We start from the raw sequence: 54,956 nt of genomic DNA on the forward strand, positions 1-54,956 counted from the left end.
ACTGGTGGAAGGAGATCCAGACGGCGTAGCCCAGCGGGAAGGCCAGGACGCCGAGGACGTACACCACGTAGGGTGCGCTAAACAGGAGGCCCAGCGGCTGGCGGCCCAGGATGTTCTTGCGTTTCCCGGCACCGCCCGCCGGGTGGTCTGCCGCAGGGTCCTTCAGTGCAGCCGGGCTGCCTTTGATGGAGCGGAAGGACATGGGACAGTCCGTTACTTGGTGGCAGCCAGTTGGTTGATCTTGTCCGAGGCGGACTTGAACGCGTCATCGATGCTCTGGTTGCCGAAGATGACCGACTTGTTCCACGCGTCGCGGAAGGTCTGCCAGATCTGAACGGAGTTGGTGACGTTGGGGACCTCCACCGTGCGGCCGGCCTGGTCGGCGAAGTTCTTGTAGAGCGGGTTCTTGGTGAAGAAGTCAGCGTAGGTTGAGGTCAGGTCCTTGCGCATCGGCATTTGGCCGGTTTCCGAGAGGAGCTTGCCGTCTTCGTCCTTGCTGGTGGCGAACTTCAGTACCTCCCAGGCGGTGCCCTGGTTCTTGCAGGCCGAATAGATCGAGACGTTCTTCGCGTCGGAGAAGGTGTACGACTTGTCCTGCTGCTGGGCGCCCGGAATCGGCACCGCTCCCCAGTTCACCTTGTCCTTGTAGGAGGCGATGGCCCACGGACCGGCCAGCGCCATGGCGGACTTGCCCTCGGCGAAGGAGTCGCCCTGGTAGGTCTCCTTGGAGGCCAGGTCTTCCTTGTAGAGGCTCTCGAACATGCCGGCCACTTGCTTGCCCTGCTCGCTGTCGAAGGTGGATTTACCGTCCTTGATCAGCTGCGAGCCCTGCGTGTTGGCGGCGTAGAACGGGTAGAAATCGAACCAGGACTGGAAGTAGTCGCTGGCCGGGGACGGCCAGATCGCCTTCTGGGCGGCGCCGGACTTCACGAGCGTGCGGGACGCGTCCAGCAACTCCTGTTGCGTGCCCAGCTTCGGGTTCTCCGGGTCCAGGCCGGCCTTCTTGAACAGGTCCTTGTTGTAGAAGAGGACCACGGGGTTGGACTTCCACGGCAACTGGTAGGTCTTGCCGTCAGAAGACTTGTACTGGTCGGCCAGGTCGCCCGTGCGGTCCTTGATGTACTGGGCGCCGTCCGGGAAGGAGTCCAGCGGCACGAGTCCGCCCTGCTTCTGGAACTGCGGTACCGCTACAGGGGCCGTGTTGAACACCAGGCAGGGAGCGTTTCCGGCCGTGATGGCCGCCCCGATGGTTTCCTCTGAGCTCTTGCCGGCCGGGATTTCCTGGGCATCCACCTGCTGGTCCGGGTGCGCCGCGTTCCACGCAGCCACCATTTCCTTGCCCCACTTCACCTCGAACTCGTTGTTGGAGTACCAGATCTTGATGGGGCCTTTGGCCGTCGTGGCCGACGACGCGTCCGAGCCCCCGCCGGCCTGGCTGCCGCAGCCGGCCAGGCCGGCGCCCATGATGGTGAGGGCGGCCACGGACAGTAGGCGCGTGGCAGTGGTAATGCGCTTCATTGCGACTCCTTGGGGAGGGATTTAAGGGGGTTCAGGGTAGTGGGACGTTGTGGTGTCAGGAACTGCGGAGCGGTCCCGTGGGGTCGGCAGGGGCCGGCCCGGTGGAGGCCCTGACGATCAGCCGGGGCGAAGGAAGCGTGATGTCCTCCACGCCGCGGGAGCCGGCAAGCTGATTCAGCATGAGCTGGGCGGAAGCCCGGCCCCACAGCATTGGATCTGTTGCAAGCGTGGTCAGCGGCGGATTCAAGTACTTCGTGAATTCCGCATTGTCATAGCCGGTGATGGACAGGTCGCCCGGGACGCTGAGGCCCATGGACTGCGCGTAGGATTGCCCGGCCGTGGCCATCAGGTCATTGGCGTACACGATGGCCGTGGGCCGGTCGGGCCTCCGCAGCAGGTCCGCGGTGGCCGCGACGCCGCCGGCAGCGGTGAAGTCGGCAGCGGCAAAGAGGTCCGGTTGGAGGCCGGCGCCCTCAAGGGCATCCTCCCAGGCTTGGCGCCGGCTGCGGCCGTGGATGTATTCCTGGGCGCCGCCCACATGGGCTATGCGGCTGTGGCCAAGTCCAATCAGGTGTTCGACGGCGGCCACGATGCCTTCCGACTCGTCGACAGACACCGCCGGGAACGGTGACGCCGCGTCCGGCCGGTTCAGCGTGACGGCGGGAAGCTTGAGTTCGAGCATCAGCGCGATCCGGGAGTCGTCGTGGCGGACGTCCGTGAGGATGAAGCCGTCAACCCTGCCGTTGTCGGCCAGCTTCCGGTAGCAGCGTTCCTCGGCACCTGGCGCGGTGGCGACACTGAGGACGAGCGCATACTCGTGCTCGGCCAAGGCTGTTTCGATGCCCGCTATGAAGGCCGGAAAGAAGGGGTCGGTTCCCAGCAGCAACGGATCCCTTGCAACAACGAGGCCCAGCGCGTACGCCTTCGACGAAGACAAGCCCTTGGCCCGGAGGTTTGGCGTCCACCCGAGTTCTTTTGCCACCCTGAGGATCCGGTCACGGGTCTCCTGGCTGACTCCCGGCTGGCCGTTCAAGGCATACGAGACCGCTCCCTTGCTCACTCCGGCCGCTTGCGCAACGTCGTTGATGGTCACTGTCATGTCTGCCTCAAATGCCTGGTGATCTGGATCACTGAACCGGTTTTGTTGTATTCACTAAACCGGTTCAGCTGATATCTGTCAAGGGGCGGGGCGCGGAAAGATTATGGCCGGTGCCGCAATGGAGGCTTTATTCGGGGCGCAGGAAAGGTGGCCCCCGGCCGGCCCAGGCGGGGAGCGGTGCAGGGGTTTGGGCTACAGCACGCTGCGGATGGCCTGCTCGAAACTGGTGACGTGCTCCAGGGCGAGCTTGCCCGCCCGGTCGGAATCGCCGTCGGCCACTGCCTCAAGCAGTTCCACATGCTCGGCGATGTGTTCCGCCACGGACGGGACTTTTTCCAGCACCATGCACCAAATGCGGGTGGCCAGGTTGTCGTAGCGGATCAGGACGTCTTCGAGGTGGGTGTTGGCCGCTGCGCGGTAGATCAAGCGGTGCACCTTGATGTCATAGCGCATGAGGTCATAGGGGTCCTCGGCGCCGCCCATGGTGGCGATCGCGGCGGCGGTGTCGCGGATTTCCTTGCGCAGCGCCGGGGAGGCCAGCTTGGCGGCGCGGCGCGCGGCCAGTGGTTCCAGGGACTCGCGGAGCTCGGAGACGTCAGCGAGTTCGGTGATGTCGACGACGGTGGCGAACGTTCCGCGGCGGGGGTACGAGACCACCAGGTGGTCGCCTTCCAGGCGCTTGAGCGCTTCGCGCACCGGCGTGCGGCCGATCCCGAGCTCCGCGGCCAGCTTGCCGTCGTTGATGGCCTCCCCGGGCCTGATGTCGAGCATGATGAGCCGGTCCCGAAGGTGCCGGTAGGCCTGCTCTGCGAGCGAGAGGTCGCCTTCGCCGGCCAGCTGGTTCTCTGTCATTACGCTCATTGCGAGCTCTCCCAAGGTAGCTATTGACTGCCGCGTGATCTACAACATACTATTACGTCAGTTCTAATATATCAGTTACAGATCAGTTATGGATCAGTAGCTCCGAAGGGCTTAGAAGGAGAACAATGCAGGACGTACTGAACGCCTCGCTCGCCACGGTGGACGCCGACGTCGCCGCCGCCGTCGCGCAGGAACTGCACCGCCAGCAGTCCACCCTGGAAATGATCGCGTCGGAGAACTTTGCTCCGGCCTCCGTAATGGAAGCCCAGGGCTCGGTGCTGACCAACAAGTACGCCGAGGGCTACCCGGGCAAGCGCTACTACGGCGGCTGCGAGCACGTGGACGTCATCGAGCAGCTCGCCATCGACCGCGTCAAGGCCCTGTTCGGCGCCGAATTCGCCAACGTCCAGCCGCACTCCGGCGCGCAGGCCAACGCCGCCGCCATGTTCGCCCTGCTCAACCCCGGCGACACCATCCTGGGCCTGTCCCTGGCCCACGGCGGCCACCTCACCCACGGCATGAAGATCAACTTCTCCGGCAAGCTGTACAACGTGGTGCCTTACCACGTCCGCGAATCGGATCTCCGCATCGATATGGCAGAGGTGGAAGCGCTGGCGCTGGAACACAAGCCCAAGCTGATCGTGGCCGGCTGGTCGGCCTACTCACGCCAGCTGGACTTCGCCGAATTCCGCCGCATCGCAGACCTCGTGGGCGCGTACCTGATGGTGGACATGGCCCACTTCGCCGGCCTGGTGGCCGCGGGGCTGCACCCCAACCCCGTCCCCTACGCGGACGTGGTCACCACCACCACGCACAAGACCCTCGGCGGTCCACGCGGCGGCGTCATCCTGGCCAAGGAGGAATACGCCAAGAAGATCAACAGCGCCGTGTTCCCCGGCCAGCAGGGCGGCCCCCTGGAGCACGTCGTCGCCGCCAAGGCCGTGGCCTTCAAGCTCGCCGCCGCCCCTGAATTCAAGGAACGCCAGGAACGCGTCCTGCAGGGCGCCAAGCTGCTTGCCGAACGCCTGCTCCAGCCCGACGTCCAGGCCGCCGGGATCTCGGTGGTCAACGGTGGCACCGACGTCCACCTGGTCCTGGTGGATCTCCGCCACTCCGAACTGGACGGCCAGCAGGGTGAAGACGCCCTTCACAAGATCGGCATCACCGTCAACCGCAACGCCGTCCCGTTCGATCCCCGCCCGCCGATGGTGTCCTCCGGCCTCCGGATCGGCACCCCGGCACTGGCCGCCCGCGGCTTCGGCGCCGCCGAGTTCACCGAAGTGGCCGACATCATCGCCTTGGCGCTGATCGCCTCCGCCGGCACGGGCACCCTGCCCGGGGACACCGCCGTCGAACTCCGCGAACGGGTGACGGCCCTTGCCAACGCCTTCCCCCTCTACCCCCACCTCACCGCCGATGCCGGCCTGGCCGGCGCTGAAGCAGACCTGATTGGAGCCGCCCAGTGAGCACCCAGCACCTTCCGGAACACCCGGACTTCCTCTGGCGGAACCCGGAACCCAAGTCCTCCTACGACGCCGTGATCGTTGGCGGCGGCGGGCACGGGCTCGCCACCGCCTACTTCCTGGCCAAGAACCACGGGATGACCAACATCGCCGTCCTGGAAAAGGGCTGGCTGGCCGGCGGCAACATGGCACGGAACACCACCATCATCCGCTCCAACTACCTCTGGGACGAGAGCGCCGCCATCTACGAGCACGCCCTCAAGCTGTGGGAAATCCTGCCCGAGGAGCTCGAATACGACTTCCTCTTCAGCCAGCGCGGCGTGATGAACCTGGCCCACACCCTGGGCGACGTGCGCGAAAGCATCCGCCGCGTGGGCGCCAACAAGCTCAACGGCGTGGACGCCGAATGGCTGGACCCCCAGCAGGTCAAGGAACTCTGCCCCATCCTGAACATCCGCGACAACATCCGCTACCCCGTCATGGGCGCCACCTACCAGCCGCGCGCCGGCATCGCCAAGCACGACCACGTGGCATGGGCCTTCGCCCGCAAGTGCGACGAAATGGGCGTGGACATCATCCAGAACTGCGAAGTCACCGGCTTCCTCAAGGACGGCGACCGGGTGGTGGGCGTCAAGACCAACCGCGGCACCATCAACACTGAAAAGGTGGGCCTCTGCGCCGCCGGCCACAGCTCGGTGCTGGCAGAGATGGCCGGCTTCCAGCTGCCCATCCAGTCCCACCCGCTGCAGGCACTGGTGTCGGAACTGCACGAACCGGTCCACCCCACGGTGGTCATGTCCAACCACGTGCACGTCTACGTCTCCCAGGCGCACAAGGGCGAACTGGTGATGGGCGCCGGCGTCGACTCCTACAACGGCTACGGCCAGCGTGGCTCCTTCCACGTGATCGAGCAGCAGATGGCGGCCGCCGTGGAGCTCTTCCCCATCTTTGCCCGGGCCCATGTGCTCCGGACCTGGGGCGGCATCGTGGACACCACCCTGGACGCTTCCCCGATCGTTGGCCTGACCCCGGTGGAGAACATGTTCGTGAACTGCGGCTGGGGGACCGGCGGGTTCAAGGGAACCCCAGCGGCCGGCATGACCTTCGCGCACACCATCGCCACCGGCACCCCGCACCGGCTGAACAAGCCGTTCTCGCTGGAACGCTTCGAAACCGGCGCGCTCATCGACGAACACGGCGCCGCCGCCGTGGCCCACTAGCCGCCGCCACCAGAAAAGGACTTACGCACATGCTGCTGATCCCATGCCCCAACTGCGGCCCGCGGGACGAAACCGAATTCCACTACGGGGGACAGGCCCACGTGCCCTACCCGGAGAACCCGAACGAACTGACCGACACTGAGTGGTCCCGCTACCTCTTCTACCGGGAGAACCCGAAAGGCATCTTCGCCGAACGCTGGGTCCACAGCACGGGCTGCCGCCAGTGGTTCAACATGCTCCGCGACACCGTGAGCTACGACATCCAGGCGATCTACCCGATGGGTACGCGCCGGCCGGACCTTGCCGCTGACCCGGCCGCCGAGGCAGGCACTGCCAGCCTCGCCGCGGACAGCACCACCACCGGAACCGCAGCACCCAGCCTCGGTGCAACCAGCCTTGCCGCAAGCACCACGCCCGGCACCACCACTGCCCCGGAAGGAGCCACCAAGTGACCTCGCAGAACGCCCGCCTGGCAACCGGCGGCCGCATCGACCGCACCATCTCCTGGCGCTTCACCGTGGACGGCGAAGAATTCACCGGCCACCCCGGCGACACCCTGGCCTCGGCATTGCTCGCCAACGGCCGCATCGCCGCAGGTAACTCGCTCTACGAGGACCGCGCCCGAGGCATCATGTCCGCCGGTGTGGAAGAGGCCAACGCGCTGGTCCGCATCGAGGCCCGCTTCCCAGGCCACGTCGCCGAATCCATGCTTCCCGCCACCACCGTGTCCCTGGTGGACGGGCTCAAGGCCACCCTGCTCAACGGCCTGGGCAAGCTGGACCCTGAGGATGACCGCGCCGAGTACGACAAGAAGTACGTCCACACCGACGTGCTGGTGGTCGGTGGCGGCCCCGCCGGACTCGCCGCGGCCCGCGAAGCAGTCCGCACCGGCGCCCGCGTGATGCTGCTGGATGACCAGCCCGAACTGGGCGGCTCGCTGCTCTCCGGCTCCACCGCTCCCGGCCTGGCCGAGACCATCGAGGGCAAACCCGCCCTGGAGTGGGTGGCCGACGTCGAGGCTGAACTGGTCTCAGGTGCGGAATCCACCGTCCTGAACCGAACCACCGCCTTCGGCGCCTACGACGCCAACTACGTCATCGCGGTCCAGAACCGCACCGACCACCTCTCCAACCCCGCAGCCCCCGGCGTGTCCCGGCAGCGGATTTGGCACATCCGTGCCAACCAGGTGGTGCTGGCCCCCGGCGCCCACGAGCGTCCCCTGGTGTTCGAGAACAACGACCGCCCAGGGATCATGCTCGCCTCCGCCGTGCGCAGCTACCTCAACCGGTACGGCGTTGCCGCCGGCAAGCGCGTGGCCATCAGCACCACCAACGACAGTGCCTACGCCGTGGCAGCCGACCTCGCCGCCGCAGGCGTCAAGGTTGCTGCAGTCGTGGACGCCCGTCCTGCGCTGACCGCCGCGGCAACCGCCGCCGTCGAATCCGGAATCCGGGTCCTGATCGGCAGCGCGGTGGCCAACACCTCCGCCGACACGTCAGGCCGCCTGGACGGCGTCACCGTCCGGAGCATCAACGACGACGGCGAGCTCACCTCCGGCGTCGAGCAGATCGCCGCAGACCTGCTGGCAGTCTCCGGCGGCTGGAGCCCGCTGGTCCACCTGCACTCCCAGCGGCAGGGCAAGCTGCGCTGGGACGACGACCTCGCCGCCTTCGTCCCCAGCACCGAAGTGCCCAACCAGCAGACCATCGGCTCCGGCCGTGGCTCCTTCGCCACGACGGACTGCCTCGCCGAGGGCGTCTCCGCCGGTGCACGGGCGGCCATCGCTGCGGGCTTCGAATCCGGCGTCGAACCGTCCCCGTTCGGTGAGCCCAAGGCCGCCGCGCCCACCCGCCAGCTCTGGCTGGTGCCGGGCGAGAACGGCACCCCTGACGACTGGCACCACCACTTCGTGGACTTCCAGCGCGACCAGTCCGTGGCCGATGTGCTGCGCTCCACCGGGGCCGGCATGCGCTCCGTGGAGCACATCAAGCGGTACACCTCCATCAGCACCGCCAACGACCAGGGCAAGACCTCCGGCGTCAACGCGATCGGCGTCATCGCCGCCGCACTCCGCACCGCAGGGGAAGCCTCCCGAGGCATCGGCGACATCGGCACCACCACCTACCGCGCACCGTTTACCCCGGTGGCCTTCGCAGCACTGGCCGGACGCCAGCGCGGCGAACTGTTCGACCCCGCCCGCATCACCTCCATCCACCCCTGGCATGTGGCCAAGGGCGCGCTCTTCGAGGACGTCGGGCAGTGGAAGCGGCCCTGGTACTACCCGCAGGACGGGGAGGACATGGACGCCGCCGTGCTGCGCGAATGTGCCGCCGTCCGCGAGTCCGTGGGCTTCATGGATGCCACCACGCTGGGCAAGATCGAGATCCGCGGCAAGGACGCGGGGGAGTTCCTGAACCGGATGTACACCAACGCGTTCAAGAAGCTCGCCCCGGGCTCGGCCCGCTACGGCGTGATGTGCACCCCGGACGGCATGATTTTCGACGACGGCGTGACCCTCCGCGTGGACGACGACACCTACTTCATGACCACCACCACCGGCGGTGCCGCCAAGGTGCTCGACTGGCTGGAAGAATGGCTGCAGACCGAGTGGCCGGAACTGGACGTCAAGTGCACCTCGGTGACCGAACAGTGGAGCACCATTGCCGTCGTCGGTCCCAAGTCCCGTGAAGTCATCGCCAAGGTTGCACCGGAACTGGCAGCCAACGGCGGCCTGGACGCCGAGGCATTCCCGTTCATGACCTTCCGCGAAACCACCCTCGCCTCCGGCGTCCGTGCCCGGATCTGCCGGATCTCGTTCTCCGGCGAACTGGCCTACGAGATCAACATCCCGGCCTGGTACGGGCTGAACACCTGGGAAGCCGTGGCCGCCGCCGGAGCCGAGTTCAACATCACCCCGTACGGCACCGAAACCATGCACGTGCTGCGCGCCGAAAAGGGCTACCCGATCGTCGGGCAGGACACGGACGGCACCGTCACCCCGCAGGACGCCGGCATGGAGTGGATCGTTTCCAAGGCCAAGGACTTCATTGGCAAGCGCTCGTACTCACGCGCCGATTCCAGCCGCGAGGACCGCAAGCACCTGGTCAGCGTCCTTCCCGTCGACGGAACGCTCCGGCTGCCCGAAGGCACCCAGCTGGTGGAAAAGGGACGCTCCACCAACCCGGCCTACGGGCCGGTGCCGATGGAAGGCTTCGTCACCTCCAGCTACCACAGCGCAGCGCTGGGCAGGTCCTTCGGCCTGGCCCTGATCAAGAACGGCCGCAACCGCATCGGCGAAACCCTGGTGGCCGCCGCCGGCGACCAGCTGGTGGACGTGGTTGTTGCGGAAACAGTGCTTTTTGACCCAGAAGGGACCCGTAAAGATGGCTGAAACAGCAGCATCCCCCACCCAGAGCTCCGCAGAGCAGAACCTCTCGGCACGCGTCAGCCCGGCACGCCAGCTGGCGGAAGCCTTCACCGCCGGCTCCCTGGCCGGCACCGTCGAGCTGTCCGAGCTCCCCTTCCTGACCATGGTGGGGCTCCGGGCAGACGCCGGCTCGGAAACGGCACAGCGGCTGGCCGCCGCCACCGGCGGACTGCCCGCAGGCTCCGGAGCTGTGGCAACCTCAGGGGACATCTCAGTCCTCTGGCTGGGGCCCTCCGAGTTTCTGGTAGTGGCACCCACCGAGGCGCATGAATCCCTTGGCGGGGACCTGATCCCGGCCCTCCGGGAGGCGCTGGGCAACGACGCAGGCCAGGTGGTGGACCTTTCCGCCAACCGCACCACGTTCGAACTGGTTGGCCCCCGGGCCCGCGCCGTCCTGGAAAAAGGCTGCTCGCTGGACCTGCACCCCCGGGTGTTCAAGGCCGGCACCGCCTTCTCCACCGAAATTGCGAACATTCCCGCCATGCTCTGGAAGACCGGTGAGGACTCCTTCCGGATCTTCCCCCGGGCATCGTTCGCCGAGTTCCTGGGCCGGTGGCTCCTGGACGCCATGCGGGAGTACGCCTCACCCGAGGTCCCCTGATGGCGCTCAGCGTCCTTGACCTGTTCTCTGTTGGCATCGGGCCCTCGTCGTCACACACGGTGGGCCCGATGCGGGCGGCCAAGCTCTTCGCCGATGGCCTGAAGGGCGACGGCCATCTGGCCTCCACCGTGCGCGTCCAGTCGGAACTTTTTGGTTCCCTGGGCGCCACGGGGCGCGGCCACGGCTCCGACAAAGCGGTGGTCCTGGGCCTGCAGGGCCTGGAGCCCGAAACGGTCAACACGTTCACCGCCGACGACCAAGTGGCCGCAGCGGCCCTGAACGCCGAGCTGCAGATCGCCGGCAGCCACCGCGTGGACTTCAACTGGGAAGAGGACGTGGTGCTGCACCGCCGCAAGTCCCTTCCCGCGCACCCCAACGGCATGACCTTCCGCGCCCTCGACCACACCGGCGCCGTGCTCAGCGAACGGAGCTACTACTCCATTGGCGGCGGCTTCGTGGTGGACGGCGACGCCGAAGGCGCGGACAAGGTGGTGGCGGACGACACCGTGCTGCCCTACCCGTTCGCCACGGCGGACGAGCTCCTGCAGATCTGCAGCCGCGAGGGCATGTCCATCTCCGATGTCATGCTCGCCAACGAACTCACCTGGCACAGCGAAGCAGAACTGCGGGAGCAGCTGCTGGGGCTCTGGGCCGTCATGCGCGAATGCGTGGAGAACGGCTGCAACGCCGAGGGCATCCTGCCTGGCGGCCTCAAGGTTCCCCGGCGCGCACCCGCGCTGTTCCGTACCCTGACGGCGTCCGCTGCGGCAACGGCGGAGGCCTCCGCCCAGGCGGCGGCAGCAACGCCGTCGCCAGTCCAGGCCCCGGCGGACCCGTTGCTGGCGATGGAATGGGTCAACCTCTTCGCGCTCGCCGTGAACGAGGAGAACGCCGCCGGCGGGCGGATCGTCACCGCTCCCACCAACGGCGCGGCCGGGATCGTCCCGGCCGTCCTGCACTACTACGTGAAGTTTGTTCCAGGAGCCGACGACGACGGCGTGGTCCGCTTCCTGCTCGCGGCGGCCGCCGTGGGAATCCTGTTCAAGACAAACGCCTCCATCTCCGGCGCCGAAGTGGGGTGCCAGGGTGAGGTGGGCTCCGCCTGTTCGATGGCCGCCGCCGGGCTCTGCGAAGTGCTCGGCGGAACGCCCGCCCAGGTGGAGAACGCCGCGGAGGTGGGGATCGAGCACAACCTGGGCCTGACCTGCGATCCCGTGGGCGGCCTGGTGCAGATCCCCTGCATCGAGCGGAACGCGATCGCCAGCGTAAAGGCGATCAACGCAGCCCGGCTGGCCCTGCACGGGGACGGCAGCCACAAGGTCTCGCTGGACAAGGCCATCAAGACCATGCGCGACACCGGAGCCGACATGAAAACGAAGTACAAGGAAACCTCCCGAGGAGGACTCGCCGTGAATGTGATCGAGTGCTGAAGCCATGACTGTTACTGAAACCCAGATCCCTGCCCCGAAGGCGCCCACCACCGTGGAGCACGTCCTGACCCTCGACTGCGCCGAGGGCCCCGGCATCGTGCACGCCGTCTCCGGCTTCCTGCTGGAACACGGCTGCGACATCATCGACAACAAGCAGTTCGGTGAGCGCTCCGAAGGCCACTTCTTCATGCGGGTGCACTTCGTTTCCGAGGGCGACGATTCCACCTTGCAAGTCCTGCGGGACTCGTTTGCCCCGGTCGCGGACAAGTTCGGCATGCGGTGGCAGCTGGAACGCCAGGGCTCCAAGCGCAAGGTGCTGATCATGGTGTCCAAGTTCGGGCACTGCCTCAACGACCTGCTGTTCCGTGCCCGGATCGGCGAACTGCCGGTGGACGTGGTGGCCGTGGTGTCCAACCACCGGGACCACCAGGCCCTGGTGGAGTGGCACGGCATCCCGTTCCACCACATCCCGGTCACGGCCGCCACGAAACCCGAGGCCGAGGCGCAGCTGATGGAGCTGGTGGACGGGCTGGAGGTGGAACTGGTGGTCCTGGCCCGCTACATGCAGGTGCTCAGCGACGACCTCACCCGGAAGCTCGACGGCCGGGCCATCAACATCCACCACTCGTTCCTGCCCAGCTTCAAGGGCGCCAAGCCGTACCACCAGGCCTACGCGCGGGGCGTCAAGACCGTGGGCGCCACAGCGCACTACGTCAATGCTGAACTGGACGAAGGGCCCATCATTGCGCAGCAGGTGGTGGAGGTGGACCACACCTACGGGCCCGAGGACCTGGTGGCCGCCGGGCGTGACACCGAATGCAAGGCACTCTCCAACGCGGTGAAATGGCACTGCGAGGGCAGGGTCCTGCTGCAGGGCAACCGCACGGTGGTGCTGCGGTAGGCGGATCCAACTGAATAACGACGGCGCGGCCGGCTTCCCCTCCCGGGGAGGCCGGCCGCGTTTTGTTGTGCCCGGCTGACTCTCCCCATGTTTAAGCGCGCCCGACGGCGTGTCCCCGCCACACGCCGTCGGCTGTGGGTGGTGCGGGCGGCAAGGTGGGGAATTTCGGCGCGGACGCGGCGGGCGGGAGGATGCCCGGACCGGCGCTGCGCTGATGGACAACAACTGATCGCTGGTGGACAAAGCGGAAATCCCCGCCGCTGCCAAGCTGGATTCCACAGCAACCCTCCCGAGCTCATGACCGTTAAGAAGGATCCAATGAGTATTTCGAATTCCGAGACCCGGACCGCTGACGCTCCGGCCAAGGAGCATTCCACCGCCCTCCGCGCCGGCAGCATCGGCGTGCTCGGCATCCTGTTCTTCGTCCTGTCCGCCCAGGCGCCCCTGACGGGGATCGTGGGTGCCTCGCCGCTGGCGGCGGCGCTGGGCAACGGTGCCGGCGCCCCGGGCGCGTACCTGATCGTGGGCATAGTCATCGTGATCTTCGCCGTCGGCTTTGTGGCCATGAGCCGGAAGATCCAGGCGAACGGCGCCTTCTACGCCTACGTGACGGCAGCTTTTGGCAGGCGGACCGGAGCCGGCGCGGCCTGGCTGGCCCTGCTGGCCTACAGCACCGTCCAGGCCGCCATGTACGGGCTGTATGGTGCGGCCTTCTCCGGGCTCCTGGCTTCGATCGGCCTGGAGGTGCCGTGGTGGCTGCTGGCCCTGGCCACCATGGCGGGCGTCCAGGTGCTGGGCTCCCTCAACATCGAACTCGGCGCCCGCGTCCTGGCCGTGCTGGTGGGCCTGGAGGTGGCCATCCTGCTGATGTTCGGCTTCACCGTGCTGTTCCACGGCGGCGGGCCGGAGGGCATCAGCGTTGCGGCGTCCTTTTCCCCGGAAGCGATCGGTGCCGGCGCCCCCGGCGTTGCCATCATGTTTGCCGTGGCGTCCATGTTCGGCTTCGAGTCCACTGCCATCTACTCCGCCGAGGCCAAGGATCCGCACCGCACCGTTGCCAGGGCCACATACCTCTCGGTGGGGGTGATCTCGGTGTTCTTCGCCTTCATCTCCTGGATGCTGGTCAGCTACTACGGGCCCTCCCAGGTGATGGACGCCGCCGGCGCCGCCCTCGAGTCCGGGGATGCCACGTCCTTCGTGCTGGGTCCGCTGGTGGAACTGTTCGGTCCCTGGGCGGGCGTCGTGGCCGGCATCCTGCTGGTCACCTCGCTGCTCGCCGGGATCATCGCCTTCCACAATGGCATCAACCGGTACCTCCACTCCCTGGCCCTGCGCGGTTCCATGCTAGCCGTCCTCGCCCGGACCAACCGGCACCGGGCACCTGCGGCGGCCGCCTGGGTCCAGTCCGCCACCGCCGTCGTCCTGGTGGTGCCGTTCGCCATCCTGGCGATGGACCCCGTGCTGACCCTGTTCTCCTGGTTCAGCGGCCTGGCCGTGGCGGCGCTGTTGGTGCTGTACATGCTCTGCTCAGCCGCCGTCGTCGCGTTCTTCCGCCGGGAACATGCCGGAGCAGGGCTGTGGCAGACCCGGATTGCCCCGGTCGTGGCGGCAGTCCTGCTGGCATGGGTCCTTTACCTGGTGGTCAGTAATTTCACCGCCCTCATTGGGGGCAATGCCGAGACGGCCACAGCCCTGCTCGCGGCGGTCCCGGTGGTCTTCCTGGCCGGGGTTCTGGTGGAATGGGTCATCCAGCGCCGCCACTCGGCTTCCCTGGGCCACGCCATCACCTAGCAGGCGCTGGATTTCCGGCACTGGCCCGGCGCGGAACCTTTGGTCCACGCCGGGCCAGTGCGCGTGCCGCGACGAACAGGATGGCCCCGATCAGCGCAGCACCCCACGCCGCGGCGGGGGAGGCGGGCCAGAACCCTGCCAGGCCAAGGAGTGCCGGAATTGTGGCCGACACCGGTGCGGCCAGCACCAAAGCCCAGCCCGTGAAACGTTCAAGCCGCACTGCGCCGAGGGCCAGGCAGGCGAACAGCAGGGCCCACAGCACGGACCAGCACACCCACAGCACCGCGAGCAGTGGGTCTGCGCCCAGCCAGGCGGTGGCCAGCAGCGCGCCGCAGAACGCCACCAGCCCGCAAAACCAGCCCAGGCCGCGTGACCCGAGACCCAGCAGCACGTCCAGGCCCGAGTACAGATAGGTGGCTCCGAACAGGAACATGCCGGCTGCCGTGAGGAGCGGCGCCGGAGCGTTCCCGGCGGCAGAGACAAAGACGACGGCGAGCACCAGCTGGGTGCCGCCCACCAGCAGGTTGAGGGCGGCGGCGTCGCGGCGGGGAACGTGCCCGAGGGTCGCCAGCCCGTTGGCCAATAGTGCGGCACCGGAGAGCAGGAGGCAAATGAAAGGCATCAGCGGCCCTCTTCCCGAATAACCAGCGCAAGGTGAAACTTCTTTGTCACCCGACGGACGTTAGCGGAAGCGGTGGCATGGTGCCCAGCGGGCCCTGGTCGTAATCGGTGGGGAGGGCCGGATGCCCCCTACTAGGCGCTTTTGCGCCACTCGCTGGGTGAGGCGCCGAAGGCATCGCGGAAGGTGCGGCTGAAGTGGGCTGCGTCCAGGAAACCCCAGCGGGCCGCAACCGCGCCGACGGGCTGCCCCGCGTGGAGCGGGTCCCGGAGTTCGCGGCGGGCGCCCTCAAGCCTCTGGGTCTTGATCCAGCTGGCCACCGTGGTCCCGGACTCGTGAAAGACGTTGTGCAGGTGCCGGGTGGAGATGAAATGTGCGGCTGCGATGCTCGCCGGGGACAACAGCGGGTCCGACAGGTTCGCCTCGATGTATTCGCGGACCGAGACGGCCAGCAGCGCCTGCGGCTTCATCCGGTCCGGCTTTATATCCATTTCCGCATGCAGCATGGTGGACACCAGGTCCAGGGCGTTCGTTGCCAGCCGTGACCCGCTGGGTCCGTTCAGGACGTCCAGGTCTTCCGACAGCTGGCGGATGAACTGCCCGACCAGGCCGCTCAGGCCTCCGCTGCCCATCCGCACGGCCGCCAGCTGCCCCACATAGTCGGCAGGCAGGGAGACGGCGTCGCAGGGGAACATCAGCACCATGATCCGGGTCGTGTCCTCGAACGCGAGGGTGTACGGACGGTTGGTGTCGTAGATGGCCAGGTCCCCGGGCTGAAGCACGGCTTCGCGGTTGTCCTGGATCAGCAGCCCGGTGCCCTCCAGTTGCAGGTTGAGCTTGAAATAGCGTTCATGGGCCTGCGCGATCAGCGCCGGGGTGCGGTGGACTTCGTGCGAGGTGGCGGTCACTTCGACAATGGACATCCGGTCCAGCACCCGGGAGCACATCCGGCCCTGGAAGCCGTCCACGTCAGCTGTTTGGGCGGTGAGGGGCACGAAGGACTCCGCCACAAGGTGCTTCCAGTGGTCAAAGGATGCCGCAATGCTCGCGGTTACGTCCTGGCGTTCGGGCCGGGTAACTTTTCCGGCTGTAGCTGTTGCTGGCATGGATGTTCCTTGCGACAGATGGCCACCTGATGTTCCCCCGTACTGTGTCCTGCGGCACAGTACGTTCAGGTTAACGCGGGCCGAATCTTTTTTCAACGGTTGGCGAAAAAAGAAAAGTGCGGCTGCCTGTCAGGCGTTTCCAAGCTTCCCGTGGCATGATCCGCGCATGAACGCCGTCGCCGCTTCCCAGGACCGCCACCGCAACTTCAATTCCCCCGCGCATCATTCCCGGCTGCGGATGGTGGTGATGCTCGCCGTCGGTGTGGTGGTGGCGCTGGCTGTGGGAGCCTTTGGCCACTGGGCCTATGCGCCCGCCCTTGGCTGGGCCGCCGCGTCTGCCACGTACCTGATCTGGGTCTGGAGCGTCATCCGGCACCTGGGCCCGGGTGCAACGGCGGCCCATGCCCGGCGGGAGGATCCCGGCCGGGTCTTCTCGGACACGTTGGTCCTCAGTGCCACGGTGGCCAGTTTTGCCGGGGTGGCCCTGATCCTGCTGGATGCCTCCAATTCGCAGGGCATGAGCAAGGATGCCACGGTGGCCATGGCCCTGGGCAGCATTGCCCTGTCCTGGTTCCTGGTCCACACCCTGTTCACGCTCCGGTACGCGGCCATCTACTACCGCGACGGGACCGGCGTAGATTTCAATGAGGAAACCCAGCCCCGCTATGCGGACTTCGCGTACCTGGCCTTCACTGTTGGCATGACCTTCCAGGTATCGGATACCGACCTGAAGACCAACGCCATCCGCTCCACCGTCCTGCGGCAGGCCCTGCTGTCCTACCTGCTGGGGGCCATCGTCCTGGCAACCACCATCAACCTGGTGTCGGGCCTTATCCACTAAGCCCCCGGGTGGGTGCGGATTGGCTCCGTTAACGCCGATGGGTGCAGCTCCTGCTGGAGCTGCACCCATTGTATGAGGCGTCAATTAATCCTTCTTGAAGGCATCCTTGACTTTTTCGCCGGCCTGCTTGATGTCGGCTTTTGCCTGGTCGCCCTGGCCTTCAGCCTTCAGGCTTTCATCGCCCGTGGCGTTGCCGGCGGCTTCCTTGCCCTTGCCGCCAAGCTTCTCTGCAGCGTTGCCGATCTTGTCGTCCAAACCCATGGAGATGCTCCTAACAGTTCGTGCTCGCTCCGGTCTGCACCAGAACCTGACCACACAATAGTAAGCATACTTTCGAGTTTGGGACTCATTTGCCGCCTGGAATTTTGCCCAGCAGGGCGAGATAGCCTTCCAGTTGCGCGGCGTGGCCGAACTCCAGTTGACCCTCCGGCGCAAGGGCGGCCTCGATCTGGGCCCCCAGCAGCATGTTCAGCAACTGGCCGGCGAGGACGGAGTCGGCGATGCCGGCATTTACGTCGCCGCGGTTCCTTGCCTCGCCGAGGAAGCTGCAAATAGCGGCCAGCCATTCCGCCATGGATTCCCGGTGGATATCCGCCTTCCGGGGATCGCTGACAGCCTTCTGCCAGAACGGGATGACCACCCGCGCTTCATTGATGCGCTCCTCATCGAGGGGGAGGACCTCCAGGCAAAAGGCCCGGAGCGCCTCCAGTCCGGCCTTGCCTGCAGTCACCTGGGCGATGCGTTGGTTGGTCCGGTTGAACACATGGCTGAAGGCGAACTCCAGCAGCGTGTCCTTCGTGGGGAAGTAGGGCTTCAGGGCGCCGTTGGCGAAGCCGGCCTCCATGGCAATCTCGCGCATGGTGGCACTTTCCAGCCCCTGCCGGGCGATGATCCGCCAGGTGGCATCCACGAGCTCCAGCCGGCGCTCGTCATGGTCAACAATCTTCGGCACGGCGGCCACTCCCCGGAAATTTCTTTGCCCAACCTCTTGTGAGCCATGTTACGGACGTTTATTCTCTACAACTATAGAAAATAAACCCAGCGGCCGGCAACGGCCCGGACGAAGGTTCACTCCATGACGCTTGCACCCACCGACACTGCATCAGCCTCTGCCTACGGGCCGGTCACGGCGCAGGAAATCCTGGACGTACGCTCCATCCTGCAGTCGGAAGGCCACCTGGGCCCGCAGCACAGGATCGCCTACCTGGGCCTGCTGGATCCTGCGCGCGGCACCGATCCAGCGGCGGCGGACCGGCGCTTCCGCGTCTTCATCCACGATGTCTCAGGTGCTGCGCCGCGCGACGTCGAGGTCTCCGCCACCGGACAGAAGGTACTCACCGCCGTCGAACTGGACACCGCGGTGACCGGCGAGCTCCCGGTCCTCGAGGAGGAGTTCGAAGTGGTGGAAGCCCTGCTGGCCACGGACGAACGGTGGCTCAAAGCGCTCGCGGACCGCGGGCTGGAGGCAGGCAAGGTGCGGGTGGCCCCGCTGTCCGCCGGCGTCTTCGAGTACGCCGAAGAAAAGGGCCGCCGGATCCTCCGCGGTCTGGCGTTCGTGCAGGAGTTCCCGGAGGACAGTGCCTGGGCGCACCCGGTGGACGGCCTGGTGGCCTATGTGGATGTGGTCAGCAACGAGGTCACCCAGGTAATCGACCTTGGCGTGATGCCCGTCCCGGCCGAACACGGCAACTACACCGACCCGGAGTTGACCGGCCCGCTGCGGACCACCCAAAAGCCCATCAGCATCACCCAGCCCGAGGGCCCCAGTTTCACTGTCACCGGCGGCAACCATGTCGAATGGGAAAAGTGGAGCGTCGACGTCGGCTTCGACGTCCGCGAGGGCGTGGTGTTGCACAACCTTGCCTTCCAGGACGGCGACCGGAAGCGGCCCATCATCAACCGGGCCTCCATCGCCGAGATGGTGGTTCCCTACGGTGACCCGTCGCCGGTCCGGTCCTGGCAGAACTACTTCGACACTGGCGAATACCTGGTGGGCCAGTACGCAAACTCCCTTGAACTGGGCTGCGACTGCCTGGGCGAGATCACCTACCTCAGCCCTGTCATCTCCGACGCGTTCGGCAACCCGCGGGACATCCGCAACGGTATCTGCATGCATGAGGAGGACTGGGGCATCCTTGCCAAGCACTCCGACCTCTGGAGCGGCGTCACCTACACCCGCCGCAACCGCCGCCTGGTGATCTCCTTCTTCACCACCATCGGCAACTACGACTACGGCTTCTACTGGTACCTCTACCTGGACGGCACCATCGAATTCGAGGCCAAGGCCACCGGCGTCGTCTTCACCTCGGCGTACCCGGAGGGCGGTTCGGACAACATCTCCCAGCTGGCCCCCGGCCTGGGCGCGCCGTTCCACCAGCACCTCTTCAGCGCCCGGCTGGACATGGCCATCGACGGGTTCACCAACCGGGTGGAGGAGGAAGACGTGGTCCGTCAGGCCCTGGGGCCGGGCAACGAGCGCGGCAACGCCTTCTCCCGCAAGCGCACCGTGCTGGCGCGTGAGTCCGAAGCCGTCCGCGAGGCCGACGCTCGCGCCGGCCGCACCTGGATCATCTCCAACCCCGAATCCCGCAACCGGCTGGGTGAACCAGTAGGCTACAAACTCCACTCGCACAACCAGCCCACGCTGCTCGCGGACCCCGCTTCTTCGATCGCCCGCCGGGCAGCCTTCGCCACCAAGGACCTCTGGGTCACCCGCTACGCGGACAAGGAACGCTACCCCACCGGTGACTTCGTCAACCAGCACGCCGGCGGCGCTGGCCTGCCGGCCTACGTGGCGCAGGACCGCGACCTTGACGGCCAGGACATCGTGGTCTGGCATACCTTCGGCCTCACCCACTTCCCCCGGGTGGAGGACTGGCCCATCATGCCCGTGGACACTGTGGGCTTCAGGCTTCGCCCGGAAGGCTTCTTCGACCGCAGTCCGGTGCTGGATGTCCCCGCCAACCCGAACCGGCAGGCCGCGTCCTGCCACACTGAGGGCGGCAGCGGTGGCTGCCACTAGCGCCGCCCCAGCCCCAGCGCCGGCCCCCACGCCGCCAGCAAGCGGCACGGCGGAACGAAGGACGACGACGGCGGCCCGGGCCCGAGCCGGTACTCCCGTCTTTCATCCCCGGCTCGCAGCCGTGGTCACCGCCGTTTCCTGCGCAATGCACGTCTGGCTGGCCGCCGCAGGCACCCATGGTGCGTGGCTCAGCGCCCTCATGCTGGCCCTTGCCGCGGTCTGCGTCCCCTGCGCCGTCCATATCTGGCGGCACCGCGGGGTGGCCGCACTTCACAAGGTCACCGCGGCCGCCGTGGCCATGGCCGCCGTCCACGCGGCACTCCTGCTGGGAGCCGGCGGTGCCGGCCACGCGCACGGTGCAGTGCCGTCGTCGTCCACTGGTGCCGGGCCCGGCGGCAGCGCGCAGCTGCTGCTGGTCATCGGCCTGGAACTGGGAACCGCACTGGTGGCCGCCACGCTGGTGGCGAGGCTGCGCCGGCGTTAGGCGGCGCTAAAAAGCCAGGCTGCGTGCGGCGGAAAGGTGCCGGCGCGCAGCCTGGCGTTTGTTCGGTGTCAGGCGGGCTTGGCGTACTCGGCCGCACTCATGACTTCATAGCCAATGAACGTCTCATCGTTTTCCACCCAGGCGTCGTGGCCGGCCGGAATGGAGTAGGCGTCTCCGGCGTGGATGGTGGTGCGGGTGCCGTCGTCCAGCTGGACGGTCAGGGTCCCGGCGGTGCAGAAGCCAAGGTGGTTGTTTTGGCAGCTGTCGGTGTGGACCACGGTTTTGACCGTTTCGGACCAGCGCCAGCCCGGTTCGAAGGTGAGCCGGCCCAGGGTGGCGCCGCCAATGTTGACCACGTCCACTTGGGTCTTGGGCGGACGGCGCTTCTCGTCGGCGTCGTTGAAGGACTTGGTTTCAAGGTCCTTGACCGTTACTGCAGGCATTTCTGGCTCCTCGAAAGGGAGTGGTTATGAAATTCGCCCACGGGCGCTGAGCCGCTCAGGGAATCACGGTCCGGCGGGGCGGGAAGTGCCCGTCCGGAACCCGCCGGACTGTGCATCGCAACGATTTCAATCTGCTCCCCGGCGCAGGCGATGTCAATGCCGGCCGGCCCCTTCGAACCGCTCCCGGGCCCGGGTGGTCACGGCCGGGCCGAGCGGTCCGGCCCGGGCTGCGCCGCCCACTTCACGCCGTTGGCCAGCACCCGTTGGACCTGGGGGGGTACACGGGCCGGAAGCGTGACTGCGCGACGCCGCCCCTCGCTCCCGGGTCCGAAACATGCAATTAACACGCAGGCCGGACGCGTGAAACGTCATCTTGGCTAATCTGGTGCAACAAGGTTTACTCTTAGCTAACACCGAGCCGGACAGGAATGTTTCGATGACCAGTGTCGCAACCCCTGCGGTAACCCCCGCCACCCCAGCCGCCCCTGCGACCCGTGCGGATGCCGCCGGGATTTCCCTCAAGGACATTGCCCGCGCCCACGATGTCCGCTTCCTGCTGGCCACTTTCGTGGACATGACCGGCAAACCCTGCGCCAAGCTGGTGCCGGTGGAAGCCGCCGACGAACTCGAGTGCGGCGCCATGGGCTTCGCCGGCTACGCCGCGGGCCTCATCGGCCAGAAGCCCCAGGACGCGGACCTGATCGCCGTCCCGGACCTCGCCTCGTTCACCCCGGTGCCCTTCATCAAGGAGGGCCTGGCCATCATCCACTGCGACCCGCACGTCAACGGCCGGCCCTGGCCTTACGCGCCGCGCGTCATCCTCAAGAACGCCCTGGCCCGCCTGGCGGACCACGGGATGCAGGCCAAGGTGGGCGCCGAGGTGGAATACTTCCTGGTCACCAGGAACGACGACGGGACGCTTGCCACCGCCGACACGCGCGACGATTCGCCCCGCCCCTGCTACGACGCCCGCGGTGTGACCCGGATGTACGAGCACCTGACCGCCATCAGCACGGCGATGAACTCGCTGGGCTGGGGCAACTACGCCAACGACCACGAGGACGCCGCAGGCCAGTTTGAGCAGAACTTCGCGTACGCGGACGCCCTCACCACCGCAGACCGCGTCATCTCGCTCCGCTACATCCTGAACATCCTGGCCGAGCAGCGGGGCATGACCGCCACCTTCATGCCCAAACCGTTCACGGACCGCACCGGAACCGGGCTGCACTTCCACCTCTCGCTGTGGTCAGGTGCGGATGCGCTGTTCCCGGCGCGGGCGGGAGCGGACGACGGCGGGCGGAGCCTTGGGCTCTCCGGCCTCGCCTATTCCTTCATTGGCGGGCTTCTGGACCATGCCCCTGCCCTGCAGGCTTTCCTCGCCCCCACCGTGAACTCCTACAAGCGCAGCGGCGCCACCACCAGCTCCTCCGGCGCCACCTGGTCGCCGCGGAAGGCGTCCTTCGGCGGGAACGACCGCACGCACATGATCCGCGTCCCCGACAACAACCGGATCGAACTGCGGTCCGGCGACGGGTCTGCCAATCCCTACCTTGCGATTGCCACCGCCATCGCGGCAGGCCTGGACGGGGTGGACAATTCCACCGACCCCGGCACGCCGTACGGCCCAGGCGAGTCCAAACCGGACGCCCACTTCCTGCCGCCCACCCTGCTGCACGCCGTCGAAGCGCTCCGCCGTGACCCGGTGATCCTGGCCAGCCTCAGCGGCGACCCGGAAATCGGCACGTACTACGCCGCCGCCAAGGAGGAAGAGTTCCTGAACTGGCACAACCAGGTCAGCGACTGGGAAATCCGCACCTACCTCACCTCCATCTGATCCCTACTTCGCAAAGGACTTTCCATGTGCGGAATCGCCGCGCTGCAGCTGCGCAACCCCTCGCTGCACCCCCAAATGGGCGCCCTGCTGTCCTCGATGCTCTGCCAGATCGTGGACCGCGGACCGGACTCCGCCGGCCTCGCCGTCTACAACACCCCCGGCCTGGTGTCCCCGGGCAGGTCCACCTTGAGCCTGCTCGGCAGGGACCAGGGCATGACGACGGCGGCCATCACCGAAGGCGTCGCGTCGCTCCTGCCGTCTGACGCCGCACCAGCCGTGCAGGTGGTGGGTGACACCACCTTGGTGGGCGCCGCCGTCGGCACCGACCTCCTCGCCAAGGCAGTCAACGAAACCCTGCCCGCCGCCACCGTGATCGGCCGCGGCGAGCATGTGGCCGTCATGAAGAGCGTGGGCCACCCGATGGAGATCGCCGCCGAGCACGGGCTGGAAACGATGGCCGGCAGCCAGGGCCTGTCCCACACCCGGATGGCCACCGAATCGGCCGTCACCGCGGGCGGCTCGCACCCCTTTTCCGTGGCCGACGACCTCTGCCTGGTACACAACGGCTCCTTCTCCAATCACGCCACGGTCCGGCGGAACTTGAAGCGAGAGGGCGTGGTGTTCGACTCCGAGAATGACACCGAGGTGGGCGCCCGCTACGTCGCCTCCCGGCTGCAGCAGGGCGACACCCTCGAGGAGGCGCTGGTGAACCTCGGCAAGGCCTTGGACGGCTTCTACACCCTGGTGGTCACCACCGCGGACAGCATGGCAGTGGTCCGCGACCCCATCGCCTGCAAGCCGGCCATCATCGCCGAAACCGAGGACTACGTGGCCATGGCCTCCGAATACCGCGCCCTCGCCGGGCTGCCCGGCATCGACAACGCCCGCATCTTTGAACCGGAACCCGGAAAGGTCTACACATGGTCACTCTGACAGCCCCCGAAGCCGCCGCGCCTGAAACAACTGCCACTGCCGCCGCCACGCCCGCGGTGCTCGACCTCGCCGAGGTCCCGGTCCGCGACCTGAACCAGGCCCTGCACAACGCCGTGGACGGCCAGGCCTGGACCGTCACCAACCCCGGCGGCAAGCACAGCCTCGCCGTGGGCATCAACGCGGACGTCTCGGTGACCATCGACGGCCACGCCGGGTATTACGCCGCCGGGATGCACCAAAAGGGGAGCGTGGCCATCACCGGCAATGCCGGCGTCGGACTGGCGGAAAACATCATGTCCGGCCGCGTCCACGTGAAGGGCGATGCGTCCCAGTCCGCCGCCGCCACCGGCCACGGCGGCCTGGTGGTCATCGACGGGAACGCCGGTGCCCGCTGCGGGATCTCCATGAAGGGCGTGGACATCGTGGTGGGCGGCAACATCGGCCACATGTCCGCGTTCATGGCGCAGGCCGGCCGGCTGGTGGTCTGCGGCGATGCCGGTGATGCCCTGGGCGACTCCATCTACGAGGCCCGGATCTACGTCAAAGGCTCTGTCGCCTCCCTGGGCGCCGACTGCATCGAAAAACCGCTCCGCGAAGAGCACCTGGCCGAACTCGCGGAACTGCTCGCCGCCGCCGGCCGCACCGAGAACCCCTCCGATTTCAAGCGCTACGGCTCCGCCCGGAACCTCTACCACTTCCACGTCGACAACTCGACCGCCTACTAGGAGGCTCCCGTGACCATCACTTCCCTCCCCGCCCCCGCCCAGGCACCCGCCGACGTCGCCGAACTCGGCCTGCGCGAGTCCGCCACCTTCGACCGCGCCACCATCGCCGACATCCAGCGGGCTGCCGCCACCGGCGTGTACGACATCCGCGGCTGGGGCGCCAAGCGCAAGGTCCCGCACTTTGACGACCTCCTCTTCCTGGGCGCCTCGATGTCCCGCTACCCGCTGGAGGGCTACCGCGAAAAGTGCGATACCGACGTCGTCCTCGGGGACCGGCACGCCAGCCGCCCGCTGCACCTGCAGACCCCGGTGACCATCGCCGGCATGAGCTTCGGCGCCCTGTCCGCCAACGCCAAGGAGGCGCTGGGCCGCGGCGCCTCCGAGGTGGGAACCTCCACCACCACGGGCGACGGCGGCATGACGACTGAGGAGCGCGGCCAGTCAAAGCACCTGGTGTACCAGTACCTGCCCTCCCGCTACGGCATGAACCCGGACGACCTCCGCAAAGCCGACGCGATCGAGATCGTCCTCGGCCAGGGCGCCAAGCCCGGCGGCGGCGGCATGCTCCTCGGCCAGAAGATCACCGAACGCGTGGCCGGCATGCGCACCCTGCCCGTGGGCATCGACCAGCGCTCCGCCAGCCGCCACCCGGACTGGACCGGCCCTGACGACCTCGAAATCAAGATCGGCGAACTGCGCGAAATCACCGACTGGAAGACTCCCATCTACGTCAAGATCGGCGCCTCCCGGCCCTATTACGACACCGCGCTGGCCGTGAAATCCGGCGCCGACGTGGTGGTCGTCGACGGCATGCAGGGCGGCACCGCCGCAACGCAGCAGGTGTTCATCGAGAACGTCGGGATCCCCACCCTCGCCGCCATCCCGCAGGCCGTCCAGGCCCTCCAGGAACTCGGCGTGCACCGGAAGGTCCAGCTCATCGTCTCCGGCGGCATCCGCACCGGCGCCGACGTCGCCAAGGCCCTGGCCCTGGGCGCGGACGCCGTCGCCATCGGCACCGCAGCCCTGATCGCGCTCGGCGACAACGATCCCCGCTACGCCGCCGAATACGCCGCCCTCGGTTCGGCGGCCGGTTTCTACGACGACTTCCAGGACGGCCGCGACCCCGCCGGCATCACCACCCAGGACCCTTCGCTTGCTTCACGGCTGGACCCGGTGGCCGCGGGACGCCGGCTGGCCAACTACCTCCGCGTGCTCACGATGGAAGCCCAGACCATCGCCCGGGCCTGCGGAAAGTCCCACCTGCACAACCTGGAACCCGAGGACCTCGTGGCACTGACCATCGAAGCGTCCGCCATGGCCCGCGTGCCGCTGGCCGGCACCAGCTGGATCCCCGGAGTCCAGGGGAGCTTCTGATGCCTGACACTTCTTCCGACGCGTCGGATTATGTGGTGGTGGGCGCCGGCCTGGCGGGCGCCGCCACCGCCTGGCAGCTCGCCGCCCGCGGCCACCAGGTCACGCTCCTGGAACGCGACGTCCCCGCCGCGCACGACGGCAGCTCCCACGGCTCCGCCCGGATCTTCCGCTACGCCTACCCGGATCCGTTCTACGCCCGTGCCGTCCTGGAATCGAAGGCACTCTGGGACGGGCTCGGCGCCGAGGCCGGTACCGAACTGATCAGCTCCGTCGGAGCCGTGGATTACGGGCCGAAGCGAAATCCGGCACAGCTCGCGGAGGTGCTCGGCGCCGTCGGAATCGACCACGAGCTGCTCTCCGCTGCCGAAGCCCGGAACCGCTGGCCGCACATCGCCTTCGACACCGAGGTGCTCTGGCACCCCGGTGCCGGCGTGATCGACGCCGAAACCTCCGTGAACGCGATGGTGGATCTCGCCGTCCGCAACGGTACCCGGGTCCTCACCGGCTGGAAGGTGGCCCGCGTGGAAACCCACGGCACCGGCTACCGCGTGCGCTCGGCGGCAGGCAGCACCATCGACGCCGCCAACATCGTGGTCAGCGCCGGGGGCTGGTTGCCGCAGCTGCTGGACTCGCTGCCGCTTCCGGCGGGCTTCCTGGCCGGGCTGCCGGAATTCACCGTGCGGCAGGAGCAGGCGTTCCACTTCCGGTACAGGGATCACGACGGCGGGCCGGCCGCGGGTGCCCCGGGCTGGCCCACCTTCATCCACAAGGCCGCCGGCATCCAGGCCTACGGGCTGCCCGGCGGACGGGACGCCGGCTTTGCCGGGCAGAAAGTGGCGGAGTACAACGGCGGCCCGCGCATCGCGTCGGCGGCGGCCCAGACCGGAACGGTGGACCCGGCCAGCCGCGCCCGCGTGACGGACTACGTCCGCCGCTACCTGCCCGGCCTGGACCCTGAGCCCTACGCCGAAACCACCTGCCTGTTCACCAACACCCCCACCGAGGACTTCCTGATTGACCGGGCGACCAACCTCACCATCGTCTCGCCCTGCTCCGGACACGGGGCCAAATTCGCGCCACTGATCGGCCACTGGGCCGCGGACCTCGCCACCGGCACCGGAACGGTTCCGGACAGGTTCCGCAGCGCCACCTCCGCGGCGCTGACCACGTAGAACGGAACACCGTGAGCCTTTTCCAGCCAACAACCGCGCCGGCGGTCCCCGCTGAAACCACCAGCGCCCCCACCGTGGCCGGCCTCCTCAAGGACATTTCGGGGGTGGGCCGGGACAACACCCGCGGCGGCTACTCGCGCCCGGTGTTCTCCACCGCCGAGACCGACCTCCGGGCCTGGTTCATCGAACAAGCCCGCCGGCGCGGCCTCGACGTCCAGACGGACTCCAACGGGATCATCTGGGCCTGGTGGGACACGGCTTCAGGGGTGCGGGAGGACGCCGTCGCCACCGGCAGCCACCTCGATTCCGTTCCCGGCGGCGGTGCGTACGACGGACCGCTGGGGGTCGCCTCGGCGCTGGTCGCCGTCGACCTCCTCAAGGCCCGCAACTTCCAGCCCCGGCGTCCCCTGGCCCTCGCGGTCTTCCCGGAAGAGGAGGGCTCGCGGTTCGGCGTTGCCTGCCTCGGCTCACGGCTCCTTACCGGCCAATTGGACGCCACCAAAGCCCGCAACCTCAAGGACCCGGCCGGCAACACCTATGCCGAGGTGGCCGCCGCGAACGGCCAGGACCCGCGGTTCATCGGAGCGGACCACTCGGCCCTTCAGCGGCTCGGAATGTTCGTCGAGCTCCACGTGGAGCAGGGCAGGGGGCTGATCGACCTCCACCAGCCCGTGGCCATCGGATCCTCCATCCTGGGGCACGGCCGCTGGAAGCTGAGCATCACGGGGGAGGGGAACCATGCCGGCACCACGCTCATGAAGGACCGCAAGGACCCCATGGTCGCCGCCGCCAAAGTCATGGTCTCCATCCGGGATGCCGCCCGCAAATACCGTGACGCCCGGGCCACCGTAGGCCGGCTGCAGCCCGTCCCCGGCGGCACCAACGTCATCGCCTCCCGGGTGGACCTGTGGATCGACGTCCGCCACCCGGAGGACTCGGTCACCGCCGCACTGGTCGAAGCGATCGGACAGAACGCCCAGGTCCTCGCCGCGGAAGAAGGCTGCACAGCCAGCCTGGGTACGGAGTCGCTGAGTCCCACGGTGCATTTCGACGGCGGCCTCCGGGACCGGCTGCAGCAGCTCCTGCCTGCCGCCCCGGTGCTGGACACCGGCGCCGGCCACGACGCCGGTGTGTTGGCCGCGCACCTGCCCACAGCCATGCTGTTTGTCCGCAACCCCACGGGCGTCTCGCATTCGCCGGACGAACTCGTCGACGACGGGGACGCCGAAGCCGGCGCACTTGCCCTGGCGGACTCCCTTGCCGGACTGCTGGGCGAGGCAGCGTGACCGGCCAGGACCGTCGTCGTACGCCGGGCCTCCCGCCGCCCGCCTAAGATGGCAAACATGACCGAAGAGGCCGGGGACCAGGCAGCCGAACAGCCCGCAGAGGACGTTGCCAGCCAGGTTGCCGGCCGGCTGGAGCAGGTCATTGCGGCGCAGGTCCGGCACTACCGTACGTCGGCCGGCTTGTCGTCGGCCGAGCTCGCAGCCAGGACCGGCCTGTCCAAGGCCATGATCTCCCGGGTGGAAACCGCCACCACCTCCTGCTCCCTCACCACCTTGCAGCGGCTGGCCGATGGACTGAAGGTTCCCGTCACCGCTTTGTTCCGGGGCGCGGACACCGACCGGGACGCCACCTTCACCAAGAGCGGCCAGGGCAGCCTCACCGTCCGCAGCGGCACCCAGCACGGCCACGAATACCGCGTCCTGGGCACGTTGAAGGGCCGCAGCGACGCCATCGAACCCACGCTGGTGACCCTCACGGACGCTTCCGACGTCTTTCCCCTGTTCCAGCACCCGGGCACGGAGTTCATTTACATGCTCTCCGGCAGGATGGTGTACGGCCACGGCTCCTACGAGTATGCGATGGAGGCCGGGGACTCGTTGCTCCTGGACGGTGAAGGCCCGCACGGCCCGCTGGAGCTCCTGGACCTTCCCATCCAGTTCCTGGCGGTTTCCGCCAAGTAGCGCCGCCCGTTACTGGTGCCCCCTGCTGTAGCTTCCTGCGTGCTGCGGGACCCCTGAAACTCGCCTGTGGATGACCGAAACGATCATTTAACACACCGGAAACCCACCCGGGAATTGCCGCCATACAGTTGGAATCAGACGGCAACAGCCGCCCCTCCCGCTGAACGTGGTTTCTCCGGCCACGTCCCTCCGCAGAGCGGCTCTGACGGCAAACGACCGTTCTCTCTTCGCATCACGAAAGGGGTTTCCCATGGATTCGGGAAATGTCGCTTGGATTTTGGCCAGCTCGGCGCTGGTGTGCATGATGATCCCCGCCCTGGCCCTGTTTTACGGGGGCATGGTGGGGTCGCGCCGCATTCTGAACATGATGATGATGTGCTTCGGCGGCGCCAGCCTGGTAGCCGTCCTCTGGGCACTGTTCGGCTACTCGATGGCCTTCGGCAACTCCGTTGGCGGCCTGGGCCTGATCGGTGACGTCACCGAATTCCCCGGCATGGGGCAGCTGTTGGCCAAGGATGATTCGGCGTCCATCCCGGTCATCCTGTTCGCAGCGTTCCAGCTGTTCTTCGCCTGCGTGACCACCGCATTGGTTGCCGGGGCTGCCGCCGGCCGCATGAAGTTCGGCGCCTGGATGGTGTTCGCCGGCATCTGGGCCACTGTGGTCTACTTCCCCATCGCGCACTGGGTGTTCGCGTTCGACTCCGCGGACGGCAGCACGGTGGGCGGCTGGATCGCCAACGGCATCAAGGCCATCGACTTCGCCGGCGGCACCGCGGTGCACATGAACGCCGGCGCCGCCGCGCTGGCCCTGGCCCTGGTCCTGGGCAAGAGCTCCGGCTGGCCGAAAATGGAACACACGAAGCCGCACAGCCGGCCCCTGGTCCTGGTGGGCGCCGGCCTGCTGTGGGTGGGATGGTTCGGCTTCAACGCCGGCTCCGCGCTCGCCGCCGGCCAGTCCGCGGCCGTGGTCTTCCTCAACACCGCCGTCGCCGCCTCCGCCGGCCTGCTTGCCTGGGCCCTCGTGGAGCGGGTCCGCCACGGCGCCGCCACCAGCATGGGCGCCGCCTCCGGCCTGATCGCCGCACTGGTGGCCATTACCCCTGCCTGTGGCGCGGTCAGCCCGCTGGGTGCACTGGCCATCGGCGCCATCGCCGGGGCCGTCTGCTCGCTGGCCATCGAATGGAAGTTCCGCCTGGGCTTCGACGATTCGCTTGACGTCGTGGGCGTCCACCTCGTCGGCGGCATCCTGGGCACCCTGCTGATCGGCCTTTTCGCCACCGACAAGGCCCCGAACGGCGTCAGTGGCCTGTTCTACGGCGGCGGCTTCGACCTGCTCGGCGTCCAGGCGATCGCCACCGTCAGCGTCCTGGTCTACTCCTTCGGGATCACCTGGCTCCTTGCCAAGATCCTTGACAAGGCGATGGGCGGCCTGCGCATCAAGCCCGAGGACGAACTGCGCGGCATCGACCTCGCAGCACACTCCGAGCTTGCCTACCTTACGGATGAGGACCCGGTGGAACTGGGCTCGCCGCAGCGGGTGTAACCCCCGCAACGCGCCGGGCGCCCGCCTGCTGGGGGCGGCGCCCGGTGGACGCTTCCGCGTCACGGGTCCCAGCGCACGAGTCAGGGCCAAACCTTGGACCGGTGCCGGCAGCCGCCGGCTTATAGTTCCAGGGTTTGGCCCTTCGTCGTGCCTTGCCTACTGTTCCGTGCAGGCCAGGATCCCGCCGCGCACTTCGAGCACCGCGGCACGGACGTGGCTGAGGCGGGTGCACGGGTCCGGCGCCATGGTGCCGATGTCCTCCCCGCCCCAGCAGGGATGCGTGAAGTAGACCAGCAGCGCGCGGTCCGTGCCATCGCCGGACCTTTCACCGGGTGCCCCGTCCCCGGGGCGGCTTTTTTCCGAACGGGGCAGCGTCGCCGGGAGGGGCACCACGTCCGCGTGGCGTCCGACGACGGCCCGTCCGTCCCAGGATTCCGGCGCCGTGAGGATCAGCCCGCCCAAGTGCTCCTGCCGGGTCCAGTTTCCGGTGCCGTCCACCGAGCGGTACACCGCCTGGCCGCGCCATTCGTCCACGATCATCCAGTAGCTCCCGCCGAGCCGGAAGACCTTGGGGCCTTCGTGCGGGCGGCCCGGGATGGCCACGCCTTCGAGGACCCACGACGACGGGCGGTCCGGGGTGTCGCTGACCGCGCTGAAGGTATTGGAACCGCGGGCCTCGTCCTTGTACCAGAGCCGGTACCTGCCGTCTCCACACCGGGCCACGGCCGCGTCGATCACCCGCGGCGAGTCCAGGCCGATGGCGCCCAGGTACTCCCACTTCTCCAGGTCACAGCTGGCGAACTGCACGATTTCCGCTTTCCCTGTCCAGTCCGTCCGCCGCCCGCCCAAGACCGTCAGGTACATGATCCACCGGTTGCCGATGCGGACGACGTCGGGGGCCCAGAGGGTTGCCGGGAGTTCCGTTCCGGGCGGGATGAGCCCCTCAACGGTGCCCTGGTAGCGCCAGGTGGCGCCGCCGTCGGACGACCTCGCAACGCCGATGCCGGTGCCGTGAACCCACTCGACGCCTGTCAGCCCTGGCGCTGTGGCGCGCCGCTGGGTGTAGAAGAGGACCCACTCGCCGTTGAGGTGGTCGGCGACGAGGATGGGGTCCGTGGGGCCGTCCCACACCGGATCACGGTACGGGAGGGTGAAGGCGTCCGCGCGCAGGGGCGGCGGTGCTGCCGGGGCAACGGTTTCCTGGGCAGCCTGCTGCTGGTCCACAATTTTCTCCAACGTTGTATTTTGCGCTGGAGTCCAGCATATGCGTCGAAACCGGCGCTACTCCTTGAACAACCCCGCCAGGTCCTCCGCCGTGATGGCGCCGCCGGCCAAGGCGTCGCCTTCCATCACGTCCGCGAACAGCTGGGACTTCCGGGTCTTCAGGGCCATGACTTTCTCTTCGATGGTGTCCTTGGCCACGAGCCGGTACACCATCACGTTCCGCGCCTGCCCGATCCGGTGGGTCCGGTCCACGGCCTGCGCCTCCGAGGCGGGGTTCCACCAGGGATCGAGGAGGAAGACGTAGTCTGCTTCGGTGAGGTTGAGTCCGAACCCGCCGGCCTTGAGCGAGATCAGGAACACCGGGGCGCTGCCGTTCTTGAATTCGCTGACCACGTCGGCGCGGTTCCTGGTGCCGCCGTCGAGGTAGCAGTACTCGATGTCCTCTTCCTCCAGCCGCTCCCGGACCTTCCCCAGGAATCCGGTGAACTGGCTGAAGATCAGGGCCCGGTGCCCCTCGGCCACCAGGTCCTCCAGCTGCTCGAACAGCACATCCAGCTTGCTGGACCGCACGGCGGACAGCGCCGGGTCCACCAGCGAGACGTCCAGGCTCAGCTGCCGCAGCAGCGTCAGCGACTGGAAGATGGTGAAGCGGTTCTTGTTGACGTCCTCGATCAGCCCCAGGATCTTTTGCCGTTCGCGCTGCAGGTGCGTCTGGTACACCTTCTGGTGCCGCGGGTTGAGCACCACTTCCAGGATCTGTTCCTGCTTGGGCGGCAGGTCCTTGATCACCTGGTCCTTGGTGCGCCGCATCATCAGCGGCCGGACCCGGCGGCGCAGCTTCTCCAGCTGCCCCTTGTCGCCGTTTTTTTCCACCGGCTTCTGGTAGTACTCGGCAAAACGCTTGGGGCTGGAGAACAGGCCGGGGGCCACAATGGACGTCAGCGCCCAGAACTCCATCAGGTTGTTCTCCAGCGGGGTGCCGGTGATGGCCAGCTTGAACGCCGCCGGAAGCTTCCGGGCGCACTGGTAGGCCTTGGACTGATGGTTCTTGACGAACTGCGCCTCGTCCAGGACCAGCGCGGCCCAGGTCCGGGAGGCGTAGGCCTCGTAGTCGATGCGGAACAAGGCGTAGGAGGTGATGACGACGTCGGCCCCGCCCAGGGCCTCGGCCACGTCCTGGCCGCTCTTCCCGAACGTCTCGCCCACCGTGCGCACGGTCAGGCCGGGCGCGAAGCGTGCTGCCTCGAGCGCCCAGTTGCCCACCACGCTGGTGGGCGCCACCACCAGGAAGGGCGCGACGGCGGCCGGTTGGGTTCCAGGGTCGGCGGCAGCTCCGTCGTCGTGCCGGTCTCCGGACGGCTGATCCCCGGACGCAAGCCCGTGGTCCTTGGCGGCGCACATCAGTGCCAGGGCCTGCACGGTCTTGCCCAGGCCCATGTCGTCGGCCAGGACGCCTCCCAGTCCGTGCTTGTACAGGAAGCTGAGCCAGTTGTAGCCCTCCAGTTGGTACGGGCGCAGCTCGGCGTTCAGGGACGCCGGCAGAGGCAAACCGTCCACCCCGCCCTCCAGGAGCCCGCCCACGGCCGAGCGCCAGGCGGCGGCCTGCTGGTCCACGATGCCCAGCTGCGCCAGCTCGTCCCAGAGCCCTGCCTGGAAGCGGCTGATCTGCAGCGGCGCATCCTTGTTGTCCTGCAGCGAACGGGCTTCCTCGATCAGTGCCCGCAGCTGGTGCAGTTCCGGCAGGTCCAGCGAGAAGTAGGCGCCGCTGGGCAGCAGCATCTTGGTCTGGCCGGAGGCGAGCGCCGAGAACACGGCCGCGAAGGAGACGGGCTGGCCTTCCAAGGAGATCTGGATGCCGAGGTCGAACCAGTCCCGCTGTTCGGTGGCCTTGGTGGAGATGGACACCACCGGTGCTTCCTCCGCTTCGCGGTAGTCGGCGATCTCGCCCACGGTTTCCACGTCCACGTCCGGGGCTTCCCGCAGCCTGGGCAGCACTTCTTCGGTGAACGCCAGCGTATCCAGGCCCTTGAGTTCCACCGACGCCGCCAGGCGCGGGGTGCCCCAGCCGCCGGTGGCGGACTCGCCGAGCGCGGCCACGGCCTCCCAAGGCTGGCCGATTCCTTCCAGGATGCGGGACTCGGCGGTGTCGTCCCGGTAGCCCTGATCGCCGGGGTGCCGCCACAGCGGCTGCGCCGTGACCAGTTTCCCGGTGCGGTAGTGCCACTCCCAGTGCAGCCGCACCCGGTGGTCAGCCCCGTAGTTGGCCAGCAGGGACAGGGTGGGGACGGCCAGCTCGGGAAGCTCCACGGACTCATCCCGCGCCGTGACGCGGGCGGCCTGCTTGAGTTTCGGGTAGAAACCCGTGAGGAACCGCGATTCGTCCTTGGCCGGAATGTGGAGGGTGCTGCCTGCCGTGACGAATGCCAGGAGCTCCTCGCTCAGCCCGTTCTCCAGCGGCGCCAGCGTTATGGCGCCGTCCGGATCCGGGACACCCGGCAGTGCGGCCTCACCGGAGGTGAAGAAGAGGCCGTGCGCGGGCCGGCCGATGGTGCCCACCGCGGCCGGATCAACCTCTTCCCCCGCCACGGAGATGGTGGGCGACAACTCCAGCCCGTCGTCGGACACCGGTTTCCCGGACCCGTCGGGATCCGCCGGCGCCCCGAACCGGCTCAGGGAAAGCCCGACGGCGGCGGGGGCCTCCGCGACCCGGACCGGCTCGGTGCCGCGCGAGTGGACCAGGGCCAGCCCGATCTTGCGGGCATCGGAGAGCAGGCCCCACAGGTTCTTCCCGGCGTAGGAGTTCAGGCCAAGCCACAGGCCGGAAGAATTGTGCATCCGGCTGGCGGACGGCGAGTGCCCGGCCAGGAACTCCTGCATCCATTCCACGTGCGCCTGGTTCGATTCGCGCCGGAAGTTCAGGTAGCTCAGCGTGTTCCAGGAAACGTCCCCGCGGATCCACTTCCCCTTGGCCCCCATGATGACGGGCCGGACCTTGAGCTGGCGCACGCCGCGCACCGGGTCGCGGCGGCCGGTGTAGGAGAAATGCGGCGGCGGCTCTTCAACCTCGAACTGCAACGCCAGGGGAACACCGCTGGTGGACGGGGCGGCGCCGGGCTGGGAAATCAGCGGGCTGAGGGCCTGCTCCCAATCCGAGAGCGCTGCGGAGGGGGCGCGGGACACCTGCGTAGCCGTGGACGGGGCCAGCAGCTGCATCCGGATGGCCGGGTTGTCCTCCGCCGCGAACAGCAGGGCCGCCACATGCTTGCAGTCCTTGCGGACGGGGCAGCTGCACACGCCTACGGTGCAGCTCCAGCCGCCTGCCTTGCGGACCAGCTTGGCGGTGGTGGAGTACGGAACTTCCGCCCCGCCCCGGACCTTGCCCAGCATGAGCCCGGTGCCGGCGTCGAACGACATGCCCGAAACCCTGCTGGCCATGGCATACGCCAGCCCGGCCGCGAGGGAGCGGTCGTTGATGGCGGGTGTCTGTATTGCCAGTGCCGCACTTTCGTCCGGTTGGGATGGCATGGTGCGCACTACTTTCAGCAGGCCACGGCGGAGCCGGGTCCGGTGGGTGGTTATCTGATCCATCTTAGTTCTCCCGGCAGCAGGCCCATGTCCCGCCGTCCTTCCGGGCCGCCTCGAAAACTTCGCTTGACGTTCACTTCCTCCTCAATGCTGCCGTGAACTGGCCCCCGTAGCGTGAAAAGCGTCCGGAGCACCACCATCCCAGCAGCGAGGATTTCCATGATCACCACGCCCCAGCCCGTCGTCCTGACCAGCAGCAGCATCGAAGCGAGCGATGAGGAGGCGGTCCAGGCCAACGTGACCGTCGTCGACGCCATGCATACGGCCCTGCTCCACACCGAGGAAATGTCGCCGGTGTCCGTCCGCAGCTACTACGTCGATTTCTACCTGACGCAGGCGCTGGAAGGCGGCTTCGCGCAGTACGCCTTCCTGGCGGTCGACCGTGCCGCGACGGACACGCTCATCCGCGAGGGCATGGCGGGCATGGGCGCCACCGCGCACCTGGAACTCTTCAACCGCGCCGTCGAATGCTACGACGCGCTGTCCGAGGAGGACACCGAGCTTTACCTGGATGGCAGCGTCGATGACAGCGGCGACGTTCCCGACGGCGTCCTCCGGATGGAGGAGCTGGACGGCGAGTTCGAGGAACTGCTGGAGCAAGAGAACATCACGGCGCTCAACGCCGGCTGGCTGCGCCGCCAGGCGGACCTCGTGGTGCTCGACGACGAGGAGGTGGGCCCGTACATCCAGGGCCTGGTTGCGCACATCCCGGACCTTCCCGAACGCCGCGCCCAGGCCGCCGCCGAAGCCCTCGAGGACGCCCCGGACTTCGAAGTGATCATCCGGGAACTGTGCGAGATCGCCGGCTGCGAGCTCACGAAGATCACCATGGGCGACCCCAACTACATTCACGACGGCGAGAAGACGCTGGCGTGGCACTTCAGCACCGACAACGGCGACTTCCTCATGGTGGAAGAGGAGGACGAGGCGTTCATGATCAACCCCGAGACCCAGGAAATCGTGGCCGCCGTGGAATTCGAGGACGCAGACCTGGTGGAGGCCTAGCAGCGCGGGGCCGCTCCGGTACCGGCGCGGCCACGGGTCTTTAGGGACATGCAAAAGGCGCGGGTCAGCAGTGGATCAGCTGCCCCGCGCCTTCCCCGCGGGGACCGGAAAAATAAAAAACCAGACACCCGTAACCTCTGCGGCGTCTCCGGCGATGTAGTCAGTGATGGGTCCGCCCGCCGGGCCCAATCCGACGTGTTGTCTAGGTTTGGAGAAGTTAAATGTCTGTGTTCACCGTGCTCGCCACCAGCAAAGTCGCCGCCGGAGTCCTGGCTGCAGGAACCCTGGCCGTTGGCGGAACCGGCGCCGCCGCCATCTCGGGCGTCCTGCCCGCCCAGGCCCAGCAGACGGCCCACGAAGTCTTCGGTGCACCGGCCCCCAAGCTCGGCGCCGACGCCGCAGCCAACGGCCAGGCCACCCCGGCACCCTCCGCCACCGCCGCCGTTTCCGACGCCCTGAAGACCGCTGACGCTTCCTCGGATGCCAGCGCCAAGGCAACCGGCACCGCTGCGGCCGGTGACGAGAAGGTTTCCGCCAAGGCCACCGCCTCCGCCGACGCCAAGACCGCTGTTGACGCTGCCGGTCCGGCGGCCCTGGGCCTCTGCACCGCCTTCGCCCATGGCGGACTGAACGCTTCCTCGCAGGCGTTCTCGTCGCTGTCCATCGCCGCCAAGGGTGACGCGAACATCAAGAGCTACTGCGCCGACGTCGTGGCCAAGGCCGACGTGGCCGCCAAGGCCGCCGCCGAAGCCAAGGGTTCCGCCTCGGTTGAGGCCGAAAAGCCCGAGGTTCCGTCCGTGCCCGCCGTTCCCGCTGTCCCGGCCGTTCCGGGCGCCGAGGGCAACACCACCGTTCCCGCCGTCCCGGCCGTCCCGGCCGTTCCGGCAGCGGGTGGCAACACCGCCCACGCTCCGTCAGTTTCGGTCCGCTAAGGCTGTTGGCTAGTCTGGACTGCGGCTGCGGCCGCAGTCCGGGCCGCCGGGCGGGGTGCGCATGCCTGGGACAGTACCCCTGAACGACCCGCAAGAAGGCAGCCGGAAGACCACAGGGACTGGCAGTCCGTACCGGAAACCGGGAAAAGGCGCGCGCCGGATCCCGGGATGGAGGAGCCGCTGGTGCTAGACACTTTGGCCCAAGAAGAGTTCGCCATATTCGACAACGCAGCCGGAACCGATCCGGCCGCGTTGTTCGCTGCTGCCTACAGAACCTTCGCAGGGCCCGTGCAGGGCTACCTCAAAGCACGCGGACTTGATGACCCCGAAGCCGTCACCCAGGACGTTTTCATGGCGTTCTATCCCAGGATCGGCAACCTCACCGGCGGGCTGCAGGGCGCCAAGTCGCTGATCTTTTCCATCGCCCACGCCCGCATGGTGGACCACTACCGCCGGCTGGAGCGCCGCCCCCAGCTGACACCCTACGACCCCCAGCATGACGGCCGGACAACCCCATCCGCGGAGGACCACGCCGTTGAACTGACCGGCGGAGCCGCCGCCATGCTGGAAGGACTCAGCGAAGAACACCAGGAGGTCCTGGCCCTTCGCGTCGTGGCTGACCTGTCCATCGAACAGGTGGCCACCATCATGGGCAAGAGCGCCGGAGCCATCAAGCAACTCCAGCGCCGCGCCCTGCAGAACCTTAAGGCCCAAACGCTCAAGAGAAACCAGGCGAATCATGAGTGATACCGCAGGATCCCGCAACGACGGGGTGGTTGACCAGCTCCTGCTGGAGGCAGGCCTCGGCGACGACGGCCAGCTCCGTGACTCCCTGCTCGGCCTGCGTTCGCTGGCAGCCGGGGCCCCGGCGCCTTCAGCCGACGTCGCCGCCCTGATGGCCGGCGCGTCCGCCGCCGCCCCAGCCACCACCGTGCTTCCTGAGGCCAAACCGGCGGATGAACTGGCCGCCCGCCGCAGGGCCAAGCGCCGCATCACGCTCACCACGCTCTCCGTTGCCGCCTCCCTCGCGGCCGGCGGCGCTGTCGCTGCTGCCTCCGACCAGGGATTCCGTGATTCGTTCAGCCAGCTGAACCAGGCAGTCACATCCTTCGTCACCGGTTCCGCCGCCGCGCCCGCGGGCAGCAAGGGCGGCGAAGTGCCGGTGCCTGGTCCCGCGGCGACCCGGTCCGCGGCCAGCAGCCCGGAGGCCGTTCCAGCGGCACCCGCAACCGCCCCGGCACCCGCCGGCGGGGCGTCGTCGCCCGCTGCCGTGCGGCCGGGCAGCACCCCCACCCACGGATCCTCCGCGTCCCCGGCCCCCAAGCCGGCCGGGGTGCCGGCGGAGCCGTCACTGCCCGCGGATGTCCCCGGTGATGTCAGGAAGGGCCTGGAGCAGGCACCGAAACTGCCTGTCCCCGTCCCCACCGGGGTCCCGCTCCCCGGCAAAACCACGGACGTTCCCCTGAAGTAGCCCGGACCGCATTCGAGGGCGGGTCAGTAGGCCTGCCCCGCCGCCTTGGCCATGGCCCCTGACGGATCGGACAGGAACCACACGCCGCCGATGCCCTGGCCGAGGGTGTCACCGGGTTTGGTGTCCTTGGCGAAGTAGTACAGGGGCATGCCGTTCAGTGTCACCTGCTTCTTGCCGTCGGCGCCGGTGATGGTCCCCAGCTTGCCGGTGACTCCTTCCGCGGTGGGCGTCCCGGACGTGGTGGTCAGCGGGGGCCACTGGACGGCGCAAGAGCCGGTGCACGCGCTGGTGCCGGAATCCTTGGTGTCCTTGGTGAAGAGATAAAGGCTCATTCCCTTTCCGTCCACCACAATGCTTCCCGCGGCTGAGGAGGAGGCCGTCTTAAGCTCGACGGCGGTACCGGCCTGCGCAGATGACGCCGCGGACGAAGCCGATGAGGCGGGGGATGGGGAAGTCGCGGTGCCTGCTGCCGGGCTGGTGGCAGCCGGCGCGGTGCCGGAGCTGCTGCCGCAGCCGGCGAGGGCTGCGGTGAGGGCCAGGATGGCGAGGCCCGGTCCGAGATGGTGCTTCATGGTGTGCTCCCTTGGCTGGATTCTTTCCTTGGCAGGGCCCGGCGTCGGATCACCGGACGCTAACCCCTATGACGCCTCCGGGTGAAGAATGGTTCACAAGCCTGCGCCCGATTGAACCGTTTCCGCCCCGCGGGCGTCGTAACAGCCGGAAGCGGAGTGTTTCGGCGACAGGCCAGGTGACGGGAGGGTGGGATGCCGCTCGATGACGGCGTGGTGGAGGCGATCTACCGCGAGCACGGCAGCGCCCTGCGCCGCTTTGTGCTCAGCGCAACCCGGGATCCCCAGCTGGCGGAGGACGTGGTCCAGGAAACCGTGCTTCGCGTCTGGCAGCATGCCCCGGACATCAACGGCAGTTTCCGCAGCTACTTGTACCGCACGGCCAGGAACGTCATGATCGACAACTATCGCCGGAGCCAACGCCGGCCGGCCGAGGCCCTCGGAAGCGGCCTCGCAGATCCCGTCGAGGTGGTGGGGCGTGTCGACGAAATGCTTAATCGGGTATTGATGGAGGAAGCGCTGTTGAGGCTGAGCAAGGAACACCGCGAGGTCCTGGTGGCCCTGCACTACCGCCGTTTCACGGTCAACGAAGCAGCAGCCCAGCTCAACATCCCCAGCGGCACGGTCAAGTCCCGCGCATACTACGGGCTCCGGGCCTTGCGCACCATCCTGGACGAAATGGGGGTGGAACGGTGAGCACCAATCCACACCACCTGCTCGGCGCCTATGTCCTGGGCGGCCTCGATCCCCAGGACCTCGCCCTCTTCGAAAGCCACCTCCAGGACTGCGCGGCCTGCCGCAAGGAGCTGGCCGCGCTGGAAAAGGTGCCCGTGCTCCTGGACGCCCTTCCCGTCCCTGACGCCCTGGCGCTCACCGCAGCACCCGGTGGCAGCGAGGATGCCGGAAGCAACGTCGCCGTCCGCCTTTTCGAGGAACTGTCCCGCCGGCGTCGGACTTTACGACGCCGGTGGGTGGCTTTGGCGGGCGCCGTTGCGGCCGCGTGCCTGGCAGCAGGCCTGGCGGCGGGGCCTTTGCTGGTCAGGCCGCCGCAGCCGGATGCCACCTATTCCGTGGCCTCCGGGGACGGGCTGCAGGTCCACATCGACATGGCGCGCAAAGCCTGGGGAACCGAGCTCGCGGTGAGCGGCAGCAGCCTGCCCCCGGACGGGACACTCTCGCTGTGGGTCCGTGACCGCGCCGGTGGAGAGGACCGTGCCTGCGCCTGGTCGGCCACCCCGACGGGGAAGGTCAAGGTCACCGGGGCAACCCCCATCCAGCTGGCCAGCATCTCCAGCGTGGAACTGCGCGACGGCGCCCAGCACGCGGTGGCGGTGATTACGGTTCCGTAGGCCCACCCGGCCTGGTGGTGTCCATCGCCCGGAACTCTGCCACCAGCGCCTCGTCTTCGCAGGCGCGGGCGAAGGCCTCGATCCGCCGTTCGATCTCATACCCCAGCAGCCGGCTGCCGATCCGCTCCATTGCTGCCCGGAGTACAGCGGGCCGGCAGGAAAAGGTGTACTTCCAGACCGCCCTTGTGCCGCCGTCGTCCGCAGTAAAGCGCCAGCCGCCGCCGAAATTAGCGAAGAACCACGGACCGGACACCATGGTCATCCCGACGCTGCGCGGCGGCGCGAAGGAGACGTACTGGCTGACCATGGACAGGCCCAGCCGCGACCTGGTCCGGGTCCGGACGCCCTTCCCCGCAGCCCGGGCGCCGTCAAGGAATCCCTGCGCGGAAATGAAGGGATCCCATTTCAGCCGGAAGGCCCCGGTGGTTTGGGAGAAGGCAAAGGCAGTATCCGGATCGATGCGGATGAAGCGTTCGGCGCGTACCTGGGGCATACCTCAACCCTAGCCACCCGCACCGCCGTTTACTTGCTCATTTTGGCCAACCGGGCGCGCATCACCATGTACGCGCCGTAGCAAATCAAGCCCGCACCCACCGCGGCGAGGAGGTAGGGGCCCAAGGGCTGGTCGCGGAGGGCGCGCAGGCCGCCATCCAGGCCCGTGGAATCCTCCGGGTGCTGTTTCACGGTGGCCACGACGATCAGCAAGCCGGCGAGCAGCAGCACCGTTCCCTTCGCGAGGTAGCCCGCCACACCCAACGCGGTGACCGCCGTCCTGGCCGGGCCGGGAGCGGGCATCCGCAACTGTTTCTGGAAGGACTTCTTGGGTCCCCTGATGCCGTACACCACGCCCGTGACAGCCACCGCCACGCCGATCACCACCAGCAACGCCACACCGCCCGGCGCCACCATCATGGAAACGGTGAAATCGCTGGTGGCCTTGCGGTTGTCGCCGCCGGAGCCCGTGCCGGTGACGAAGTGCCACAGCGTCAAGGCCAGCACGGCGTAGACGATTGCCTGCAGGACGGCCTTGGCCTTGTTCTTCGCTTTTGTCTTGGTGGGCTGGTGGTTGAAATCGAAGATCGCATCGCTTGTCTGCCACAACGACAAGGCGGCGCAGGCGGCGAAGCTGCCCCACAGCAGGAAGGGGCCAACAGGCATGGTGGCCAACTCGGCCACGGCACCGCTGAAATCGGCACTCCCGGTACCGCCCACGGCGAGCCGGATGGCAATCGCCCCCACCAGCAGGTGCAGGATGCCGCTGACCGCAAAACCCAGCCGGGCAAGAATCTCCAGGACACGCGAATTCGTGACGTCTTCGGCCTTGTCAACGGCCTGCTGCAATTCTTTTTTGATCGTCATTCCTTTGGACAAGCGCGGAAGTGCGCTGGTGTGCGTGCCCTTCTTACAAGGGCAATCGTGCCACGGCGGGCCGGTCCGGAACAGTTGAGCCCCGCAGCTGCCGGCCCGGGCAGGCCAGCCGCCGCGCGTCCCACCCAGGTCCCGTCGCCGGAGGATGGGGAGGGATCCCCATCGCCGGGCCCGGCCACCTGTGCAACCATAAGGACCAGCGATTCACAGGCACCGCACACTTCCGGGGGAACCATGACTTTTTACGGCGCTGACGTCAGCCAATTGCGGGCTCTGGCCAAGGCTGCGGACCAGGCGGCGTCCCTTTTGAGCAGCCGGGCCGGCACCCTGCACAGCCAGATCCAGTCCGCTCCGTGGAAGGGACGGGACGGTGAAAGCTTCCGCCAGGAGTGGAGCGGAAGCCACCGGCCCAGCCTGGACAAGGTGGTGGCCAGCCTGAGGGAGAACTCAAAGATCCTGCTGCGGCAGGCCGACGAGCAGGAAAAGGCCTCCACGGCAGGTGCCGGCGGCTCCGGGACCAGCACCTGGGACCGGCTGACCTCGCTGGCCGCGCAAGCCCGGGAATGGCTCAAGGAGAAGGCCGAGGCGGCCAGGGCGGCAGCGGAACACCGCCAGGAACTCGAAGCCGGGCTGGAGCGCATGGTCCACGCCAGCCCGGAAGAGCAGGCAAAGTGGTGGGACAGCCTTTCAGCGGCAGACCGCAAATACCTGATAGAAGGCGAAGGCAGCGACGGGCCGTTCGCCGAGGACCTGATGCGCATGGACGGCGGCATCCCGGCCGCCGCCCAGCAATTGGCCAAGCAGCACCTCCAGGAGCTTGCCAAGGCGGATATCCCGATCTACTCGGAGACGGGCAAGGCCTCCATCGAGGCCAGGGTGGCGTGGGTCCACGGTGGCGCCGAAGTGGGCACGGAAGTGGTGGAGAACGCCGACGGGTCCGCCACCATGAAGGTGTACGGAAACATGGGCCTGGGGGTGAACGACACCTCCGGCACGGCGGGCGCCACCCTGACCGGTGAAGTCTCCCGTGAGTACACGTTCGCAAGCGTGGAGGAAGCGATGGCGGCCCGTGAGCAAATGTACAAGGACCTGCCGCCGGACAGCATCGGCGACATCAAGGACGTGGCCGGGAACCCGCCCGGCTACATCCTGGACACCATCAACAATGCCGCCCACGACAACGGCTCCACCGGACAGACGGACAAGGCCAAGGGAACTTTCTCGCTGGAGGCCTCGGGCGAGTCCGGCCCGGCGTCCGGCTCGGCGAAGCTCGACCTCGCATACGAGCGCAACCTGACGGACGGCACGTCAACGGCCAGCGGCGAGGTCTCGGCACAGGGCAAGCTCAACCTGGACGGCCGTGTCTTCGAGGCCTCCGGCAAGGGGGGCCTGCAGGTCAACATGGACAAGAGCAACAACATCGATTCGGTGTCCGTTTCCATGGACGGGACCGTGGCCCAGGGCGTCACGGAAGGCGTGGACGCGAAGGCCGCCAAGTTCGACTCGACCGTGACCGCGGGCACCCAGGGCACGGTCAAGATCAACGTGGATTACTCCCCGGAAAACCGGCCCGTCATCGACAGCTACCTGCGCAACGTTGCCCTCGGCAATGAGGCCGGCGCTGCCCGCGACGCCGCCAGGCTGTACGAGGCCGGCTCCGCCACTGTCCAGGTGAACTCCGTTGTCACCGCCACCAATGAGGCGGGGTTCGACGTGAAGCTCGGCGAGGTGGAAGTGAAGACCGAGAACCAGGCCACCACCAACGTCTCCACGTACTATAAAGTCCCCAACGACACCAAGCTCGAGAGGCTCTGAAACCATGTCAGTGCACATCGAATCCCCGCTGGGCTTCACCGCAGACTTTCCCGAGCACACCCAGGTCCTGGACGACTCCACAGCCGGCCCCAACAGCGAGCAGTACGGACTGCTGGGCGGTGTCCTGGTCACTGTGATCAAGGACGACACCTCCGTGCAGGATGCGCCGCAGGCCAACGGCTGGGCGCACCTGATGTCAGATTTCTACCGCGAGGAGCGCGGCGGTACCCTGCTGGCCGAGGGCGAGCTGAACCTGCCCGGCAAGTCCGCGTATGGCGTGGTAGTGGGATATGACGCCGCCGACGGAGCGGCAAAGGTGGCAGCCACGGTAGGCGTGTGGGAGAGCAGCCGGTTCATCGGCGTGGTGGTTATCTGGCCGTACCTGAACGCTGAGGCGGAGCCCCGGCTGGACATGCTCAAGGAGATCGTGGCCGCCATCAACGTGGGCTAGCGCCCACCCCGCCGCGGCCCCGCGTGTCAGTGGATCAGCGGCGGCGGTAGCAGAGATCGAAGATCAGCCGGCCGGCCTCGTGGGCCTTCGCCTCGAAGCTGGTCCGGATCCTGCCTTCGAACCGTGGCGCCCAGCCGCCGGTTTCGTCCACGCCTTCGTTGGGCCCGGTATGCCCGGTGCTTACGGGTGCCCGTCCCTCCCGGACCGGTGCACCGCCCACCAGCGATTCGACGCCCGACTGCCACACTTGGGTCAGCGGGCTTTCGGGGCCGCGGCGCTCGCCGGTGTGCAGGTTTTCGAAGTCCGCTGAACCGGCCATGACGTCCCGGACGTGGATGGCGTAGTTGGACCAGTCGGTGGCGATCCGGAACAGGCCGCCGGGTTTCAACGCCTTTGCCGCCAGTCCCGCGAACTCGGGCTGGATGAGGCGGCGCTTGTGGTGCCGCGACTTGTGCCACGGATCCGGGAAGAAGACCCACAGTTCGCTGACGGAACCGGCGGGAAGCATGGTTGCCAGTACCTCCGGGGCGTTGGCCTCGACCACGCGGACGTTGGTCAGGCCCCGGCTGTTGATCTTGATGATGGTGTTGGCCAGCCCGGGCGTGTAGACCTCCACGGCCAGGAAGTCCGTGTCCGGATTCTGTTCTGCCGCGTGGCAGATGGCATCGCCCAGGCCGGACCCGATCTCGACGACCAGCGGGGCCTCGCGGCCAAATTCGGCTGCAGCGTCGAAGGTGTAGTCGGGGTGGACCGAGGTGTTGGCCACGTGCCGGGGAACGTCCACGGCCCACCGCTCCGCATGCTCGGCCCACGCGGCCTGGCGCCGGCCCTGCAACCGGGTGCCGCGGCGCACGAAACTGACCGGCCGGCCACCGTAGGTACCGAAGGAGGCTTGGGTTCCGGGCGTGACGGGCCTGGGGACATGCGGCTGCTGGGGGTTTTCAGGGGATTCGCTCATCCCTTCCAGAATAGCGCCGCAAAGAGAACCCAAGAGGGCGCATTGGACGGACGATGAATCCATCAGAAGTTTCCGGCGCGAAAGGCACGTCAGTACATCACGTTCATGAGGCTCACCGAGACGATAATCCCGATGACGAACACGACGCCTGACACGCAAAGCGATGCTGTTGACATGCCCTTTGAGAAACCTTGCTGCGTAGGGCTGCGGATGACCGAGATGGCCAAACCTGTGGAGATGGCTCCAAAGACCATCGGCAGGCTCCAAAGAACCAAGGGCGCGACCCAGGGAAATTTTGAGGGACCGTTGTAAGGAAATGTCAGCAGCAAGGCGACAGCGGCCAGGGAGCGGGTGACTGCCAGGCTCAGGGGTGCGAGGATCGCGAGGACCAGGCTGGCAATTGCTTTCCCATGGCCGGGCGGGTTCTGTGGTGGTGCTTGGACTGAGGTGTGCTGCCCGGCAACAGGAGCGGTTTCTTGTGAATTCAGGATGATCATCTACTTTCGGGATTGTTGTGTCGGTGGGCTCTGAGGGAACCGGGCTGCGTCCCTTCAAGCTAGGGTTGCGGCGGCCGCTTCTGAAGGTGCCCCCAGCCGTATGTGGATAACTCCCGCCGCAGCGGGCTCCTGCAAGAATGGGCGGATGACGGACGCAACGAATGCCGAAGCAAGGAAGCAACGGCGGGGGGCTGTCTCCGAAGAAAGCCAGGGACGTCCCAGGACGGGCAGCAGCCTGGTGGACCTGGGTACTTTGGTGGACGCGGAGGTTGACGAACTCCCCGCGCCCGGGCCCACCCGTGTGGGCGGCCGGCGCGCCCTGGCCTACCTGGGTGTATGCCTCGTGCTGATCGGCTTGAACCTGCGGAGCGTCTTTTCCAGCCTGTCTGCTGTCCTGCCGGAGGTGACCGCGCAGGCGGGCCTGCCTGGCTGGTCCGTGGTGGTGCTGACCACGGTTCCCGTGACGTTGCTGGGGGTTTTTGCTCCGGTTGCCCCGGTTCTTGCCCGCCGGTTCGGTGCCGAACGGGTGCTGCTGGGCGCCATGGCCTTGCTGACCGCGGGACTGTTGCTGCGGCCTGTGGATGCCGGGGCGGCCATGGGCGGCGCCGGGCATTTGCCCGCCCTCCTGGCCGGCACGGCCGCGTGCGGTGCGGCGATCGCGCTGTGCAACGTGCTCCTGCCGGGCCTGGTCAAGCGGGACTTCCCGCACCGCCTGGGACTCATGGGCGGCCTGTACACCACCGCAATCTGCGCGTCCGCGGCACTCGGGGCCGGGTTCACCTATCCGGTCTACACGGCGACGGGGGAGTGGACCAGGGCGCTCTGGGTCTGGGCGGTGCCTGCCGCCGTCGTACTCCTGCTGTTCCTGCCCGTTGCCCTGCGGCAGGGGACTGTCCGGCACCAGGCGGTCAGGGACGGGGTGAATGTGTGGCGGTCGCCGGTGGCCTGGCAGGTGACCATCTTCATGGTGCTGCAGGCCATGATGTCCTTCAGTGGTTTTGCGTGGCTGGCGCCCATCCTCCGGGAGAGAGGCGTTGACGGGGCCACGGCGGGGCTGATCGTTGCCGCGTGCATCGTTCTGCAGATGCTGGGGTCCCTGTTTGCCCCTGCGCTGGCCGCGAAGTTCCGCGACCAGCGGGCCATCAATACCGTGGTGGCGCTGATGACCGGGAGCGGCTTCGTGCTGAGCATCCTGGGCCCCCTGGACCTGGTCTGGGTCTGGGCAGGACTGCTGGGCCTGGGCCAGGGGAGCCTCACCGCCTGTGCACTGACCCTGATCATGCTCCGCACGCGTGACGGGCACACCGCCGCGCACCTGTCAGGCATGATGCAGGGCGTTGGCTACGGGGTGGGTTCCACCGGAACGCTCCTGGTGGGGCAGCTGCACCAGGCCACCGGGTCCTTCGTGCCCGCCGGCATCCTGTTCACGGTGGTCGGGCTGCTCGCCGCCGTCTTCGGCTACCGCTCCGGCCGGAACCGGTACGTGGGTGGGGAACCGTAATGCAGGACCCCACGCTTCCGGCCGTCCACCACGCCACGGGGATCTTCCGGCCCCCGTATTTCTGGGTGACGGTGGGTACCTGCGCCCTGGTGTTCCTCGCCGCGTTCGAATCCCTTGCCGTGACCACCATCATGCCGCTGGTCAGCCGGGAACTGAATGGCGCGAGCCTTTACGCGCTGGCCTTCGCAGGGCCGCTGGCCACCCGTGTCATCGGCATGGTGGGCGCCGGCAATTGGTCAGACAGGCGCGGGCCCGCCCTGCCGCTGTATGCCTCGGTAGCGCTGTTCGTGGCCGGCCTGCTGGTCGCGGGCACCTCGGTTTCCATGCCCATGCTGGTCTCCGGCCGCCTGGTCCAGGGCTTCGGCGGGGGCGCCCTCACCGTGGCCCTCTACGTCCTGGTGGCGCGGTTCTACCCGGGTACCCTGCATCCCCGGATTTTCGCCGCGTTTTCGGCCGCCTGGGTGGTGCCCTCACTCGTGGGTCCCTTCGCGGCCGGTGTGGTGGCGCAGGTCTTCAGCTGGCACTGGGTTTTCCTGGGCGTCGTGGGGCTGGTCATCCCGGCGCTCGCGGTGATCGTGCCGGTCCTGCGCGGACTGGACCCGCCAGGATCGACCGGCGGAGCGGAAGGAACCATCCCGCCTTGGGCTCCGGCCCGGCTCGGGTGGGCGGCGCTGGCCGCCCTTGCCGTCCTGGGGCTCAACCTCTCCGCCGGCCTCAGCATCCCCGCCTTCCCGCCCGCCAAGGCACTCCTGGCCGTTGCCGCCGTCGTCCTTGCCCTGGCGGCGGTCCGGCCCCTGGTGCCCGCCGGGACGCTTCGGGCACGGCGGGGCCTGCCCAGCGTGATCCTGTCCCGCGGCTTCGCCTCGGCGGCTTTCTTCGGGGCGGAGGTCTACCTTCCCTACCTGCTGATCGACCAGTTCGGTTTCCCGCCCACCTTGGCGGGCGTCACCCTCACCGGAGGGGCGCTGGCGTGGGCCGGAGCGGCCGCGGTCCAAGGCCGCATGGGTCCGCGGCTGCAGCACCGGCGGGCTGTGCGGGTGGGCTCGTTGATGGTGCTCGCTGCCATCCTCCTGGCCCTGGCCACCGCGGGGCTGCACTGGCCGGCCGCCGTCGCCATCGCCGGATGGGTGCTGGCCGGCGGCGGGATGGGCCTGCTCTACCCCCGGCTGAGCGTGATGACACTGGCACTGTCCAGCAAGGACAACGAGGGCTTCAACAGCTCCGCCATGTCAATCGCTGACTCGCTGGGCGGGGCTCTCTCGCTCGCCGCCACCGGGATCGTCTTCGCGGCATTTACGACGACGGTCCAGTCCTTTGCGGGCGTCTTCGCCTTCACCGCGGCCCTCGGGGTGGCCGCGGTGCTGGTGGCACCTCGGGTCACCGGCAGGAAGGGCCAGGACAGCTAAGCCAGACGGGTGGCGCGCAGGACGACGTCGGCAATGGTCGCCTCGAGCCCGTCCGGCCCGGTGGCCAGGCGCTCCCGGCTGGTGATGACTTCCAGCTGCCAGCCGGGGCCGTCCAGGGACAGTTCACGGACCAGCTGGTCTCCGGTGTAGAACATGTCCAAGTGCTGGTGGTGGTCGTTGCCCCAGGGCGGCAGCCGGTCCGGGTGGTGGCCCACCACCAGCAGGGTCCCGCCGGGCTTGACGGCAGAGGCGGCTGCGCGCAGCGGGACCCGCCAGTCGAGTTCCTGGGAGTGCAGGAACTGTGAGGTCACGAGGTCGTAGGAACCCTCGGGCTGCCACTGCGTCAGGTCCGCTTGCTGCCACGTGATCCGGCTGCCGATGTCCCCGTTGGATGCGTTCACGCTCTCGCGTGCCAACTCGGCCAGTTCGTGCGAGTGGGCCCGCTCCAGCGCCACGGCGGAAACGTCCACGGCGGTCACGGACCAGCCTTGCCGGGCAAGCCAGATGGCGTCGGCGCCCTCGCCGCACCCCAGTTCCAGTGCCTTTCCGGGGCGCAGGCCGCCGGCCTCATGGACCAGTTGGGGGTTTGGCTTGCCGCTCCAGAGCCGGGCTTTGCTCCGGTACCGCTCATCCCAAACCGCCCCGGGGTCGACGCCCCCGCCGCCCGCTTCCGGCGCCCCGCCGGCGTCGTGCGCGTGTTGCCGGTGCGCTTCCTTCTGGTACGTGTCCTGGCCTTGCCCCGGGTGTTCGCTCATGCTCCAACACTGCCCCGCCATGACCTGGTTGGCAACGCCGCGGACGGCCGCCCGGCGGCGGGATGCTAGACTGGAGGAACTTGATGTGCAGTGATGCCGCCTGCTCCGGATCTGGAGTTCCTTCCAGGGAGTGGGCTTTCTTCATGTGAGAGGCACATCCTGCGTCGATGAACGCGTTCCATTTGGTCCCGGCCGGCTGTCCCTATGTACAGCGCCCGGTTGATCACCTGACTTTTCTTCGGCGAAACCCCTGGTCCAACCGGCATCGGGGGCCGATATCCGCCCGGATACCGCCAGAAAGACCGTAAAAACCAGATGACTACTTTTGCTGCCCTCGGTACTCCCAAGGCCCTTGCAGACACCCTCACCGCGCAGGGAATCGTCGAACCCTTCCCCATCCAGGTGAAGACCCTCCCGGACACACTGTCCGGCCGTGACGTCCTTGGCCGTGGCCGGACCGGATCCGGTAAAACCATTGCTTTCGCCATCCCGCTTGTAGCAAGACTCGCTGAGCGGGAAGCCAAGTACTTCCGCAAGCCCGGCCGCCCCATGGGCCTGGTCCTGGCACCCACCCGTGAACTGGCGACCCAGATCAACGCCACCATCGAGCCGCTGGCCAAGGCCGCCGGTTTGAACACCACCGTGATCTACGGCGGCATCTCCCAGGCCCGCCAGGAGAAGGCGCTGCGCGCCGGCGTCGACATCGTCATCGCCTGCCCCGGCCGCTTGGAGGACCTGATCCGCCAGCGCATCCTGACCCTCGAGTCCGTCGAGATCACGGTCCTGGACGAGGCCGACCACATGGCAGACCTCGGCTTCCTGCCCGTGGTCAAGAAGCTCATGGACATGACCCCCAGCCAGGGCCAGCGCCTGCTCTTCTCCGCCACCCTGGACAACGGCGTGGACAAGATCGTCCAGCGCTACCTGTCCAACCCGCTCACCCACTCGGTGGACGACCCCCAGGCGGCCGTGACCACCATGGAGCACCACGTGCTGGTGGTCAACGACCAGACCGTCAAGAAGCAGCTGATCGTGGAGCTCGCCTCCGGCGCCGGCCGCCGCGTCCTCTTCATGCGGACCAAGCACCACGCCCGCAAGCTGGCCAAGACCCTGACCGACGCCGGGATCCCCGCCGTGGACCTGCACGGCAACCTCTCGCAGAACGCCCGTGACCGCAACCTCGCCGAGTTCTCCAACGGCGACGTCCGCGTCCTGGTGGCCACCGACGTCGCCGCCCGCGGTGTGCACGTCGACGACGTCGAACTGGTCATCCACGTGGATCCGCCCACTGAGCACAAGGCGTACCTGCACCGTTCCGGCCGCACCGCGCGTGCCGGCTCCGACGGCACCGTGGTCACCCTGACCCTGCCGGAGCAGCAGTCCGACGTGAAGAAGCTCATGAAGGCCGCCGGCGTGGACGTCAGCTTTGAACGCGTCACCGCCAGCTCGCCGATCGTGGCAGAACTCGTCGGCGACATTGCCGAAAAGGTCGACCCCCGCACCCGCGCCGCACTGCTGGCGGCCAAGGCCCCCAACCAGGGTGCCGGCACCTCCACCGGTGCCAACGCCGAGCGCAAGCGTGCACGCCGCCAGGCGGCGCCGAGTGCCGGTGGCCGTGGTGGCCGTGGTGGACGTGGCAAGGTTTCGGCCGAGGCCGCCCGCAGCGACGCCCCCCGGGCAGAGCGCCGCGCAGCAGCCTTCGAAGGCCGGACCGAAGCCCGCGCCGCCTTCGACCGCAACGCAGAGCAGAACGAGGACCGCGCTGTTGCAGCTGCGGCCGCGCGCCGCAATGCCCGTGGCCGCGGCACCGCCTCGACCCACCGCAACGACGTCCCCGCAGCAGGTGGCCGCTCATCGGCCGGCCGCGGTTCCGACGGCCGTGCAGCGGAAGGCCGGGGCGATTCCCGGATCACCCGCAGCGATGCCCCGCGCGGCGGCTCCGGCCGCCCGGCTTCAGGCGGACGCCCCGCGTCCGGCGGGGGCCAGCGCAGCGGGCGCCCGGCAACGGGCCAGCGTGCAGCGGCAGGTGCGTCCGGCCAGCGTTCGTCAGGCGCCGGCGGCAGCAAGGCCGTCTGGTCCTCCAACACCGGCGGAACTTCCGGTGGCTCCTACGGGTCGGGCAGCGGTGGCAACGGCGGCTCGGGCCGTCCCGCCCGCAGCGGCCCCCGCCGCGCGTCGGCCCCGGCGTCGAACGAGCGGCGCGGCCGCTAGAAGCGCCCCTTAAAGCACAGCGGTGGTTGAGCTTGTCGGTTCCGACAGGCTCAACCACCGCTTTGTTTAACCCGAATTGCGGCTTGGTTTTACCAGCCGCGGGCGCGCCACTCGTCCAGGTGCGGCCGTTCGGCACCGAGCGTGGTGGGCTTGCCGTGGCCGGGATGCACGACGGCGGTGTCCGGGTAGGCGTCGAACAACCGCTCCATTACGTCGGACAGGAGCTGGGCGAAACGCTCCGGGTCCTTCTCCGTGTTGCCCACCCCGCCCGGGAACAGCGAATCACCTGAGAAGATGTGCGCCGGCCCCGCCGGATCCTGGTACACCAACGCGATCGAGCCGGGCGTGTGGCCCCGCAGGTGCACGGCGGTCACGTCGAAGCCGTCGAAATTCCCGACGTCCCCGTCGCTTAGCCGCATGTCCACGGGCACCGGCAACGCATCGGCGTCGTCCGCTCCCGCCGCTGTCCGGGCCCCGGTGGCGTCCACCAGTTCCTTCAGCGCCCGCACGTGGTCCCAATGCTGGTGCGTGGTGGCGATCAGGGCCAGCCGCGTCCCGGCAGCAGCATCCGCGGCCCCGTCCGCAAGCAACCGCCGGATGGCCGGAAAGTCATCTGCGGCGTCAATCAGCAGCTGCGCCCCGCTTTCCTTGGCGGTCAGCAGGTACACGTTGTTGTCCATTGCGCTGACGGAGATGCTGCGGATGGTGATGGCCGGCAGGTCGTAGAGAAGTGAGTCCATGGGCTTCAGTCTAGGGACGGGCTACAGGTCCAGCGGCAAGGCAGTGGAGTAGACCTGCTTGGACGGCGGTCCGGCCAGGATTTCGTGCAGCGCGTTTTTGCCTTCCGGGGTGGTCCGCCAGGCCGCGTAGTCGTCGTGGTCCTGCGTGGTGGCCCAGGTTTCCACGACCAGGATGTGGCAGGGGTCCGCGTCATCCACCAACGCCTCGATGCCCTGGTTTCCGGGCCAGGCGCGGGTGGCAGCGAGCGTTTCGGAGAGGTACTTCGCGGCGTCGTCGCGGCGGGCGGGATCGATCCGGACTTCGAAGTGGACGATGGCAGGCATGAGGCTCCTTGGGGTTGGGTCAAAATGTGTTGATTTCGGGGATGGACTGCTCTTATTCGCGCCCCTCGGACACCCAGGCGGGGTTCGCGGACCGGGACCCGACGACGGCGTCCGAAGCCGCCGCAAGGACCTCCAGGTGCGCCGGGGTGAGGTCGAGGGCCAAGGCGCCAAGGTTCTCGTCGATCCGGGCTGCCTTCCGGGTCCCGGGGATGGGGACGACGGGCAGGCCGAGCCGCTTGCCCTGGGCGAAGAGCCAGGCCAGGGCCACCTGGGCCGGAGTGGCGCCGAGCCCGGCCGCGACGGACCGGACGGTGTCCACCACCGCCTGGTTGGCGCTTGCTGCGTCGGGTGCGAAGCGGGGGATGTTCCGGCGGAAATCCTTGGCGCCCAGGCTTGCCGTGTCCACGGTGCCGGTGAGGAAGCCGCGGCCCAGCGGCGAGTAGGGGACAAAGCCCACACCCAGCTCTGCTGCGGCGGGAACCACGTTGCGTTCCACATCCCGGCTCCAGATGGACCACTCGCTCTGGACCGCGGAGATCGGGTGGACGGCGGAGGCGTCCCGGAGTTCCTGCGCCGTCACCTCGGACAGGCCCAGGTGCTTGACCTTGCCCTGCTGTACCAGCTCCGCCATGGCGCCCACGGTTTCCTCGATGGGGACCCGGACGTCGCGGCGGTGCATGTAGTAAAGATCGATGACGTCGGTGCCAAGCCGCTGCAGGCTGCGGTCCACTGCCTGGCGCACGTATTCAGCATCGCCCCGGATGTCCGTGTAGCCGTCCGCGGGGTTGCCCACCAGGGCGAACTTGGTGGCCAGCTGGATCTCGTCCCGCCGCTCCTTGAGCAGCTGGGAGATCAGTTCCTCGTTGCTGCCGCCGCCGTAAATGTCCGCGGTGTCGATGAACGTGACGCCGGCATCGACGGCGTGGTGCAGGGTCCGGAGCGCCTCGGCGGGGTCAACGTCGCCGTAGACGGGGGTGAGGGCCATGCCGCCGAAGCCCAGGGGGCTGACGGCCAGGCCGTCGCCGAGCTGGACCGGTTGGCGGTGGTCGGTGGGGGTGTGTGCCATGGGTGCTCCTGTTCGGTTCCTGCAGTGTGGAGAAGGGGTCGTTTACAGCCAGGGGATAAGCCGGTCGGCCGCCTGCCGGCCGGCCTGGATCAGGCGCGCGTTTACTTCGTCGGGCCCGGTGGCCCAGGCCAGGGCGGCCGCACGGTCCATGCCGAATGACACGTGCCGGTCCACCAGCCGCTGCAGGCGGAGGGCGGGCGGAGTTTCGAGGAACCACACTTCGTCCAGTTGCGCCCGCACGTTCTTCCATGGTTCCTGCCCGGCCAGCAGGTAGTTGCCCTCGGTGATGACCAGCGGGACCTCCGCCGGCACCGCGATCGAGGCAGCCACCGGCTCGTCCAGGGTGCGGCGGAATTCCGGTGCGTACACCACTGCCTCGTCCCGGCGCGCCAGGCGGCGCAGCAGCGAAAGGTAGCCGCCGCCGTCGAACGTATCAATGGCGCCTTTGCGCTCCCTCAGCGGCGTCCCCTCAATGATCGCGTTGCCCAGGTGGAAGCCGTCCATCGGGACCACCACCGCCGTACCGGGGCTGAACTGCTCCTGCAGCCACGCGGCAAAGGTGGACTTCCCGGATCCCGGCGCGCCGGCGATGCCCAGGATGGTGCGCGTCCCCGGCGCCAGCCGGCGCCGGAGCGCCTCGACGGCCTGGGCGATCTCGGGGGAGTCCATGGCAAAAGCCTAGTCACTGCTGCGCGCGGCCGCCCGGTCCTTCCCGGCGGGCAGCGCCTTCAGGCCGGCGGCACAGCCCACGATGCCGGCAATGAACAGGAGCTTCAGGACGCTGAAGGGCTCCACACCGTTAGCCATCGCCCAGCCGACCGTCAACGAAGCGCCGATGCCCACCCAGATCGCGTAGGCCGTGCCAAGCGGAATGCTCCGGATGGCCATGCCCAGGCCCAGCATGCTCAGGGCCGCCGTAACGGCGAAAACCACGGTGGGGAGGGGCTTGCTGAAGCCGGCGGACAAGCCCAAGGCCGTGGCCCAGACAGCTTCCAGGACCGCGGAGGCCAGGAGAACCAGCCAGGGAAGTGAGCGTTTCACAGTTACGCCACCACCTTCAGGCCAACCACGCACGCGGCGATGCCGGACAGCAGCATCAACCGGGCCGCCGTCGGGCGTTCAACCTTGGCGGCCATGGCGTAGGCGGAGGTCAGGACGACGCCGACCCCCACCCAGACGGCATACGCCGTTCCGGTGGGGATGGACTGCATGGCGATCGCGAGGCCGCCGGTGCTCGCCGCGACGGCCACCAGGAACACAGCCGCGGGCGCGAGGCGGCGGCGGCCGGAAACCTGGGCGGACCGGTGCAGGGCGGCTGCCCAGACAGCCTCCAGGGCGCCGGAAAGAAGAAGGAC

53 protein-coding genes (2 of these 53 cut by a window edge) are annotated in these 54,956 nt (G+C 68.0%); 30 read left to right on the top strand and 23 right to left on the bottom strand.

The genetic code is table 11. The features are described from left to right. From ACFVVC_RS08960 to ACFVVC_RS08975, 4 genes are all read right to left on the bottom strand, one after another. Positions 1–202, bottom strand: the beginning of a protein-coding gene (locus tag ACFVVC_RS08960; RefSeq protein WP_387451536.1) for a carbohydrate ABC transporter permease. It extends 761 nt beyond the left edge of the window; the window shows 202 of its 963 coding nt (coding positions 1–202); it begins with the start codon at positions 200–202; its stop codon lies beyond the left edge, outside the window. 11 nt (positions 203–213) lie between these two features. Next, positions 214–1,518, bottom strand: a complete 1,305-nt coding sequence (locus ACFVVC_RS08965) for an extracellular solute-binding protein (RefSeq protein ID WP_387451539.1) — start codon at positions 1,516–1,518, stop codon at positions 214–216. A 55-nt stretch (positions 1,519–1,573) separates the two neighbouring features. Then, on the bottom strand, positions 1,574–2,617 hold the full coding sequence (locus tag ACFVVC_RS08970; protein ID WP_387451542.1) for a LacI family DNA-binding transcriptional regulator: 1,044 nt from the start codon (positions 2,615–2,617) through the stop codon (positions 1,574–1,576). A gap of 192 nt (positions 2,618–2,809) precedes the next feature. Beyond that, positions 2,810–3,469 (bottom strand): GntR family transcriptional regulator, encoded by a 660-nt coding sequence (locus ACFVVC_RS08975; RefSeq protein WP_387451913.1) that lies wholly within the window; start codon positions 3,467–3,469, stop codon positions 2,810–2,812. 134 nt (positions 3,470–3,603) lie between these two features. Here ACFVVC_RS08975 and glyA point away from each other — a divergent pair, with 134 nt between their 5' ends. The 8 genes from glyA (at position 3,604) to ACFVVC_RS09015 (ending at position 14,311) form a co-directional block, all read left to right on the top strand. Continuing rightward, positions 3,604–4,944 carry a serine hydroxymethyltransferase gene (gene glyA, locus ACFVVC_RS08980; RefSeq protein WP_387451545.1) on the top strand — a complete coding sequence of 447 codons (1,341 nt, stop codon included), beginning with the start codon at positions 3,604–3,606 and terminating at the stop codon, positions 4,942–4,944. Next, positions 4,941–6,161, top strand: a complete 1,221-nt coding sequence (locus tag ACFVVC_RS08985) for a sarcosine oxidase subunit beta family protein (protein ID WP_018760771.1) — start codon at positions 4,941–4,943, stop codon at positions 6,159–6,161. The genes glyA and ACFVVC_RS08985 overlap by 4 nt, the downstream gene beginning before the upstream one ends. 29 nt (positions 6,162–6,190) lie before the next feature. Further along, a complete protein-coding gene (locus ACFVVC_RS08990; RefSeq protein WP_387451549.1) occupies positions 6,191–6,613 on the top strand; it encodes a sarcosine oxidase subunit delta in 423 nt (140 codons plus the stop codon). Then, on the top strand, positions 6,610–9,552 hold the full coding sequence (locus ACFVVC_RS08995; RefSeq protein ID WP_387451551.1) for a sarcosine oxidase subunit alpha family protein: 2,943 nt from the start codon (positions 6,610–6,612) through the stop codon (positions 9,550–9,552). The genes ACFVVC_RS08990 and ACFVVC_RS08995 overlap by 4 nt, the downstream gene beginning before the upstream one ends. After that, positions 9,545–10,189 (top strand): sarcosine oxidase subunit gamma, encoded by a 645-nt coding sequence (locus tag ACFVVC_RS09000; protein WP_387451554.1) that lies wholly within the window; start codon positions 9,545–9,547, stop codon positions 10,187–10,189. The genes ACFVVC_RS08995 and ACFVVC_RS09000 overlap by 8 nt, the downstream gene beginning before the upstream one ends. Next, positions 10,189–11,619 (top strand): L-serine ammonia-lyase, encoded by a 1,431-nt coding sequence (locus ACFVVC_RS09005; RefSeq protein ID WP_387451557.1) that lies wholly within the window; start codon positions 10,189–10,191, stop codon positions 11,617–11,619. The genes ACFVVC_RS09000 and ACFVVC_RS09005 overlap by 1 nt, the downstream gene beginning before the upstream one ends. A 4-nt stretch (positions 11,620–11,623) precedes the next feature. Beyond that, complete coding sequence (gene purU, locus ACFVVC_RS09010; RefSeq protein WP_387451560.1) at positions 11,624–12,520, top strand: formyltetrahydrofolate deformylase; 897 nt, start codon at positions 11,624–11,626, stop codon at positions 12,518–12,520. A 318-nt stretch (positions 12,521–12,838) separates the two neighbouring features. Continuing rightward, the gene (locus ACFVVC_RS09015) at positions 12,839–14,311 is read left to right on the top strand and encodes an APC family permease (RefSeq protein ID WP_387451563.1); all 1,473 of its coding nucleotides are present in this window, start codon (positions 12,839–12,841) and stop codon (positions 14,309–14,311) included. Here ACFVVC_RS09015 and ACFVVC_RS09020 read toward each other — a convergent pair. Further along, complete coding sequence (locus ACFVVC_RS09020) at positions 14,304–14,933, bottom strand: AmiS/UreI family transporter (protein WP_387451566.1); 630 nt, start codon at positions 14,931–14,933, stop codon at positions 14,304–14,306. The two genes, ACFVVC_RS09015 and ACFVVC_RS09020, sit on opposite strands and share 8 nt — an antisense overlap. A gap of 131 nt (positions 14,934–15,064) precedes the next feature. Next, positions 15,065–16,036, bottom strand: coding sequence for a helix-turn-helix domain-containing protein (locus tag ACFVVC_RS09025; protein WP_387451569.1), 972 nt, complete (start codon positions 16,034–16,036; stop codon positions 15,065–15,067). Positions 16,037–16,202: 166 nt separating this feature from the next. Between ACFVVC_RS09025 and ACFVVC_RS09030 the strand changes: the two genes are divergently transcribed. After that, the gene (locus ACFVVC_RS09030) at positions 16,203–16,877 is read left to right on the top strand and encodes a DUF1345 domain-containing protein (RefSeq protein WP_387451572.1); all 675 of its coding nucleotides are present in this window, start codon (positions 16,203–16,205) and stop codon (positions 16,875–16,877) included. An 84-nt stretch (positions 16,878–16,961) separates the two neighbouring features. On the opposite strand, the gene ACFVVC_RS09035 is transcribed toward ACFVVC_RS09030, so the two are convergent. Together ACFVVC_RS09035 and ACFVVC_RS09040 are read right to left on the bottom strand one after the other, a co-directional pair. Beyond that, the gene (locus ACFVVC_RS09035; RefSeq protein WP_387451575.1) at positions 16,962–17,138 is read right to left on the bottom strand and encodes a CsbD family protein; all 177 of its coding nucleotides are present in this window, start codon (positions 17,136–17,138) and stop codon (positions 16,962–16,964) included. A gap of 85 nt (positions 17,139–17,223) precedes the next feature. Then, positions 17,224–17,829, bottom strand: a complete 606-nt coding sequence (locus tag ACFVVC_RS09040; RefSeq protein WP_387451578.1) for a TetR/AcrR family transcriptional regulator — start codon at positions 17,827–17,829, stop codon at positions 17,224–17,226. Between the two features lie 123 nt (positions 17,830–17,952). On the opposite strand from ACFVVC_RS09040, the gene ACFVVC_RS09045 reads away from it, so the two are divergent. Both ACFVVC_RS09045 and ACFVVC_RS09050 read left to right on the top strand, forming a co-directional pair. Next, on the top strand, positions 17,953–19,899 hold the full coding sequence (locus ACFVVC_RS09045) for a primary-amine oxidase (RefSeq protein WP_387451581.1): 1,947 nt from the start codon (positions 17,953–17,955) through the stop codon (positions 19,897–19,899). Between the two features lie 121 nt (positions 19,900–20,020). Continuing rightward, complete coding sequence (locus tag ACFVVC_RS09050) at positions 20,021–20,383, top strand: hypothetical protein (protein ID WP_387451584.1); 363 nt, start codon at positions 20,021–20,023, stop codon at positions 20,381–20,383. Positions 20,384–20,451: 68 nt separating this feature from the next. On the opposite strand, the gene ACFVVC_RS09055 is transcribed toward ACFVVC_RS09050, so the two are convergent. Next, positions 20,452–20,826 carry a cupin domain-containing protein gene (locus ACFVVC_RS09055; RefSeq protein WP_387451587.1) on the bottom strand — a complete coding sequence of 125 codons (375 nt, stop codon included), beginning with the start codon at positions 20,824–20,826 and terminating at the stop codon, positions 20,452–20,454. Positions 20,827–21,262: 436 nt separating this feature from the next. On the opposite strand from ACFVVC_RS09055, the gene glnT reads away from it, so the two are divergent. The 8 genes from glnT (at position 21,263) to ACFVVC_RS09095 (ending at position 30,374) form a co-directional block, all read left to right on the top strand. Beyond that, positions 21,263–22,660: a type III glutamate--ammonia ligase gene (gene glnT / locus ACFVVC_RS09060; RefSeq protein WP_387451589.1), complete on the top strand. Its 1,398-nt coding sequence runs from the start codon at positions 21,263–21,265 to the stop codon at positions 22,658–22,660. Positions 22,661–22,684: 24 nt separating this feature from the next. Continuing rightward, positions 22,685–23,593 (top strand): glutamine amidotransferase, encoded by a 909-nt coding sequence (locus ACFVVC_RS09065; protein ID WP_387451592.1) that lies wholly within the window; start codon positions 22,685–22,687, stop codon positions 23,591–23,593. Beyond that, complete coding sequence (locus ACFVVC_RS09070) at positions 23,581–24,318, top strand: protein glxC (protein ID WP_387451595.1); 738 nt, start codon at positions 23,581–23,583, stop codon at positions 24,316–24,318. The genes ACFVVC_RS09065 and ACFVVC_RS09070 overlap by 13 nt, the downstream gene beginning before the upstream one ends. A gap of 9 nt (positions 24,319–24,327) precedes the next feature. Continuing rightward, on the top strand, positions 24,328–25,692 hold the full coding sequence (locus ACFVVC_RS09075) for an FMN-binding glutamate synthase family protein (protein ID WP_387451598.1): 1,365 nt from the start codon (positions 24,328–24,330) through the stop codon (positions 25,690–25,692). Next, positions 25,692–26,864, top strand: coding sequence for an FAD-dependent oxidoreductase (locus ACFVVC_RS09080; RefSeq protein ID WP_387451601.1), 1,173 nt, complete (start codon positions 25,692–25,694; stop codon positions 26,862–26,864). The genes ACFVVC_RS09075 and ACFVVC_RS09080 overlap by 1 nt, the downstream gene beginning before the upstream one ends. Positions 26,865–26,875: 11 nt before the next feature. Next, a complete protein-coding gene (locus ACFVVC_RS09085) occupies positions 26,876–28,150 on the top strand; it encodes an allantoate amidohydrolase (protein WP_387451604.1) in 1,275 nt (424 codons plus the stop codon). Between the two features lie 57 nt (positions 28,151–28,207). Further along, entirely contained in the window at positions 28,208–28,831 is a 624-nt protein-coding gene (locus tag ACFVVC_RS09090; protein ID WP_387451607.1) for a helix-turn-helix domain-containing protein, read from the top strand. A gap of 250 nt (positions 28,832–29,081) precedes the next feature. Then, the gene (locus ACFVVC_RS09095; RefSeq protein ID WP_387451610.1) at positions 29,082–30,374 is read left to right on the top strand and encodes an ammonium transporter; all 1,293 of its coding nucleotides are present in this window, start codon (positions 29,082–29,084) and stop codon (positions 30,372–30,374) included. A 156-nt stretch (positions 30,375–30,530) separates the two neighbouring features. Here the strand turns inward: ACFVVC_RS09095 and ACFVVC_RS09100 are convergent, their stop codons facing one another. Beyond that, positions 30,531–31,601, bottom strand: a complete 1,071-nt coding sequence (locus ACFVVC_RS09100) for a glycoside hydrolase (protein WP_387451916.1) — start codon at positions 31,599–31,601, stop codon at positions 30,531–30,533. A 54-nt stretch (positions 31,602–31,655) separates the two neighbouring features. Continuing rightward, positions 31,656–35,123 carry an SNF2-related protein gene (locus tag ACFVVC_RS09105; RefSeq protein ID WP_387451919.1) on the bottom strand — a complete coding sequence of 1,156 codons (3,468 nt, stop codon included), beginning with the start codon at positions 35,121–35,123 and terminating at the stop codon, positions 31,656–31,658. A 219-nt stretch (positions 35,124–35,342) separates the two neighbouring features. Here ACFVVC_RS09105 and ACFVVC_RS09110 point away from each other — a divergent pair, with 219 nt between their 5' ends. The 4 genes from ACFVVC_RS09110 to ACFVVC_RS09125 all read left to right on the top strand — a co-directional run bounded on the left by ACFVVC_RS09110 (position 35,343) and on the right by ACFVVC_RS09125 (position 38,591). Continuing rightward, positions 35,343–36,188: a hypothetical protein gene (locus ACFVVC_RS09110; protein WP_387451613.1), complete on the top strand. Its 846-nt coding sequence runs from the start codon at positions 35,343–35,345 to the stop codon at positions 36,186–36,188. A gap of 221 nt (positions 36,189–36,409) precedes the next feature. After that, positions 36,410–37,120, top strand: a complete 711-nt coding sequence (locus ACFVVC_RS09115; protein ID WP_387451616.1) for a protein tyrosine phosphatase — start codon at positions 36,410–36,412, stop codon at positions 37,118–37,120. A gap of 168 nt (positions 37,121–37,288) precedes the next feature. After that, positions 37,289–37,867: an RNA polymerase sigma factor gene (locus ACFVVC_RS09120; RefSeq protein WP_387451619.1), complete on the top strand. Its 579-nt coding sequence runs from the start codon at positions 37,289–37,291 to the stop codon at positions 37,865–37,867. Beyond that, entirely contained in the window at positions 37,860–38,591 is a 732-nt protein-coding gene (locus ACFVVC_RS09125; RefSeq protein WP_387451622.1) for a hypothetical protein, read from the top strand. Before ACFVVC_RS09120 ends, ACFVVC_RS09125 begins: the two co-directional genes overlap by 8 nt. 23 nt (positions 38,592–38,614) lie before the next feature. On the opposite strand, the gene ACFVVC_RS09130 is transcribed toward ACFVVC_RS09125, so the two are convergent. Beyond that, positions 38,615–39,163, bottom strand: a complete 549-nt coding sequence (locus ACFVVC_RS09130; protein ID WP_387451624.1) for a hypothetical protein — start codon at positions 39,161–39,163, stop codon at positions 38,615–38,617. Between the two features lie 192 nt (positions 39,164–39,355). On the opposite strand from ACFVVC_RS09130, the gene ACFVVC_RS09135 reads away from it, so the two are divergent. Continuing rightward, complete coding sequence (locus ACFVVC_RS09135) at positions 39,356–39,856, top strand: sigma-70 family RNA polymerase sigma factor (protein WP_387451627.1); 501 nt, start codon at positions 39,356–39,358, stop codon at positions 39,854–39,856. After that, positions 39,853–40,509, top strand: a complete 657-nt coding sequence (locus tag ACFVVC_RS09140) for an anti-sigma factor family protein (RefSeq protein ID WP_387451630.1) — start codon at positions 39,853–39,855, stop codon at positions 40,507–40,509. Before ACFVVC_RS09135 ends, ACFVVC_RS09140 begins: the two co-directional genes overlap by 4 nt. Here the strand turns inward: ACFVVC_RS09140 and ACFVVC_RS09145 are convergent. After that, the gene (locus ACFVVC_RS09145) at positions 40,496–41,002 is read right to left on the bottom strand and encodes an SRPBCC family protein (protein ID WP_387451633.1); all 507 of its coding nucleotides are present in this window, start codon (positions 41,000–41,002) and stop codon (positions 40,496–40,498) included. The two genes, ACFVVC_RS09140 and ACFVVC_RS09145, sit on opposite strands and share 14 nt — an antisense overlap. Positions 41,003–41,031: 29 nt before the next feature. Continuing rightward, positions 41,032–41,868, bottom strand: a complete 837-nt coding sequence (locus tag ACFVVC_RS09150; RefSeq protein WP_387451636.1) for a DUF1206 domain-containing protein — start codon at positions 41,866–41,868, stop codon at positions 41,032–41,034. Positions 41,869–42,111: 243 nt separating this feature from the next. Here ACFVVC_RS09150 and ACFVVC_RS09155 point away from each other — a divergent pair, with 243 nt between their 5' ends. Both ACFVVC_RS09155 and ACFVVC_RS09160 read left to right on the top strand, forming a co-directional pair. Next, the gene (locus ACFVVC_RS09155; RefSeq protein ID WP_387451638.1) at positions 42,112–43,692 is read left to right on the top strand and encodes a hypothetical protein; all 1,581 of its coding nucleotides are present in this window, start codon (positions 42,112–42,114) and stop codon (positions 43,690–43,692) included. 4 nt (positions 43,693–43,696) lie between these two features. Next, complete coding sequence (locus tag ACFVVC_RS09160) at positions 43,697–44,143, top strand: hypothetical protein (protein WP_387451640.1); 447 nt, start codon at positions 43,697–43,699, stop codon at positions 44,141–44,143. A 34-nt stretch (positions 44,144–44,177) separates the two neighbouring features. Here the strand turns inward: ACFVVC_RS09160 and trmB are convergent, their stop codons facing one another. Both trmB and ACFVVC_RS09170 read right to left on the bottom strand, forming a co-directional pair. Further along, positions 44,178–45,101, bottom strand: coding sequence for a tRNA (guanosine(46)-N7)-methyltransferase TrmB (gene trmB / locus ACFVVC_RS09165; protein ID WP_387451643.1), 924 nt, complete (start codon positions 45,099–45,101; stop codon positions 44,178–44,180). Between the two features lie 89 nt (positions 45,102–45,190). Continuing rightward, entirely contained in the window at positions 45,191–45,598 is a 408-nt protein-coding gene (locus tag ACFVVC_RS09170) for a hypothetical protein (protein WP_387451646.1), read from the bottom strand. 145 nt (positions 45,599–45,743) lie between these two features. Here ACFVVC_RS09170 and ACFVVC_RS09175 point away from each other — a divergent pair, with 145 nt between their 5' ends. Together ACFVVC_RS09175 and ACFVVC_RS09180 are read left to right on the top strand one after the other, a co-directional pair. After that, complete coding sequence (locus ACFVVC_RS09175; RefSeq protein WP_387451649.1) at positions 45,744–47,099, top strand: MFS transporter; 1,356 nt, start codon at positions 45,744–45,746, stop codon at positions 47,097–47,099. Then, the gene (locus tag ACFVVC_RS09180) at positions 47,099–48,505 is read left to right on the top strand and encodes an MFS transporter (protein WP_387451652.1); all 1,407 of its coding nucleotides are present in this window, start codon (positions 47,099–47,101) and stop codon (positions 48,503–48,505) included. The genes ACFVVC_RS09175 and ACFVVC_RS09180 overlap by 1 nt, the downstream gene beginning before the upstream one ends. Here ACFVVC_RS09180 and ACFVVC_RS09185 read toward each other — a convergent pair. Next, complete coding sequence (locus tag ACFVVC_RS09185; protein ID WP_387451655.1) at positions 48,502–49,260, bottom strand: class I SAM-dependent methyltransferase; 759 nt, start codon at positions 49,258–49,260, stop codon at positions 48,502–48,504. The genes ACFVVC_RS09180 and ACFVVC_RS09185 overlap by 4 nt on opposite strands. Before the next feature lie 315 nt (positions 49,261–49,575). On the opposite strand from ACFVVC_RS09185, the gene ACFVVC_RS09190 reads away from it, so the two are divergent. Then, the gene (locus tag ACFVVC_RS09190; protein WP_387451657.1) at positions 49,576–51,471 is read left to right on the top strand and encodes a DEAD/DEAH box helicase; all 1,896 of its coding nucleotides are present in this window, start codon (positions 49,576–49,578) and stop codon (positions 51,469–51,471) included. An 89-nt stretch (positions 51,472–51,560) separates the two neighbouring features. On the opposite strand, the gene ACFVVC_RS09195 is transcribed toward ACFVVC_RS09190, so the two are convergent. The 6 genes in view from ACFVVC_RS09195 to ACFVVC_RS09220 are tightly spaced (at most 52 nt apart) and all read right to left on the bottom strand, a layout consistent with a single transcriptional unit that may run on beyond the window. Continuing rightward, positions 51,561–52,211 carry an MBL fold metallo-hydrolase gene (locus ACFVVC_RS09195; RefSeq protein ID WP_387451660.1) on the bottom strand — a complete coding sequence of 217 codons (651 nt, stop codon included), beginning with the start codon at positions 52,209–52,211 and terminating at the stop codon, positions 51,561–51,563. A gap of 21 nt (positions 52,212–52,232) precedes the next feature. Further along, positions 52,233–52,535, bottom strand: a complete 303-nt coding sequence (locus ACFVVC_RS09200) for a putative quinol monooxygenase (RefSeq protein WP_387451663.1) — start codon at positions 52,533–52,535, stop codon at positions 52,233–52,235. A 52-nt stretch (positions 52,536–52,587) separates the two neighbouring features. Further along, entirely contained in the window at positions 52,588–53,601 is a 1,014-nt protein-coding gene (locus ACFVVC_RS09205; RefSeq protein ID WP_387451666.1) for an aldo/keto reductase, read from the bottom strand. Between the two features lie 42 nt (positions 53,602–53,643). Next, positions 53,644–54,270: a nucleoside/nucleotide kinase family protein gene (locus tag ACFVVC_RS09210; protein ID WP_387451669.1), complete on the bottom strand. Its 627-nt coding sequence runs from the start codon at positions 54,268–54,270 to the stop codon at positions 53,644–53,646. 9 nt (positions 54,271–54,279) lie between these two features. Next, positions 54,280–54,642 (bottom strand): DMT family transporter, encoded by a 363-nt coding sequence (locus ACFVVC_RS09215; RefSeq protein WP_387451672.1) that lies wholly within the window; start codon positions 54,640–54,642, stop codon positions 54,280–54,282. A 2-nt stretch (positions 54,643–54,644) separates the two neighbouring features. Beyond that, positions 54,645–54,956 carry the 3' portion of a DMT family transporter gene (locus ACFVVC_RS09220; protein ID WP_387451675.1) on the bottom strand. 12 nt of this gene lie beyond the right edge of the window, so the window shows 312 of its 324 coding nt (coding positions 13–324); its start codon lies off the right edge, out of view; it ends in the stop codon at positions 54,645–54,647.

The sequence above is a fragment of the Pseudarthrobacter sp. NPDC058196 genome, from assembly GCF_042882685.1.
Classification (GTDB): Bacteria; Actinomycetota; Actinomycetes; order Actinomycetales; family Micrococcaceae; genus Arthrobacter.

What these genes read in the sequence shown, in the direction of transcription:
- ACFVVC_RS08965 (WP_387451539.1), bottom strand. Translation starts at nt 1,518, where the DNA reads ATGAAGCGCATTACCACTGCCACGCGCCTACTGTCCGTGGCCGCCCTC.
- ACFVVC_RS08970 (WP_387451542.1), bottom strand. Translation starts at nt 2,617, where the DNA reads ATGACAGTGACCATCAACGACGTTGCGCAAGCGGCCGGAGTGAGCAAG.
- ACFVVC_RS08975 (WP_387451913.1), bottom strand. Translation starts at nt 3,469, where the DNA reads ATGACAGAGAACCAGCTGGCCGGCGAAGGCGACCTCTCGCTCGCAGAG.
- glyA (WP_387451545.1), top strand. Translation starts at nt 3,604, where the DNA reads ATGCAGGACGTACTGAACGCCTCGCTCGCCACGGTGGACGCCGACGTC.
- ACFVVC_RS08990 (WP_387451549.1), top strand. Translation starts at nt 6,191, where the DNA reads ATGCTGCTGATCCCATGCCCCAACTGCGGCCCGCGGGACGAAACCGAA.
- ACFVVC_RS09000 (WP_387451554.1), top strand. Translation starts at nt 9,545, where the DNA reads ATGGCTGAAACAGCAGCATCCCCCACCCAGAGCTCCGCAGAGCAGAAC.
- ACFVVC_RS09005 (WP_387451557.1), top strand. Translation starts at nt 10,189, where the DNA reads ATGGCGCTCAGCGTCCTTGACCTGTTCTCTGTTGGCATCGGGCCCTCG.
- purU (WP_387451560.1), top strand. Translation starts at nt 11,624, where the DNA reads ATGACTGTTACTGAAACCCAGATCCCTGCCCCGAAGGCGCCCACCACC.
- ACFVVC_RS09015 (WP_387451563.1), top strand. Translation starts at nt 12,839, where the DNA reads ATGAGTATTTCGAATTCCGAGACCCGGACCGCTGACGCTCCGGCCAAG.
- ACFVVC_RS09020 (WP_387451566.1), bottom strand. Translation starts at nt 14,933, where the DNA reads ATGCCTTTCATTTGCCTCCTGCTCTCCGGTGCCGCACTATTGGCCAAC.
- ACFVVC_RS09025 (WP_387451569.1), bottom strand. Translation starts at nt 16,036, where the DNA reads ATGCCAGCAACAGCTACAGCCGGAAAAGTTACCCGGCCCGAACGCCAG.
- ACFVVC_RS09030 (WP_387451572.1), top strand. Translation starts at nt 16,203, where the DNA reads ATGAACGCCGTCGCCGCTTCCCAGGACCGCCACCGCAACTTCAATTCC.
- ACFVVC_RS09035 (WP_387451575.1), bottom strand. Translation starts at nt 17,138, where the DNA reads ATGGGTTTGGACGACAAGATCGGCAACGCTGCAGAGAAGCTTGGCGGC.
- ACFVVC_RS09045 (WP_387451581.1), top strand. Translation starts at nt 17,953, where the DNA reads ATGACGCTTGCACCCACCGACACTGCATCAGCCTCTGCCTACGGGCCG.
- ACFVVC_RS09055 (WP_387451587.1), bottom strand. Translation starts at nt 20,826, where the DNA reads ATGCCTGCAGTAACGGTCAAGGACCTTGAAACCAAGTCCTTCAACGAC.
- glnT (WP_387451589.1), top strand. Translation starts at nt 21,263, where the DNA reads ATGACCAGTGTCGCAACCCCTGCGGTAACCCCCGCCACCCCAGCCGCC.
- ACFVVC_RS09065 (WP_387451592.1), top strand. Translation starts at nt 22,685, where the DNA reads ATGTGCGGAATCGCCGCGCTGCAGCTGCGCAACCCCTCGCTGCACCCC.
- ACFVVC_RS09070 (WP_387451595.1), top strand. Translation starts at nt 23,581, where the DNA reads ATGGTCACTCTGACAGCCCCCGAAGCCGCCGCGCCTGAAACAACTGCC.
- ACFVVC_RS09080 (WP_387451601.1), top strand. Translation starts at nt 25,692, where the DNA reads ATGCCTGACACTTCTTCCGACGCGTCGGATTATGTGGTGGTGGGCGCC.
- ACFVVC_RS09090 (WP_387451607.1), top strand. Translation starts at nt 28,208, where the DNA reads ATGACCGAAGAGGCCGGGGACCAGGCAGCCGAACAGCCCGCAGAGGAC.
- ACFVVC_RS09095 (WP_387451610.1), top strand. Translation starts at nt 29,082, where the DNA reads ATGGATTCGGGAAATGTCGCTTGGATTTTGGCCAGCTCGGCGCTGGTG.
- ACFVVC_RS09105 (WP_387451919.1), bottom strand. Translation starts at nt 35,123, where the DNA reads ATGCCATCCCAACCGGACGAAAGTGCGGCACTGGCAATACAGACACCC.
- ACFVVC_RS09110 (WP_387451613.1), top strand. Translation starts at nt 35,343, where the DNA reads ATGATCACCACGCCCCAGCCCGTCGTCCTGACCAGCAGCAGCATCGAA.
- ACFVVC_RS09115 (WP_387451616.1), top strand. Translation starts at nt 36,410, where the DNA reads ATGTCTGTGTTCACCGTGCTCGCCACCAGCAAAGTCGCCGCCGGAGTC.
- ACFVVC_RS09120 (WP_387451619.1), top strand. Translation starts at nt 37,289, where the DNA reads ATGGAGGAGCCGCTGGTGCTAGACACTTTGGCCCAAGAAGAGTTCGCC.
- ACFVVC_RS09125 (WP_387451622.1), top strand. Translation starts at nt 37,860, where the DNA reads ATGAGTGATACCGCAGGATCCCGCAACGACGGGGTGGTTGACCAGCTC.
- ACFVVC_RS09130 (WP_387451624.1), bottom strand. Translation starts at nt 39,163, where the DNA reads ATGAAGCACCATCTCGGACCGGGCCTCGCCATCCTGGCCCTCACCGCA.
- ACFVVC_RS09135 (WP_387451627.1), top strand. Translation starts at nt 39,356, where the DNA reads ATGCCGCTCGATGACGGCGTGGTGGAGGCGATCTACCGCGAGCACGGC.
- ACFVVC_RS09145 (WP_387451633.1), bottom strand. Translation starts at nt 41,002, where the DNA reads ATGCCCCAGGTACGCGCCGAACGCTTCATCCGCATCGATCCGGATACT.
- ACFVVC_RS09150 (WP_387451636.1), bottom strand. Translation starts at nt 41,868, where the DNA reads ATGACGATCAAAAAAGAATTGCAGCAGGCCGTTGACAAGGCCGAAGAC.
- ACFVVC_RS09155 (WP_387451638.1), top strand. Translation starts at nt 42,112, where the DNA reads ATGACTTTTTACGGCGCTGACGTCAGCCAATTGCGGGCTCTGGCCAAG.
- ACFVVC_RS09160 (WP_387451640.1), top strand. Translation starts at nt 43,697, where the DNA reads ATGTCAGTGCACATCGAATCCCCGCTGGGCTTCACCGCAGACTTTCCC.
- trmB (WP_387451643.1), bottom strand. Translation starts at nt 45,101, where the DNA reads ATGAGCGAATCCCCTGAAAACCCCCAGCAGCCGCATGTCCCCAGGCCC.
- ACFVVC_RS09170 (WP_387451646.1), bottom strand. Translation starts at nt 45,598, where the DNA reads ATGATCATCCTGAATTCACAAGAAACCGCTCCTGTTGCCGGGCAGCAC.
- ACFVVC_RS09175 (WP_387451649.1), top strand. Translation starts at nt 45,744, where the DNA reads ATGACGGACGCAACGAATGCCGAAGCAAGGAAGCAACGGCGGGGGGCT.
- ACFVVC_RS09180 (WP_387451652.1), top strand. Translation starts at nt 47,099, where the DNA reads ATGCAGGACCCCACGCTTCCGGCCGTCCACCACGCCACGGGGATCTTC.
- ACFVVC_RS09185 (WP_387451655.1), bottom strand. Translation starts at nt 49,260, where the DNA reads ATGAGCGAACACCCGGGGCAAGGCCAGGACACGTACCAGAAGGAAGCG.
- ACFVVC_RS09190 (WP_387451657.1), top strand. Translation starts at nt 49,576, where the DNA reads ATGACTACTTTTGCTGCCCTCGGTACTCCCAAGGCCCTTGCAGACACC.
- ACFVVC_RS09195 (WP_387451660.1), bottom strand. Translation starts at nt 52,211, where the DNA reads ATGGACTCACTTCTCTACGACCTGCCGGCCATCACCATCCGCAGCATC.
- ACFVVC_RS09200 (WP_387451663.1), bottom strand. Translation starts at nt 52,535, where the DNA reads ATGCCTGCCATCGTCCACTTCGAAGTCCGGATCGATCCCGCCCGCCGC.
- ACFVVC_RS09205 (WP_387451666.1), bottom strand. Translation starts at nt 53,601, where the DNA reads ATGGCACACACCCCCACCGACCACCGCCAACCGGTCCAGCTCGGCGAC.
- ACFVVC_RS09210 (WP_387451669.1), bottom strand. Translation starts at nt 54,270, where the DNA reads ATGGACTCCCCCGAGATCGCCCAGGCCGTCGAGGCGCTCCGGCGCCGG.